The following is a 54,612-nucleotide window of genomic DNA, read 5'->3' as shown; positions in this document are numbered from 1 at the left end:
CGGCGCCGTGCTGCCCGCCGCAATGCAGCCCGCCGCCGCGCAGGCCGCGCCGGCCGAGCCGGTCGCGCAGGCCCAGACCGTCACCCTCCGGTACGGCCCCTACACCATTCCCAAAGCGGCGAACGGCGAGCACGGCGAACTGCCGAACCAGATCGCCGTGGACGTGGCGAAGCCGTGCGAGAGCTGCTTCGTCACGGGGTTCAAGCCGAATCTCGTCTACGCCGACGGAAGCAACGCCAACATCAACACCGGGCCGATGCTGCACCACGCGGTCATCTTCAATTCGGCGGCGTGGGACACCGTCTGCGGCGGGTCGCGGCGCGTCCTCGCGTCCGGCAACGAGCGTATGGAGAGCGTCTTCCCCGCCGGCTACGGGTTCCGGATGGCCCCGCTCGACCGCTGGACGCTCCTCGCCGACCTGATGAACCACGCGCACGAGGAGAAGACCGTCTACGTCCAGTTCACCTTCACCTACCAGCCGGTGCTCGGTTCGCACATCAGGCCGGTGATCCCGCTGTGGCTGGACGCGGGCGGCTGCCTCGACTCCACCTGGGACGTCCCGGCCGGGCAGCAGAGCGAGAAGTCCAGGACGTGGCGCTCCACCGTGTCGGGGGACCTCGTGCACATCCGCGGGCACCTGCACCACGGCGGCGTCGCCGTGCAGACCGAGGACGTCACGACCGGGCGCCTGTTCTGCCGCAGCGAGGCGGAGGAGGGCGGCACGCCGGAGTTCATCGACCACCACGGCATGACCGAGGTGTCGAACATGCCGTCCTGCAGCGGCTCCCCCATCGGCCGGATCAACTTCGGCGACACCCTGAAGATCACCGCGTCCTACAAGGCGTCCGACGAGGGCTTCTCGGACGTCATGGGGATCATGCACGGCTGGGTGACCGAAGGATGATCCCCGTGGACCGACTGGCCGAACCGGTGCTCGCGCTGTTCCGCGCCGTCGTGGGCCTGCTGTTCCTGTGCCACGGCGCGGCGTCGCTGTTCGGGGTGCTCGGCGGCAACCGGGGCAGCGGCCACGCCGTCGAGTTCGCCGCCTGGCCGGGCTGGTGGGCCGCGCTCATCCAGCTCGTCTGCGGCGCGCTGGTGCTGGCCGGGCTGCTCACCCGGCCCGCGGCCGTCCTCGCGTCCGGTTCGATGGCGTACGCGTACTTCACCGTCCACCAGCCGCACGCGCTGCTGCCGCTGCGCAACGGCGGCGAGAGCGCGGCGATGTTCTGCTGGGCGTTCCTGCTGATCGCGGTGCTCGGGCCGGGCGCCTGGGCGCTGGACGCGGTGCTGGCGAACCGCCGCCGCGAACCGGCGGCGGTCCCGTCCCGCTCCTGACCCCGCGCGGGAAAGGGGGCCCGGCGCGAGCCGGGCCCCCTTCACGTCAGCCCGAGACCAGGGTCCGGGCGACCGCGGCGGGGACCTCCGCGTAGGAGGCGAACCGCATGGTGAACACGCCGCGGCCCGACGTCATGCCGCGCAGATCCCCGACGTAGCCGAACATCTCCGACAGCGGGACGAGGGCCTGCACGATCCGGGCGCCGGCGCGCTCCCCCGTCCCCTCGATCCGGCCGCGGCGGGCGTTGAGGTCGCCGATCACCGCGCCCAGGTGCTCCTCGGGGAAGGTGACCTCCACGGTCATCACCGGTTCGAGCAGCACCGGGGACGCGCGCCGGACCGCCTCCCCGAACGCCAGCGAACCGGCGATCTTGAAGGCGAGCTCGGACGAGTCGACGGGATGGTAGTCGCCGTCCAGCAGCGTGACCCGCACGCCCGTCAGCTCGTACCCGGCGAGGACGCCGGAGCTCATCGCCTCCTGGCAGCCCGCGTCCACCGACGGGATGAACTCCTTCGGGATCCGCCCGCCGGTGACCCGGTTGACGAACTCGTACCCGTCCTCGATGGGCTCGACGGAGATCTGCACCTTCGCGTACTGGCCCTTGCCTCCCGTCTGCTTGCGGTGGGTGAGGTCGACCCGCTCCACCGCCGTGCGGATCGTCTCGCGGTAGGCCACGCGCGGCCTGCCGACGCCCGCCTCGACGTGGAACTCCTCCTTCATGCGGTCGATGAGGATCTCCAGGTGGAGCTCGCCCATGCCGCCGATCACGGTCTGCCCCTCCTCCTCGTGGACCTGGAACGACGGGTCCTCCTCCGAGAGCCGCTGGATGGCGGCGCTCAGCTTCTCCCGGTCGGCCTTGGACCGCGGCTCGATCGCGACCTCGATGACCGGGGCCGGGAAGTCCATGGACTCCAGGACCACCGGGCGCGCGTCGTCGCAGAGAGTCTCGCCGGTGGTGGTGTGCTTCAGCCCCATCACCGCGACGATGTCGCCCGCGCCCGCCGACGCGATCTCCTCGCGCCTGTCGGCGTGCATGCGGTAGATCTTGCCGATGCGCTCCTTGCGCTCCTTCACGCTGTTGAGCACGCTCGCGCCCGCCACCAGCCGTCCGGTGTAGATCCGGACGAAGGTGAGCCGGCCCAGATGCCGCGCACTCATGATCTTGAACGCGAGCGCGGAGAGCGGGGTCTCCGCCAGCGCGTCCCCGATCTCCGGCGGCGCGACGTCGAGCGGCGACGGCAGGTACCGCACCACCGCGTCCAGGAGGGGCTCGACGCCCTTGTTCCGGAACGCGCTGCCGCACAGCACCGGGGTGGCCGCGGAGGTGACCGTGAGACGGCGGATCGCCGCGTGCAGCTGCTCCGGCGAAGGCTCCGTCCCGCCCACGTACAGCTCCATGACCTCCTCGTCGCGCTCGGCGACCGTCTCGACGAGCCTGCCGCGCCATCGCCGGACTTCCTCGGCCATGCCGGACGGGACGTCCACGACGGCGTGCCGGCCCTCCGGCCAGACGTGCGCCCGCCCGGAGACGAGGTCGACGATGCCCGCGAACCCGGCCTCGGCGCCGATCGGCAGCTGGACGACCAGCGGGACTGCGCCGAGCCGCTCACGGATCATGTCCACGCAGCGCGCGAAGTCGGCGCCGGCGCGGTCGAGCTTGTTGACGAAGCAGATGCGCGGCACGCCGTAGCGGTCGGCCTGGCGCCACACCGTCTCCGACTGGGGCTCGACGCCCGCGACGCCGTCGAACACTGCCACGGCGCCGTCGAGCACGCGCAGGCACCGTTCGACCTCGATCGTGAAGTCGACGTGGCCCGGCGTGTCGATCAGGTTGATCGTGTGCTCGGCGCCGGCGGCGCCCGAGGCGTCCTCGACGGTCCAGCGGCAGGTCGTCGCCGCGGACGTGATGGTGATGCCCCGGTCGCGCTCCTGTTTGGTGAAGTCCAGCGCGGTGTTGCCGTCGTGCACCTCGCCGATCCGGTGCGACACACCGGTGTAGAAGAGGATCCGCTCGGCGGTCGTCGTCTTGCCGGCGTCGATGTGCGCCATGATCCCGATGTTGCGGACCTTGGTGAGAGCAAGGGCTGTGATTGTCATCGGGAATCCTCCTGTCCTCTCTGATGACGACCGCCGCCGGACAAGATCGTGCCGCGCGGCCTGCCGACCGTAACCGCCGCGGGAGCGCGGGCGCGAAGGGTTTTCCGGCCGGAGGGGCGCGCGGCCGCCACGGCACTCACGGACAATCCGGGATTGTCGCCAATTTCCGCGCCAACTAGGGTGGCGGCTTACGGGACCCGCTCGGCTCCCGGACGCGGAGGTGGGCGCATGACGGTGATCGCCGTGCTCGGGCTCGGTGAGGCGGGCGGCGCGATCGCGCGCGACCTCGTGGCGGCGGGGGCGGTGGTGCGCGGCTACGACCCGGCCGTCCCGGCGTCCGGCGGGGTCGTCCAGGCCGGGAGCGAGGCCGACGCCGCCGCCGGGGCCGGCCTCGTGCTGAGCGTCAACAGCGCGCACGACGCGGTCCCGGCGCTCAAGGCGGGGATCGGCGCCGCGCGCGACGCCGTGTGGGCCGACCTGAACACCGGGTCGCCCGGCCTGAAGCGGGAGCTGGACGCGCTCGCGCGGCGCGGCGGCGTCCGGTTCGCCGACGTGGCGATCATGGCGCCGGTGCCGGGCCGCGGGCTGCGCACGCCGATGCTGGCCTGCGCGGAGGGCGCCGGGGACGTGGCCGCCGTCCTCACCCCGCTCGGCGCCGGAATCGAGGTGATGGACGCGGAGGCTGGCGCGGCGGCCGGGCGCAAGCTGCTGCGCAGCGTGTTCTTCAAGGGGCTGGCCGGGTCGGTGGTGGAGGCGCTGGAGGCCGCGCGGGCGGCGGGCTGCGAGGACTGGCTGCGCGCGAACATCGTCGCGGAGCTGGCGGCGGCTGGCGAGGGCACCGTGGACCGGCTCGTCTCCGGGACGTACCGGCACGCCGCCCGCCGCGCCGCCGAGATGGACGCCGCCGCGGCCATGCTGGACGAGCTGGACGTCCCGCCGGCGATGGCCGCCGCGAGCCGCGACCTGCTCCGCCGCCTGTCCGGGTGACCGGCGCGTGCGGGTCCGCCGCGTCGCCGGGAGGGCGCGGGCGCCGAGGCCCCAGGGGCGCCGGTTGCTAGGGGCGGCGGGCGCGGAGGTCGTCGAGCAGCAGGCGGCTGAGCCGCAGCAGCTCCTTCTGCGGGTCCCAGAGGCCGGGGGCGTCGGTCCGCGAGCCGAGGTAGGGCCGCTCCAGCTCGCGCAGCTTGTCGTCGGCCTCCGCGAGCACCGCCTCGTCCGGCATCTCGGGGAGCTCCCAGACGAGGTCGCCGAGCGTGCGGAGCGCCTCCGCGTACAGGCGCCGGAACTTCGAGCCGGGGACCAGCTCGTCGTCGGCGTCCCCCAGCTGGCGCAGCGTCGCGGCGATCGACCGGGTGTAGGCGGTCGCGTGGTCGAGCGTCGTCATCAGCTGCGGCGCCGCCCACTGCCCGGGGACGTCGCGCCAGCGCACCCGGTAGCCGAGCAGCTTCGCGCGCGGGTTGGCGCGCAGGCTCGCCGCGCCCTGGTCCACCGCGTACCGCGCCTGCTCCTGCACGTTCGCCAGCCGCGACTCGCGCTCCTCCCACAGCGAGCGCCACTCGGCGGGCTCGACGACCTCCTCGGCGAGGGTCCCGAGGGCGTCCGCGAGGGCCTCCCGCAGCTCGCGGACGGCGTACTCGCCGCGGCGCAGGTACAGCGGCGGGAAGACCACCGCGTTCATGCCGAGGCCCACCACGAGCCCGGTCGCCACGTCGGCGAGGCGCGGCAGCGTGTAGGAGACGACCTCGTGCCCGCCCAGGAGCAGCACGAACAGCGCCGTGAACGGGACCTGCGACGACTGCGCGCCGAGCCGCCGCCATCCCGACGCCATCATGGCGAGGACGAGGACGAGGGCGATGCCCGCGATGTTCGGCCCGACGAGCAGCCCGACGGGGATCGCGAGCGCCGCGCCGATCACGAACCCGCCCCCGTACGCCAGGCTCTCCCGCACGGACCGCACGACCGTCGGGTACACCCCGAGCAGCGCGGCCAGGGGCGCGAAGTACGGTTGCGACTGGCCGATCCCGTACTTCGCGATGACCCAGGCGACGACCGCCGCGAGGACGGCCTTGAGGGTCAGCTTCGCCCGCTCGCTCCAGTACCGGCGCCCCGCGAAGGGCATCAGATGCCCTCGAATCCCTCCAAATCGCACCAAGTCGCGGTTCCCGCCATCCGCACGTCGAATCACGGCCGAAGCGGAAGGCACGGCGGGCGCGCCGCCGGCCCCCGGCCGTCCCGGTGAGCGAGACGACAGGGGGGTGATGTGTGACACAAGACTGGATTGCGGGAAAATGCGGTCCGAACGGACGGAGGGAGCCACGTGGCGGGCAGGCGCGCGACACCGACCGGCAGGTACGGCGGCCGGACGGCGGCCGAGCGGCGCGCGGAGCGGCGCCGCCGGTTCCTCGACGCGGGGCTGGAGATGTTCGGCCGCGGCCCCGGCTACCGCGGCACCACGGTGGCGGCGCTCAGCGAGGCGGCCGGGCTGTCCACCCGCCAGTTCTACGAGGAGTTCAGCACGCTGGAGGACCTCCTCGCCGAACTGCACCTGGAGGTCAACGACGCGGCCGAGCGGGAGGTGGTCGCCGCGCTGCCGTCCGTGGAGGGGCTCCGGCTCGCCGAGCGCACGGCCCACCTGTTCCGCGCCTACGCCGCCGCCATCACCGGCGACCGGGCCCGCATCCGGATCGCGTTCGTGGAGATCATCGGGGTCAGCCCCCGGATGGACCGCCAGCGGCTGACCCGCCGCGCCCGCTGGGTCGACTTCATCTGCGCCGAGGCGGCCGCCGCGGCCGAGCGCGGCGAGATCGCCGACCGGGACTACCGGATCGCCGCGACCGCCTTCATCGGCAGCATCAACGGCCTCCTGCACGACTGGAGCGCCGGCTGGGTCGACGCCACCCTCGACGAGGTCATCGACGAACTCGTCCTGATGCTTCTGGGCCGCCTCCACTCCGGCGAAGCCCTGCCCGCGCCAGACTCCCCCGGTCCCGAGCCTCTCGGCCGCTGACCGCGCCCCGGTGTCAGGGGCCGGCGGCCGTCAGGGGCGCAGGCGTTCGAACTGGAAGTCCACCGTGGGCGCGAAGAGGGCGACGCAGGCGCCGGTCGGGTCGCTGAGGATGGCGAAGCGGCCGACCTTGATGTCGGTCGGCGGGATGTGGACGCGGGCGCCCAGTCCGGCGGCCCTGGCCGCGGACGCGTCGCAGTCGGAGACGCAGAAGTACGGGATCCAGCGCGCGGGGCGGTCGGACGGCCACTGCTCGTCGATCGAGACCATGCCCGCCACCGCCGACTCCCCGACCTTCCACTGCGTGTAAGGGGAGTCGTAGTAGTCGCGCTCGACGGCCCTCCAGCCGAAGACCTCCCCGTAGAAGCGCTGGGCGCCCTCGGGGTCGTGGCAGGCCAGTTCCATCCAGCACATCGCGGACGGCTCGTCCAGGACCCCCGCGCCCTTGAGGTGGTGGGGCGTCCACAGGGCGAAGTCGGCGCCCTCGGGGTCGGAGCACACGGCCATCCGCCCGAGATCGGCGACCTGGGTGGGCTCCACCACCTCCAGGCCCCCCGCGTCGCGCACGGCGGCGACGGTGGCCTCGATGTCGTCGCTGCGGAAGTAGCACGTCCACGATCCGCGCTCGGACTCGTCCAGGAGCGTCTGCATACCGGCGGTCTCGGGGCCCTGCACGTCGCCCAGTGTGAAGATCTCGTAGTCGCCGATGTCGGTGGTCAGCGTGTAGGAGTACCAGCCGAACAGCCCCCGGTAGAACCGCCTGGACACCTCCGGGTTCGGGCTCGCGAGCTCGGCCCACGACGGGGAGCCGGGGGCGATCCCGTTCGTCTCGGGCATCAGATCACCTCAGCATCGCCTGACCCGTGCGGCTCGCTGCGCGAGCCGGCCACCGGGGTGAGGACGGCCAGGCGCGCCCCGCACGGGTCGGTCATGACGGCGAAGCGCCCGGGCTTGATGTCGATCGGCGGCACGTGGACGACCGCCCCCAGCTCGGCCGCCCGCGCGGCGGTGGCGTCGCAGTCGGAGACCCAGAAGTAGGGGATCCAGTGGGGGTCGAAGTCGGCCGGCCACCACTCCTCCAGCGGCACCATGCCCGCCACGGACCAGTCGCCGACCTTCCAGTTGGTGTACTCGGGCGCGTAGTAGGAGCGGTCGACGGCCTTCCAGTCGAAGACCTCCCCGTAGAAGCGGCGGGCGCCCTCGATGTCGCGGCTCGCCAGCTCCGTCCAGCACATCGCGGACGGCTCGTCCCTGACGCCCGCGCCCTCGAAGTCGTACGGGGCCCAGAGGGCGAAGTCGGCGCCCTCGGGGTCGGCGCAGTGGGCCATCCGCCCGAGGTTGGCCATGTCGGTGGGCTCGCTCAGCTCGTGCCCGCCCATGGCGCGCACGGTCTCGAGGGTGGCCTGGATGTCGTCGGTCCGGAAGTAGCACGTCCACTCCGGGGCCATCGTGTCGTCCGCGAGCTGGTGCATCCCGGCGACCTCCGGACCCTGGACGTCGCCGAGGGTGAAGACGTGGTAGTCGGCGAGGGAACCGGTCAGCGTGTAGAGGTACCAGCCGAACAGCTCGCAGTAGAACCGCCGGGACGCGCCGACGTCCGGGGTGGCCAGCTCGGCCCAGGTGGGGAATCCGGGGGCGTATGCGGTCACCTCAGGCATAGCAATCCCTTCGAAGCACGCATGCCCCCACGCTAGGGACGGATGGGCAACCCCCAGGGACAAAAAGGTTCAAGTAACCACAATGTTCGCGAATCGCCCAGCGCTCGGCACGGCTTCAGATGCTCTCGACGGTCTGGAGCAGTCCCCAGACGAAGTGCGCCACGTAGGCGGTGCCGTCCGGACCCGCGATGGTCGCGTGCCAGCGGCTCGGGACCTCGCCGTCCTGGTGCGCGACCGCGCCGAAGCGCTCGTCCACGTCCCCGACGACGCAGGACCAGGGGACGAGGTCGTCGAGGGTCTCCAGCGGCGGGACGGGGACGCCGTCGTCCCGGACGAGCCACTCCTGCATGACGGTGCCGTCCGGGCCCATCATGATCTCGAAGCGGAGGCCGGGCCACAGGGCGAGCGGCGGCCACCACGCCACCTCGCAGGCGACGTCGCCGATCGGGCGCTCCTCGACGGCGGCGGGCGGGCCGAGGACGGCCTCGTAGCGGCGGCGGCCGCGCGGGAACGTCCGGGACCGCAGGATCCGCTGCCATCTGGCGTTGACTTCGCGCATCTCGGTGCGGGACGCGCCGAGCGAGCGCATCGCGTCCTCGACCAGGCCCGGCTGGTAGTCGGCCATCCGGCGCAGCAGGACGAGCTGGAACTCCCGCCGGGCGAACCCCTTCACGGCGCGGCTCCCCGGACCGCCGGGCAGGCGGTCAGGACTTGCGGGCGCCGATGGACTTGGCGATGGTCGGCCAGCTGCGCGCCAGCTCGATGCGCCAGTACTTCCAGTTGTGCATGCCGGGCCCGTACAGGTGGGAGGTGACCGGCACGCCCGCCTTCTGCGCGGCGGCGACGAAGTTGTCGTTCATCGTGCCGGCGAGCTGCTCGCCGATCCGCCCCGCGTCGTGGGGCGGCGTGTCGGGGTTGTCGTAGGGGCCGGGCTGCCCGTTGCCGGACGAGACGTAGACGCCGATGCCCTTCAGCTTGGACACCATGACGGTCGCGTCGTGCGCCCGCCAGTTCGCCCGCGCGGTGATCGGGTCGCCCCAGATGGCGGTGCCCGCGTCGCGGTTCATGGACGTCAGGATGACCGGCATGCCGGGCGCGGTGATGTTGAGGGCGCCGCTGTAGGAGGCGGCGTACTTGAACATGCGGTGCCGCTCGGCGTAGGTGATGGCGCCCTGCCCGCCGGACGACAGGCCGATCGCGGCGCGCATCGACCCGGCGTGGAAGTTGCGCTCCATCAGCGGGATGACCTCGCCGATGTGGAACGTCTCCCACTCGGGGATGCCGCCCTTCCCGCCGTTGTACCAGTTGGTGTAGGACCCGTTCCAGCCGCCCTCGGGCATCACGACCATCGCGTCGTACGGACCGATGATCTGCTCGATGTTGGAGTCCTTGGTCCAGGACGTGTAGTTGTTGTTGCCGCCGTGGTAGGCGTACACGACCGGCCACGTCTTGGTGGCGCCGGCCTTCCAGCCCTTCGGGACCATGACGCGGGTCTTCACCTCGGCGCCCAGCGCCGGGGAGGCGATCGAGACGTCGAAGATCCGCGAGTTGATCTTCGTCACGCCCGTGATGGCGGCCCCGTCGGGCGCCTTGGCGTACTTGCCCGACGTGGCACCGGACGGCATCTGCGGCTTCTTGCCGTGGTTGCCGCTGTTGCTGTCGGGGTCGTTGGGGCTCGGCGACGTCCCGCCGGTACCGAACGGGTTGCGGTTCAGCGGGAAGCTCGGCAGCTTCGACGTGCCCGGCGACTTCTTCGGGGACGCGCTCGTCGTCCCGTCGGTGACCGCGGGCTGCGTCGGGGGGCCGAACGAGGGGATCGGCTTGGAGTTCCCGCTGGCCTCCGACCTGCTCTTCGGAACCCCCACGCCGGCCTGCGCGAGGCCGACCATGACGGTGGGCAGCAGTACGGCCGCCGCCGCGGTGCCCGCGATGGCGATCTTCCTGTCGGTACGCTTCTTCATGACTCCCCAGCCGCTCGGGCCACGCCCGGCCCGACGCTCCGCTCGCCCGACGAAACTACTGTCCCCGCCGTCACAGCCGCAAGTATTGGCAGCGAATGCAATAAAGGCGAGATGATCCGTGACGCTGCGCTACGAACCCCGCCCGACTTCCCAGGCCAGATGGCCTGAGCGCGCCGTAACTCGAAGCCCGGAACCCGGTACGGATCGACCTCCACGCGACTCCACGTGATGTGCGTCTCCTCGCAGAGGATATTTCGCGTCCGGTACACCTTGCGGTGCAGTTCCGAAAAATGGACGCGCAGCGCCGGGCCGGACGGCACCCGAGCGGAGGCTCAGCGGCCGGCTATCTCCAGGAGTCTCTGCCGGAGGACGTGGCCATCGGTGGCCCGGATGAACAGGTCGTCGCCCCTCACCGCCATCCAGATGGGCCGCTCCGGGTCGGCGACGATGCCGAACGCAGGGAACTCGCGTCTCAGCGCGGCGAGGTAGGCGGCCGTCTCGTTCCGCCGGGCCCGGTCCTCGGCGCGCCTCATCCCGGGGCTCCCAGGTAGCCCTTGATGAACACCAGGGCGTCGGTGATGCGCTCGCACTCGGCGATGGGCTGCCGCCAGGACGTGAAGTACCAGTAGCGGTCCTCGTCCTCGCCGCGCGTCCGGCAGGTGATCGTGTCGCCGGACGCTCCCCTGGCTCCGCAGCCGCCTCGCCCGGTGGACGTCATGTTGCGGACGACCAGACCTCCGGCCACGTGGTGGACCGTGAACCCGTGCGCCCTGAGATGCATCCCCAGGACTTGCAGACGCACGTACGACTCGACGGCCGGTGACTCGTGCTCTGGAGCGTTCACGGTTGCCCCCGCAGCAACTCCGCGAGCGCGATTCGCTCCAATAGGCGCGTCTGGGCGTCGCAGAGCAACCACAGTTCGCCCTCGTCCCGCGCTTGGACCTCCCCTATGCATCCGTTCAGGAGCTGGTAGGGGGTCAGCTTGGCGTGCCGCCGCGCGACCAGCCCGTCCCGCGAGAATTCGGGACACCAATCAGACATTAAGGGTATTAACCCAGCCGCAAAGCCATTCGATTCCGACGACCTGGACATCTCGAAACCTCCCCGCCCGTTTTCGCGTCGAAAACACTTGCGACCAGACTCACAGGGCAGGTAAAAGTGCGGTAGTGACCCCGCAGCACCCCCGCTCAACTCCAACTGAGATCAACTCAACCCCACCCCCCGATTAACCCCCCGGAGGCTTCTCATGAGCGACAATCGCGCCCGCATCTTCTTCGGCACCGAACTCCGTCGACTGCGTGAGAAAGCTGGGCTGACGGGCAAGCAACTGGCTGACGCACTTGGTTGCACCCCGCAGTGGATCAGCACCATGGAGAGCGGGCGCAAGATCTCAGAGCAGAGCGCTCACGACCTCGACACCTACTTCGAGACGGACGGCCACTTCCATCGTCTATCGACGCTCATCAACGACGTCGAACTCCAGACCTCTCTCCCTCCAGGATTTCCCGAGTACGCCGAACGAGAGAAGAAAGCGTCCTCCATCCGCATATTCTCGGCCCTCCTCGTGAACGGACTCTTCCAGAACGAGGAATACGCTCGTGCTGTCCTGGGAGCTGATAGAGCCATGGGCACGGAGGAACTGGTAGAGCAACGTCTCGCGCGACAAGCCGTGCTCCTGCGAGAGCCTCCCCCCTTTGCATGCTTCACCCTGGATGAGACTGTGCTGTATCGCATGGTCGGAGGACGGGAGGTAATGAGAGGGCAACTCAAGTTTCTTCTCGAACTTGAGGAGCACCCAAACATCAGACTCAATGTCGTCCCACAGAACGTCGGCTACCACGCTGGCCTGGGCGGAAGCTTCACAATCCTCGGCATCGATGGCACCGACCTTGCATATTCGGAATCAGCCGGAGTCGGCACACTCATCGAACAGCCCGACAAAGTTGCGGGATTCGCTCTACGCTGGGAGATGCTCCGAAGCAACGCGCTCCCCCTCAAGGAGTCGCAAGCCGTGATCCGAACCGCGTTGGAGAGCCTATGAACAACCGGCAGAACGTCCAATGGCGCAAGGGCAGCCGTAGCGCTCACGAGGGCGGTGAGTGCGTCGAGGTGGCGAGCCTCTGGCGTAAGAGCAGCCACAGCGACCATCAAGGCGGTGACTGCGTTGAGGTGGCGGACCTGTCGCCTGTGGTCGGGGTGCGGGACTCCAAGGATCCTGAGGGGCCGAAGTTGACGTTCAGCGTCGCCGCCTGGGCCGCGTTCACCCGGTCCGTCAAGGGCAGCAAGCACGACCTGGCCTGACGACCCCGCCTCGCCACGAGCCCTCGGTTCCGACCGTGCCGGGGGCTCGTTCGTCTGTCGGCATGCACGGCGGGGCGTCGAGGTTCGGATCGTTGGCGCGTTCGTCCGCTTGTGGTCACGTCGCGACGGGCGGTTACCGGTCGCCGTGCCTGCCAACTGGGGCATTGGCATGTGGGCGGGGGGTCATGCCGTTGGTGACAGGGGGCGGCGGGGGAAGTTCCGAAACGGTCGGGATCGGCACGGAACCGATCAGTCGCCACGTGCATCACAAAAGCCGAGAAAGGCGCGACGGCACCGGCAGCCCCTTGCCGGGCGCGGTGTCTCGCGCGCTCCCCCCATTTCGAGGCATGGAGGATTTACATGCGGCGTGTCGCAACCGTGACCGTCCTCTCCGGCGCCCTGGCCGCCGGGTTCCTGGCCGTCGGCCCGGCCGCGCAGGCGCAGACCAAGCCGTCCGACAAGCTGGGCAAGGAGGTGACCACGACCAGCCAGGGCGCGCTGTCCAAGAAGGACCTCATCGCCGAGGCCCGGGCCGCGGGCAAGCCGATGACCGCCAAGGAGACCGCCTCCATCCAGGCGGCCCAGCGCTGCGGGTACTACCAGCGCACCCGCGGCCGGAAGGCGTCCAACGGCCGCTGGATCATCGCGGTGACCAACCGGCTCACCTGGTGCTGGGACGGCCGCCACGTCAACTCCTACCGGGCCAACTTCAAGGCCTACACCTACAACAAGACCAAGTGGAGGTGGCGCGGCTGGGTCCGGGCGAAGGCCACCCACGCCGGCAACTGGAGTTACGCGACGTCCTACGCCCAGGGCGCGTTCTACTACACGGGCAACGGCAAGACCTACAAGCCGTACGTCAACATCCGCGGCTACTACAACGGCCGCTACCGCTGGCAGGCCGGCGGCTGAGCCGACCACACCGCAGCATCGCCCCACTAGGGGCGCATGAAGCCTTCGGCGGCCGGGGTGAGCGCACCCCGGCCGCCGGAGGCCTTTTTTCTGTCAGCGGTCCAGGTGGTGGGTGTAGAGGGCGCCGGCTTGGAAGCGGGTGCGGGCGCCGAGGCGGTCGCAGAGGTCGCGGACGCGGCGCTGGACGGTGCGGGTGCTGATGGAGAGGCGGCGGGCGATGGCCTCGTCGGTGAGGCCCGCGGCGAGGAGGGCGAGGACGGCGTCGTCCGGGGCGTCCGCGCCGGGGAGCGGGAGGGCGGAGCGCCACAGGGCCTCGAAGAGGGAGACCAGGGCGTCCAGCAGGGCGGACGGGTGGACGATCAGGGAGCTGTCGACCGAGCTGGCGTGCTCGGAGGTGAGCGGGAGCATGGCGGTGCGGCGGTCGGCCACGGCGAGCTTGATGGGGACGGCGCCGAGGCGGGCCTGCTCGCCGGACGCGACGGCGCGGCGGACGTAGTCCAGGGCGTGGGGCTCGTCGAGGGCCTCGGGCCCGTAGATTCCGCGCACCGTGATGCCGCGGCGCATGGTGCGCTCCTGCTCGTCGCTCGAGACGGCGGCGTCGGTCGCGAACGGCGGCTGGACGAGGACGAGCAGCTCGTCGCGGGCGCCGTTCAGGAGTTGCAGGTAGCGGCGGGCCACGGCGGTCCGGCCGCTGACGACCTCGACGAGCTCCTCCGGGTGCGGGGCGGCCTCGGCCAGGAGGGGGCCGATGGCGGCGCGGCTGCGGGCGATCTCCTCCTGGCGGCTGGCGACGAGGGCCTCGACCGCGACATGGGGCGGGGTGGCGAGGAGGCGGAGCGGGCGCCCGGCCAGGCGGGTGACGAGCCCGAGGTCCTCAAGCCGCGGCAGGAGGCGGCGCAGGGCCGCGACGGACGCGCCGTGGCGCGCCGCGAGGTCGGCGAGGGTCGACGGGCCCTCCCGCAGCAGGGCCCGGTACGCCGCCTCCTCGGCGGCGCTCACCCCGAGTCCCTCCAGGAGTGGCAAATCGGACACGTCCTAAACCTACGGGTTCCTGGCCCGTTTGACGGGTTCCCGCCATGACGGAAGCCGCCAGCGCCTGCACTGGATCGTTCCAGGCGGCCGACCTCACAATCAAGATCCAATTCTTGGGAGGGATGGCCATGTGGTTGAGGACCGCGGCGGCCCTGGGCCTCGGCGCGCTGGTGTTCGCGACGCCCGCGGCGGCGGACTCCGGACCCGCGTCCGCGTTGCGGGCGGAGGCCGGAGCATTCGACGTCACGCTGCCCACCGGTGACACGGTGCACGTAGCGGGGGGCGGCACGACCGTGACGCCCGCGCCGGGACGCGCCCCGGCGTTCTCCGTCCGGCACAGCGGAGGCGATCTGTACGTCGTCCCGGACGACCGGCTCGGCGACGACCCGGAGCGGTACAACGTGACGGCGCTGCACGAGCGGCGGCCCGCCGCGCCGAAGCCGAGGGCGAAGGCGTCCGGCGATCTGGTGACCGTCCGGGTGAAGAGCATCGCGCGGGACGGGCGGCCCGGTCCCGGGACGGTCGGCTTCCTGAACGTGAAGGACGGCTCGCTCGGCAACGCGCACCGTCCGCTGCCCGGAGACCCGGAGGCGCCCTGCACCGACGAGCGCTGGAACGACTCGAACTGCATCCGGCTGGCGCCGGGCACCTACTCAGTCCTGGGCGTCGTGAAGACGATGCCGTCGTGGGCGCCGAGCACCGACGCCGGCAAGCCGCTCAACTACAGCCTCGTCGGCTACCCGGAGATCGAGATCACCGGGGACACCGAGATCGTCCTGGACGCGCGCAAGGCGCGGGAGGTGACGGTCCGCACGCCCGAGCACGCCACCGCGCCCGGCCCGGGGGCGGTGAGCCACCTGATGTGGACGCGCGGCACCGCGAACGGGCCGGCCGTGGACGAGGGCGTCTACCTGGGCGACGGCTCGATGCTGGAGGAGCGGGTGTTCCTCCAGCCGACCGAGCGGGTCCGCACCGGGACGTTCGAGGCCTACACGCGGTGGCGGCTGGAGGCGCCCGCGATCACGATGCGGGCGGGGAGCCGGGTGCTGCATCCCCAGTACTATCCGGCGGCCTACTTCAGCGACACCTCCGACCAGTTCCCGCGGCTCGACGGCAGCGCCCGCATGCCCGTCGGGGACGGGGACAGGCCCGGCGCCGACCTGCGCGGCCGGCTCGCCCTCGTCCAGCGCAGGGACGGCGTGCCCGTCGCCGAGCAGGTCGAAAGGGCCGCAAAGGCGGGGGCACGGATGGTCGCCGTCTACAACGACGCGCCCGGTGTGAACGACGACCCGGGCGACTACGGGAGGCTGCTGAGGGTTCCGACCGTCCGCCTGTCCCATGAGGAGGGACGGGCCCTCCTGCGGGAGCGGGCGATGGTCGCGGCCAAGGGCATCGCGGACAGCCCCTATCAGTACGACCTGGTCTTCCCGGAGAAGGGGCGAATCTCCAGGAACCTGGACTACGTCGCGCGCACGAGTGAGCTGGCGCGGATCGACAGCGCCTACCACGGCGGCGGCGCCATGACGGCCGCGCGCTACAGCAAGCGCCCGTGGGAGGACTTCGCCCTCGCCTACGCCTACCCGGTGACCGGTACTCCGCGAACGCGCGTGGAGTACGTCTCAGCCGATCCGGATACGCGATGGTCCGCAATGGCCATCACTCCGGAGCAGCCTTACAACAACGCCTTCCCCGGCCCGGAGACACCGCACGTCGTGCTCAGTGAGACGAAATGGTCCTCGTACAGGGCGGGACAGCGTGAAGCGCACAGCTGGAACAAGGGTCCGCTCACCGGCGGCATCAGCGCGCAGTCGCCGATCGTCCGCGCCGGAGACCTGATCCGGCTCCGCGTCGGCCTGGCGGACGCGGCGCGGAATTTCGCCGACGTCTACTCCAGTTCCTTCCCGAACGGCTTCACCACCGATTTCCGCGTCTACCGGGACGGCGACCTGATCGCGCAGACCGCCCACAAGGCGAACGGGACCCTGGCGACGACCCCGGAGGACGCCGAATACCGGGTCGAATTCGACTTCGCCAACGGCGCCCCTTGGGCCCGGTCGTCCACGCGGGCCAGGACGTCCTGGACGTTCCGTTCCGCGCGAACGGCCGACCTCACCGTCCTTCCGCTGCTCCAGGTGGGTTACGACGCGGCGCTCGACACGCGGAACAGGACCCGCTCCAGGACGCTGAGGCTGACGGTCGCGCACCAGGACGGCTCGGCCGCCCCGCTGCGCCGCCTGTCCCTCCAGACGTCGTTCGACGACGGCGCCACGTGGACGGACGTTCCGCTGCGCGACGGCGTCGCCGGCCTCCACGGGACGGGGATGGTGTCCCTGCGGGTCAAGGCCGAGGACGGCCGGGGCAACACGATCACGCAGGAGACGATCCGCGCCTACGAGCTGCACTGACGGGCGGTACGACCCAGCGCCGTGACCCCGGCGGGAGGGCCGGGGTCACGGTGCGGGGGGCGGGTTCAGTTGACGTCAGGACCGGGGCCCGCCCCACCGGGTCACGGCTGGGTGTAGTCGTACTTGGCGGTGACGGTGGCCGACGACGGGCAGAAGAGGCCGCTCGTCCGGTTGACGGTCTGGTTCGTGAAGCTGACGGTGAGCGGGAAGTTCGTGCCCGTGTAGGTACCGGTCAGGTTCCCGCCGTAGGTGCAGCCGACCGCGCTCATCGAGAAGCCGTTGATCTTGGCGACGCCGCCGCTGAAGCTGCCGCTCCAGGGCAGGGCCCCGGGGGTGACGGTGACACCGCAGCCGCCGGCGCTGGCGGAGGTGTAGGACGCGGTGGTGCCGTCCGCGGCGACGCTGCCCTTCAGCGTCGAGCTGGTGCAGGTGGCCGAGACTCCCGCGTTGATCGTCATGGTGCCGTTGAGGTTGGCGGTGAACGTCCCGGGCGTCACGGCCAGGGCGGGGGCGGCCGTCAGGCCGAGGGCGAGGGTGGCCGCGGCTGCGGCGGAGGCGACCGCGGCGGTCTTCGTGGTGCGAGACAAGGGGGGGTCCTCATTTCGAACGGTGGGCGTCGCGCCTGCACCCGAAGGGTGGGGTGGGAGGTCCGCTGAGCCGTGCGCGGCTCCGCCCATGGCCGGTGGGGGAAGCCGCCGCGAATCAGGGACCGGGCCGGGGAACCGCCGCGTCACCCTCGACACGGGTTCCGACCGGAGTAGAACGCGTTCTAACAGAGAACATAGACAAGGGTCGTTGAGTGGTCAACACCCCGAACGACACTCTCTCCTTATCTGAAGATTACCCTGTTCATAAAATGGTGTTTCGCATGTCCGTAAGTCCGTATCCATGCAGGATGCAGACATATTGGCCAGCGACTTCCCTCGCCCCCCACCGCCACCCCCACTTCCTTCCGCGGGGGACGGCGAGAGGAGCGGCAAAGTCAGCGAGAACTGGTTACAGAGCGCAGTGCGGCACCGAGTGTACGAGGGAAATTCGGGACGGATGTGAAATTTCACATTCGTTCTGATCGTCATTGAAAACCCGGTCGCGCGTCGCCGCCCCGGCAGCTCTGATCTGGAGTTTCGCGCCGGATTCCGGACGCCGGGAACGGTCGGCTGGTCTCCCGGCCGGCCGTTGTCAGGCGTGCGCTCCCGGTCCATTGTGGCGGGACCCCCAGCGTCCGTGAGCGTACGCGGGAGACCCTCGCGGCGCGGCGAGCGGGCGCGCAGAGCCGAACGGCAGGTACCCCGTCATGAGAAGACCCCGCCGACTCCGTTCCCTGCTCACCGCTCCGTCGGTGCTCGCCCTGGCCCTGGCCGGGCTCGCGGCGCCCGCCGCCGCGTCCCCGCCGGGCGCCGAGACCGCCGGGCAGTACGTCGTCACCGGTCCGCGGACCGTCCAGCAGCGCAGCCAGGTCGCCCGGACCGGGGCGGCGATCAACGACGTCAAGGCCGGCGCCGTGGAGGTCAGCGCCATCCCATCAGAGGTCAGGGCGATCCGGCGGCTCGGCTTCGCCGTGAAGCCGGCTCCCGCGCAGACCGCGAACCCGAGCGCGGCGCCGAGCACGGCGGCGACCTCGTACCACACGTTCGCCGAGATGCGGCAGGAGGTCGACTCCGTCGTCGCCGCCCACCCGCAGATCGCCCGCCAGTTCGTCGCCGGCAGGTCCTACCAGGGCCGCGACATCGTCGGCGTGAAGATCAGCGACAACGTGGCGACCGACGAGAACGAGCCCGAGGTGCTGATCATCGCCAACATCCACGCCCGCGAGCGCCTCACCGCCGAGCAGGCGCTCGACTACATCGGGCAGCTCACCACCGGCTACGGGTCCAACAGCCGGATCACGAACCTGGTGAACACGCGCGAGATCTACGTCATGCCCATGGTCAACCCGGACGGCCAGGTCTACGACATGACCAGCGACACCCAGCCGGGGCGGATGTGGCGCAAGAACCGCCAGCCCAACCCGACGTCCACGGGCACGGACCTGAACCGCAACTTCGCCTACAAGTGGGGCTGCTGCGGCGGGTCGTCCGGCAACGGAGGCAGCGAGACCTACCGGGGCACCGGTGCGGAGTCGGCCCCCGAGACGAAGGTCATCGCCGACTTCGTGCGGAGCCGGGTCGTGGGCGGCAAGCAGCAGATCGGGATGTTCCTGGACGTCCACTCGGAAGCGGAACTCGTGCTGTGGCCGTTCGGGTACACCTACAGCAACACCGTCCCCGGGGCGATGTCCGCCGACGAGGAGGCCGCCCACCGCACCATCGGGCGGGAACTGGCCTCGACGAACGGCTTCACCCCCGAGCAGTCGAGTGACCTCTACATCACCGACGGCACGACGGACGACTGGACCTGGGGCAACCAGCGCATCTTCTCGTTCACGTTCGAACTGGGTGGTGGAAGCTTCTACCCGGCGCCGTCCGCCATCGCCGGCGAAGTCCAGCGCAGCCGCGAGGCGCTGCTGCGGCTGACCGACTACGCGGACTGCCCGTACCGGGCGATCGGCAAGCAGGGCCAGTACTGCGCCTCGTGACAGCCGCGCCGGTCCGGTGCGGCCCGCAACGGACCGGGCCGGCGCGTCAGCCGAACCGTTCGCGGAGGGCCGGCAGGAGGTCTGCCTCCGCCCAGGTCCGGAAGTCCTTCTGGTGCTCGGGCCCGGACTGGCAGAACGCGATGTGGGTGAAGCCCGCGTCCGCCCACTGCTGGACGGCCTCCACGTAGTCGTCGACGTCGTCCCCGCAGGGGACGGACTCGACCACGTCCTCCGGGCGGACGGTCTTCGTCGCGGCCTCGAAGTTCACCGGGCCCGGCAGCTCCGCCATCACCTTCCACCCCGGCGCGGAGAACTTCCACGTCCGGTAGGCGCGCTCCTTGCACTCCTCGTAGTCCTGCCCGAAGGCCACCGGGATCTGCCCGTAGACGGGCTTGCCCGCGCCGCCCTCGTTGTGGAAGAACTCGACGACCTCCGGGACGGGCTGGTCGGAGATGAGCAGGTCCGCGTGCTCGGCGGCGAGCCGGCCCGCGCGCCGCCCGAAGGCCGCCATGCCGATCCGGACGGGCTCGTCGGGCAGGTCGTAGAGCTTCGCGGAGTCGACGCTGAAGTGCCGGCCCCGGTAGTTGACGTAGTCGCCGCTGAACAGCGCCCGGATGATCTCGACGGCCTCGGCGAACATCTCGTGCCGCACGTCCACCGACGGCCAGCCGCGCCCGACGACGTGCTCGTTGAGGTTCTCCCCGGCACCGAGGCCGAGCGAGAACCGGCCGTCCGACAGGACGCCCATCGTGGCGGCCTTCTGCGCCACCACGGCCGGGTGGTAGCGCATGATCGGGCAGGTCACGAACGTCATCAGCGGGATGCGGTCGGTGGCCTGGGCCAGCGCGCCGAGCACCGACCAGGCGTAGGCGGAGTGGCCCTGGCTCTCCAGCCACGGGAAGTAGTGGTCGGAGATGACCGAGTAGCCGAAGCCCGCCTCCTCGGCCTCCACGAGGTCGGTGACGAGCTGCTTGGCCGGTGTCTGCTCGCAGAGCAGCGTGTATCCGAATTCCATGTCACTTCCCCAACAGGTCCATGAGGTCGTCGGCGTGTTCCTCTTCCTCGCCGAGGATGTCCTCCATCAGCCTCCGGGTGGTCACGTCGCCGTCGCCGAGCCAGCGGATGATCTCCTGGTAGGACTCGATGACGATCCGCTCGGCGACGAGGTTCTCCTTGAGCATGCTCTTCAGGTCGTTCTCGTCGAACGTCTCGTAGGTGGTGTGGGAGCGCTCGGCAAGGGTCCTGGGGTCGAAGTCCGGCTGACCGCCGAGCTGGCTGATGCGCTCCGCGGCGCGCATGGCGTGCTCGCGCTCCTCGTCGGCGTGCTCGCTGAACTCCGCCGACACCTGCGCCCGGTCGATCCCCGTCGCGCTGATCGCGTGCTGCGCGTAGCGCATCCAGCAGACGATCTCGGTGGCGAGCACGTCGTTGAGGACGCCGATCACCTCCCCGGCGCTGCGGCCGTACCCCTCGGTCACCGGACCGTCGGCCATCTTGGCGCGGGCGCGTTCGCGGATCGCCGCGACGTCGATGCTGAAACTGCTCTCGGCCATGTACCCCTCCCGATCAGCGCGGACCTGGGCTCCCCTACCCAGCAGGCGCCGCTCATGCCTGCGACACGCACGGCTCCCCGCTGACCGGCGTGCACGTTGGACACTTAACGTCACCGGTGATACACGTAGAGCTACATCGCTCCGATCCGGAGCGGGGGGAAGAGACATCCGGTCTCCACCTTGAGATCCGGGCGCAACAAGGAGAAAGAACCACATGAAGTCCTTCAGCTACAGCGACCTCGACAAGCTCACCGGCGAGGTCCTGCCGGAGCGCGCCGTGCTGTCCACCCTTCTCGCCGGCGGCGGCAACAGCAACGGCAACGAGAACGCCAACTTCAACCTCGGCGGCGGCCACGACGGCACCACGGCCATCAGCCCGCTGTGCCAGAGCACCGCGAGCACCCACGAGGGCCTGGCGGGCCTGCTCGGCGCCAACACCCAGTCGACCTTCACCTGCGCCGGCGCCGCCGTGGTCTCGGGCCACTGAGCCGAGCGAACGTGAACGCGGGCCACGCCCGCACGAGAAGGGCCGGCGGACACCGCCGGCCCTTCTCCTTTTTCAAAATTGCGGTGAAAGCCGCGACAAAGGATGGAGGCGAGCCCTCCACCGTCCATCTCAAGCCACTCGACCTCTCCGCTATGACCCGACGAATCCACTGGTCAGCACACATTTGAACACACATTGTCACGTGTGCTATACGTAGAGTTACCTCACTCCGACCGGAGTTGAGGAAGGGACATCCGGTATCCACCTTGAGATCCGGGCGCAACAAGGAGAAAGAACCAGATGAAGTCCTTCAGCTACAGCGACCTCGACAAGCTCACCGGCGAGGTCCTGCCGGAGCGCGCCGTGCTGTCCACCCTGCTCGCGGGCGGCGGCCACGGCCACGGCCACGGCAACATGAACGAGAACGGCAATTTCAACTTCAACGGCGGCCACGGCGGCGGCCACGGCGGCACCGCCATCGTCCCGCTGTGCCAGAGCACCGCGAGCACCCACGAGGGCCTTCTGGGGCTGCTGGGCGCCAACACCCAGTCGACCTTCACCTGCGCCGGCGCCGCCGTGGTCTCGGGCCACTGAGCCGAGCGAGCATGAACGCGGGCCACGCCCGCACAGGAAGGGCCGGCGGACACCGCCGGCCCTTCCTCCCTTCCGAACCCGGCCCAGGACATTTCCGGCCCGCACGCCCCCGCGACACAAAGAATCCGCCGGTCAGCACCTGTTTGGAGACTCAAAGTCACGTGTGCTATACGTAGAGTCACCTCACTTCGATCGGGAGTGCGGAAGGGACATCCGGTCTCCACCTGAGAGATCCGGGCGCAACAGGGAGAAAGAACCAGATGAAGTCCTTCAGCTACAGCGACCTCGACAAGCTCACCGGCGAGGTCCTGCCGGAGCGCGCCGTGCTGTCCACCCTGCTCGCCGGTGGCCACGGCAACGGCAACGAGAACGGCAACCTCAACGTCAACCACGGCGGCGGCCACGACGGCACCACCGCCATCAGCCCGCTGTGCCAGAGCACCGCGAGCACCCACGAGGGCCTGGCGGGCCTGCTGGGCGCCAACACCCAGTCGACCTTCACCTGCGCCGGCGCCGCCGTGGTCTCGGGCCACTGAGCCGAGCGAACGTGAACGCGGGCCACGCCCGCACGGAAGGGCTGGCGTGCACCACGCCAGCCCTTCCTCCCTTCCAGAACCGACGCGAAAGCCACACCAATGCCTCAGACGAACCCGCCCACCGTCCGCTACGCCGACCTCGACCGGTTGTCGGGCGAACTCCTTCCGGGACGGATCCTGCTGTCGACCGTCGGCGGCCGATCCGGCACCAAGACCGCGGAGGCCTGCCGTCACGAGCACTACCTCGGAACGGCCGGCCTTCTCGGCACCGGCCTGCTCGCCGAGCCCGAGCACACGGCGAAGACCTGTGTGCCCATCCAGTTCACTGACGGCAAATGAGCGGCCCGGCGACAACGGACGGTGACGCGGCGGGCGGTGGGGCGACAGGCGGTAGCGCGACGGGCTCGACGGGGACCCTCGTCCTGCCCGCGCTCGCGGACGGCGCCGAGCTCATCGGCGAGTTCAAGAACTCCGGCTACCGCGACACGCCCCAGCTCGTCCGGTTGCCGAACGGGCAGCTCGTTCGGCTGCCGCCGCTGCTGTACCTGGTCGCCGAGGCGCTGCACCGGCACCGCGACCTCGCCGGCGGCAGCGACGTCGAGACGGCGCTCGGCCGGGTCGCCGAGACGGTCTCCGAGGCGGCCGGCGCGCGGCTCACCGGCGAGCAGGTCGTCTACCTCACCGACCACAAGCTCGCGCCGCTCGGCGTCACCACCTACAGCGACGGCACCGCGCCGCCGGTCGTCCGGGCCGACCCGTTCCTGGCGCTCCGCTTCAAGATCGCGGTGTTCCCCGAGTCGGTCACCTGGTTCGTCGGCGGGCTGTTCGCCTGGCTCTTCCGCCCCGTGGTCATGGCGCTCGTGGTCTGCGCGTTCGTGGCCGGCGAGGTCTGGGTGCTGACGTCCCGGTCGATCGCCGACGCCCTGTCGTTCGCGATCCTCAACCCGGTGAGCATCCTGCTGGTGATGGTGCTCGGGATCGCCTCATGCGCGTTCCACGAGGTCGGGCACGCCTCGGCGTGCCGGTACGGCGGCGTCCGCCCCGGCGCGATGGGCTGCGGCATCTACCTGGTGTGGCCCGCGTTCTACACCGACATCACCGAGTCGTACAGGCTCGGCCGGGCAGGACGGCTCCGCGCCGACCTCGCCGGCGTCTACTTCAACGGCATCTTCGTCGTCGGGTTGACGCTGGTCTACCTGCAGACGGGGTTCGCGCCGCTGCTCGTCGCCATCGTGTACGTCAACCTGGAGATGGTGCAGCAGCTGCTGCCGACGCTGCGGTTCGACGGGTACTACATCATGTCGGACCTCATCGGCATCCCCGACCTGTTCCGCTACATCGGGCCGATCCTGCGCCGGACGCTGCTGCGGCGCCCCGCCGATTCCCGGCTCAACGACCTCAAGCGCTGGCCCCAGGTCTTCGTCACGGTCTGGGTGCTGACGGTGATCCCCATGCTGGCGGTCCAGATCGGCCTGATCCTCACCCAGGTGCCGAACCTGGTGGCCAAGGACTGGGGGATGATGCGCAGGCTCGCGTCCTCCGCCGCGGGCGGGGCTGACCCGTTCACGCTGGTCACGTCGGGGTTTCAGATCATCCTGCTGGTCCTGCCGCTGATCGGTCTGGCGTTCATCCTGTACGGCTTCGCCCGCGGGCTGGTGCGGTGGCTCGTCCGGTACGTGAACGCGCCGGTCGCCAAGACCGTGTCCGGGACCTGAGAGGCCCGGCCGCGAACGCGCCGGGCGCCGCCAGAGTGGCGCCCGGCGCGTTCCGCGTTTCCAGGTGAATGCATTTTATAAGCTTTTCCCATTGCGCTTCGTCAGGCCGGGGCAAGGGAATCCTCGAGACCCGGGAGAGAAAAGCTCCACGCAAAAGATCTCTCCTTTTGCAAAGGCCGGCACAACCCGCGGCCGGCGTTTCCGGAAGGCCCCGCGTTGCTCCGTCGCCCCGCCCCCGCCGCATGGCTGGGGGCCCTCGCCCTCCTCCTGCCCCTGGTGTTCGTGGATCGGTCCATCGCGGCCGCGCCGGAACGCGCCGAGGTCGTCGCCGAGACGGCCGTCGCCCCCCGCACCCTTGACCTGACCATTGCCTCCCCCGCGATGGACGGCCGCCAGAAGGCGCGGCTGCTGCTGCCGCCCGGCTGGTCGCGGCACGCGGAGCGCACCTGGCCCGTGCTGTGGCTGCTGCACGGCGGCGTCGACGACTACACCGCCTGGACGCGCGACACCGACGTCGCGGAACTCACCGCCCGGACCGGGGTCATCGTCGTGATGCCGAACGGCGGCCGCTGCGGCAATTACTCCGACTGGTGGAACTACGGGAAGGGCGGCCCGCCGCGCTGGGAGACGTTCCACATGACCGAACTCCGGGGGATTCTCGAACGGGACTACCGCGCCGGCCCCCTTCGCGTGATCGCCGGCAATTCCATGGGCGGCCTCGGCGCCATGCTGTACGCGGCCCGGTTCCCCGGCGTGTTCGAGGCCGCGGCGGCGTTCAGCGGCTACCTGGACACCCTGTACGGCCACCGGCCCGGGGACGACACGACCGGCTGGGGACCGGCCCTGGCCTGCCCCGGAACCGACTGGCGGCGGGTGTGGGGCGATCCCGACGACCAGGCCGCGATCTGGCACGCCCACAACCCGACCGACCTCGCGGGGCGGCTGCGCGGCGTCCGGCTCTGGGTGGCGAGCGGCAACGGCAAGGCCGGCTCCCTCGGCGGGCTGCCGTTCACCGATCCGGTGGAGGCGGCCGCGAACGACCACGCGCACTCGTTCGTGGACCGGCTGCACGGCCTCGGCATCCCGGTCACCGCCCGCTTCTTCGACGGGCAGCACGACTGGCCGTACTGGCAGCGCGACCTGCACGAGGCGTACCCGATGCTCATGGACGCCCTGGGGCTCGCCCCCTGCTCCGGGCTCAGCCGTTCTTGAGCCGCTCCGGGGCGTCCTCCACGCCGAGCGGCCCGTGCCATTCGAGGAGCAGGACGGTGGCGTCGTCGTCCAGGCGCCCCGCGTGGTGCTCCAGGATGTTGTGGACGAGGCGCCGCAGCGTCTCGGGGACCGACAGCCCGTCGGCCTCGCGGCGGATGATGAAGTCGACGAACCGGTCGAGCCCGAACTCCTGCTTCTCCGGGTCGCGGGCCTCCACGATCCCGTCGCTGTAGAACAGGATCCGGTCACCCGGTTCCAGCTGCTCGGTGCACACCTCCGGGCGCACGCCGAGGCCGGTGCCGAGCGGGGCGCCGGGCGGGCACTCCAGCGTGGTGACCCACCGCGATCCGCGGATGACGACGGGAGGAGGGTGCCCGTACGAGACCCACGACAGCACGCCCGACGGCAGGTCGAGCTCGGCGAGCACGCCCGTGACGAAGCGCCCGCTCGGGTCCTGCTCGTGCAGCACCGCCTCGATCGCCTCGCCCGCCTCGACGAGCCCGGCCCCCTGCATGCGGCTGTTGCGGCAGGCCGCGACGGCGAGGTTGGAGGTCAGCCCGGCCGCGGTGTCGTGGCCCATGGCGTCGAAGATCAGGATATGGACGGTGTCGCCCGCGAGCGCGTAGTCGAAGGTGTCGCCGCCCAGCATGTAGGCCGGCTCCAGCGCGGCGCCGATGACGACCTGGTCGTTGGCGAAGGTCATCGGGGGCAGCAGCCGCCACTGCATCTCCGCCGACACCGTCATGTCCCTGGTCCGCACCAGCCGGGAGTAGGAGTCGCTGTACGGCCCCTTGCTGACGATGATCAGCGCGACCAGGCCGGCCAGGGACTCGGCCTCCTCGTGGGCCCGGGCGTCGTCGCGGCGGACGGTCACGCGCAGCACGCCGAGCCGCTCGGCCCCGTCCAGGATCGGCACCCAGTACTGGCAGCGGCCGTCGTCGAGGCCCTGCCCGGCCGCCGGCTCCATCGTCTGGAAGGCCCGGCCCGCGACCGTGCCGTCGACCCTCAGCTCCGAGGCCTCGGACCCGGGATCCTGCCCGGCGTCCGGGCCCTTGCCGGTGAGCAGGCGCAGCACCGTCTGCTGGAGGTCCACGACGTAGATGCGCGCGTCGTGGAGGCCGTGGTCGGCGGCGTGCCGGGCCACCGCGCCCGGCAGCTGCTCCATCGACATCAGATGGCTGGCCGCCAGCAGCTCTGTCAGCATCGGTTCGCCGCCCTGCGTCTCGGATGTTCGGAACGGTGAATTCCGCCGCCCCGCGGGCGGACCACCGTTCTCCGGGACCGCGTCGCCCCTTTACCAGACCCTACCCTCCCGTTCTCCTCCCGAGTGTCGCCAGGTGGCGCCCGGTCCGGCTCAGGACTTCGACGGGGAGGGGCCCCCGGGCAGCAGCGCGGCGATCCCGGGCTTCAGCAGGCCGCGGACGCTGGCATAGGGAGCGGCGAAGTTGAGGTTGCCGCAGCCGTCGCTGCCGCCGTGGAGGTAGGAGAGCTCGAACCCGGCGGGGGTGAAGAACGCGCTCAGGGCTGGCGGGTCGGGCTCGCCGCTGGTCGAGCCCGGAAGCGTCTGCGGCGAGAAGTCGGCGAGCTTGAACGCGCCGTCCGCGGTGCTGCAGTCCTCCCATCGGCGCTCCGTGGAGCCCGGCTTCTGCCGGACGAGCCCCTGGAGCCGCCGAACCCCGTCCGCGGTGAGCGTCGAGGGCTGGAAGACGTCGGCGGCGGTGAGCCGGCGGCCGGTGCGCAGGTCGACGGTGACGACCTCGCCGCCCGGGGAGCCGTCCGCCTGCTGGCAGTTGTCCGACAGCATGAAGTAGCGGACGGAGACCAGGCGGGGACCTCGCATCCCGAGCCTCGTCTCGGTGCCCAGCTTCACGGGCTTGCCCTTGCAGTCGATCGAGGCGGCCTGCTTCTTCGACGCCGCGATGAGCCGGTCCAGCGGCCCGCGGAGCTCGGCGTTGACCCGGTGTTCGAGCGCGGGGTCCTTCAGGCCGGTGACCTTCGGATACTGCGCGTTCTGGACCACGATCGCCGGGTTCGCGAGCCGCTGGTTGTCGGCGACCAGCGCCACCACGGCGGCGGGCGCGGGCCGCGGCGGGGGCTTCTCGTCCCGCACCGCGTAGACGACGCCGCCCGCCGTCGCGGCGACCACGGCGGCGCCGGCGGCGGCCAGCGCGCCCTTGCCGGCGGCGGTGGCGAGGAAGCCCTTGCTCACGGCCGCGCCCGCGGTCCCGGCGCCGCCCGCGCCGCCGCCCGCGCCGGCCGTGCCCGCGGTGCCCGCCGCTCCCGCGGCGGACGCTCCGGCCGCGGCTGACGCCCCGGGCGCGACGGCGAGGGCGCCGAGCGGGAACAGCGCGGCCAGGGCGACCGCGGCGGCGGCCAGGGCCCGGACGCCCCGCTGCTCCCAGTCGCCCCCGTAGGCGGCGACGGCGACGCTCTCCAGCCACGTCACGAACTCCGCCGCGCCCGGCGGCCGCTCCCCCGGGTTCTTCGCCATCCCGTGCAGGACGAGCGGGCGCAGCGGCTCTGGCACGTCCCGCACGTCGACCTGCTCGGTGAGGTGCTTGTTCATCAGGGCCGCGCGCTCGGCCGCCGTGAAGGGGCGCCGCCCGGTGACGCACTCCACGAACACGCACGTCGCGGAGTACACGTCGGTGGCCGGGGTGGCGGGATCGCCGCGCCACTGCTCGGGCGCCATGTACACCGGCGTCCCCGCGAGCGACCCGCCGCCGGACAGGACGGCGATGCCGAAGTCCACCAGCTTGCTCAGGCCGTCGGGCCGCACCACGACGTTCGCCGGCTTGTAGTCGCGGTGCACGACCCCGACGGCGTGCGCCGCCGCGAGCCCGAGCAGCGAGCCCTTCAGCACGAGCAGCGCCGCCTCCGGGGCCAGCGCCCCGTGCTCGCGCAGCACCTCCTTCAGGGACGCGCCGTTCACCGCCTCCATCACGATCGCCGCGCCGTGCTCGCCCTCCACGAACTGGTAGAGGCGCGCGACGTACGGGCTCGTCAGGCGGCCGAGCATCTGCGCCTCGGCCCGGAGCCCGGCGACCGCGGCGGCGTCCCCGCCGACCAGGTACTTGATCGCCACCGGGGTGCCGGACTCGGCGTGGCGGGCGAGGACGACCCGCCCCTGCGCCCCGCGCCCGAGTTCACGTTCCTCGGTGAACCCCGTCAGCCGCCAGTCCATTCGCCGCTCCCGCCGCTCTTTCGATCATGTCTCCCATGACGGTGACGCCACCGCGTGAGGAAAGGTTCGCGGAAAGTCCGCACGGGCGCCACGGCCGGCGCCGGGCCGCGCCGGGACCCCGGTGAGATGGGACACACCGCCCGCGCAGCGGCCCCGCGCCCGGGAACGGTCCAAGGCACAGGTCACGGGCCGGGCTTGTCATTCGGTGACAAAGTGCGAGAAAAATGCGCGGCCATGAATTCGCGGAAGGAGTGTGCTAGAACCCGTTGGTGTTCGCCGACCGCGAAAGGATCTACATGGGCGCAGCGGAGGCACTCGCAGAGGTCGTCGACACGGAGCGCTATCCGCTGGCCGCACCGGGCGGCGCCGGATGGGACGCCCTCGTCTCCCGCACCAGGGACGAGCTGGCGAAAACGGGCTGCTGCGTGCTGCCCGACTTCATCCGCCCCGCATTGCGGGACGCGCTGCGCGCGGAATGCGCGGCGATCGCCCCGCACGCGCATTACGACGTCGAAACGGTGAACGCCTACAACATCGACGTGAGCACGCCATTGCCGGATGACCATCCGGGGCGCATCACCGTCGAGCGGGGCAACGCGTTCGTCGCCCGCGACCGCATCCCCGCCGGCTCCGTCGTCCACCGGCTCTACGCGAGCGGCCTCTTCCAGCGGTTCGTCGCGGGCTGCTTCGGGCTGCCGCGGGTGCACGAACTGGCCGACCCGCTGTCGGGGCTGGTCCTCAACGTCGTCAACCCGGGGATGGAGCACCCCTGGCACTTCGACACCAACGAGTTCACGGTCAGCATGCTTACGCAGGAGCCCGAGGACGGGGGCGCCTTCGAGTACTGCCCCAACATCAGGTCTGCGGCGGCGGAGAACTTCGGGGACGTGCGCCGCGTGCTGACCGGGCACGGCGGCGACCTCGTCCGCCGCCTCACGCTCCGCCCCGGCGACCTGCAGCTGTTCAAGGGACGGTACTCGCTGCACCGGGTCGCCGAGGTCCGGGGGGACACGGCGCGGCACACGGCGATCTTCGCCTACAGCGAGCGCCCGGGGGTCATCGGCAGCGTCGCGCGCACGAGGCAGCTCTTCGGCCGCGTCCTGCCCGAGCACCGGGCGGCGGAGGGGCGCGCCGTCCGGGTCGACCGGCTGCTGGACTAGGAGGCACCCGCCCGTGCGCACGGACACCACAGGGAAGATCTCGCTCGACCACATCTACACCAGCCCCGATCCCCGCGCCTACTTCGGCACCCTGCGCGGGCTCGACTACGCCATCCCCGACCTGGCCGAACCGCACTTCCAGCGGCTCATCGCCGAGTACCGGGAGGCGCGCGGCGTCCCGGTCCCCACCGTCCTCGACATCGGCTGCTCCTACGGCATCAACGCGGCCCTGCTGAAGTACGGCGTCACGATGGGCGAGCTGTACGAGCGCTACGGCGGCTCCGACGCCGCCGGGCTCACCCGCGCCGCGCTGCTGGCCCGGGACCGGGAGCTGGTCCGCTCCCGCGAGACGCCGGACCGGCCGCGCTTCCTCGGGCTGGACGCCTCCGAGAACGCCCTCTCCTACGCCCTCGAAGCCGGGTTCCTCGACGGCGCCGTCCACGCGGACCTGGAGAGCGGCGACCCGACCGCCGAGCAGCGCGCCCAGCTCGCCGGGACGGACCTGGTCATCTCGACGGGCTGCCTCGGCTACGTCACCGAGCGCACCGTCTCCCGCGTCGTCGAGGCGCACGAGGGGCGCAAGCCGTGGATGGCGCACTTCATCCTGCGGATGTTCCCGTTCGACCCGATCGCCGAGGCCCTCTCCGCCGCCGGGTACACGACCGTCCGCCACGACGGCCTGTTCCGCCAGCGGCGGTTCGCGACGCCGCAGGAGCAGGCGCTCGTCCTGGACCGCCTCGCCCGGGCCGGGGTCGACCCGGGCGGCCTGGAGGCCGACGGCTGGTTCTACGCGCAGCTCTACGTCTCCCGCCCACGCGACTGACCGCACCGCCCGACTGACCGCACCACATGACCGACCCCGTGCAGTGACCACCCCGGGCACTGACCGACCATGGAACAAGAGGACCGATGAACGCCGGCGAAGAACTCTCGTCCCGCACCTTCGGCAATGAGGAGCGCCTGCCGCGGGTGCCGCTGCCCGCGCTCGACGCGACGTGCGAGCGGTTCCTGGAGTGGTGCGGGCCGCTGCTGACCGCGGACGAGCTGGCCCGGACGGAGTCGGCGCTGGCCTCCTTCGCCCGCCCGGACGGCCCGGGCCGCGCGCTGCACGCGGCGCTGGAGCGCTACGACGCGCAGGAGGGCGTGCACAGCTGGCTGGACACGTTCTGGCCCTACCGCTACCTCGGCCGCCGCGACCGGATCGCGCTGAACGCCAACTTCTTCTTCCTGTTCAAGGAGTCGCCGGAGGGGCAGGCCGAGCGCGCGGCCGGGCTGATCGCCGGGGCGCTGGACTACAAGCTGCGGCTCGACCGCGAGGAGATCCCGCCGGTCGTGCAGCGCGGCCGGCCGCTGTCGATGGCGCAGAACCGGTTCCTGTTCTCCACGACGCGCATCCCGGGCGCCGAGCAGGACACCGTCCGCGCGCCGTACACCGACGCGTGGCCCGGCCCGTCCGACGCCCGCCACATCGTGGTGTTCTTCCGCGGGAACATCGTCCGGATGGACGTCCTGGGGCCGGACGGCTCCCCCCACACGCTGGACGAGCTGCGGGCGGGCCTCGCCGCCGTCATGAAGGCGGAGGCGGCGCCGGAGCCGTCCGCCGGGCACCTCACCACCAAGGCCCGCGCCGAGTGGGCGGCGAGCCGCGAGGCGCTGCTCGCCCTCGGCAACGCCCAGGCGCTCGACGACATCGAGACGGCCCTGTTCTGCGTGTGCTTGGAGGATTTCACCCCCGAGGACGACCTCGACGCCTGCGACCACCTGCTCCACGGCGACAGCGCGAACCGCTGGTTCGACAAGGCCGTCTCCTTCGTCGTGTTCGGTGACGGCACGGCGGGCATCAACGTCGAGCACTGCGGCCTGGACGGCACCACGATCCTCAGCTTCGTCGACGCGGTTCTGGGCGAGGCCCCCGAGAAGCTGTCGCAGCGGTCGGGCGCGCGGGCGCAGGGGCTGCCGGTCACGGAGACGATCGAGTTCACCCTGGACGACGCCCTGCGGGCCGACATCCGCGACGCCGCGGCGGCGTTCGCCGACTACGGGGCCGCGACGGCCACGACGGCCGTCTCGTTCGAGGACTTCGGCGCCGACGACGTCAAGAAGCTGAAGATGTCCCCGGACGCCTTCGTCCAGATGGCCTACCAGCTCGCCCACAAGCGCGCGAAGGGCCGCGTCGGCGCCACCTACGAGTCGATCGCCACCCGCCAGTACCGGCACGGCCGCACCGAGGCGATGCGCGTCGTCACCCCCGAGGCGGTCCGCTTCGTCGAGGTCATGGACGACCCGTCGGCCACGTCCGCGCTCCGCCTGGAGGCGTTCCGCGCCGCCGCCGACGCTCACGTCCGCCGGGCGAAGGAGTGCCAGTCGGGGCAGGCGCCCGAGCAGCACCTCTGGGAGCTCCAGCTCATCCAGAAGCGGCGCGGCGCCGAGCTCGGCGTCACCGAGCCGCTCCCGCTGTTCGACTCCCCCGGCTGGCTCGTGATGCGGGACGACTACCTGAGCACCAGCTCCGCGCCCTCGGTCAACATCCGGTACTTCGGGTTCGGCTCGACCAGCGAGCAGTGCATCGGCGTCGCCTACGTCCTGCTCCCGGACCGCTTCAACCTCTACCTGAGCACCCCGCGGCAGGTCGCGGACGCGATGCGGGAGTTCGCCGACCGGCTCCGCGAGGCCGTCCGGGAGCTGCGGGACCTGCTCGCCTGATCACCGGCCGGGCTTGGCCGGCCGGTGGCTCCGCCCGACCGGGTAGAGCCAGCGCCGGAACGCCCGGCTGAGCGCGGGCATGACGAACAGGGTGAGCACCGGGATCACCAGGACCGGGAACGTCAGCGCCCGCACCGGCAGCGGCCAGGCCTCCGTCAGCGGCGTGACGAAGGCCTGGAGCAGCAGCGCGATCGGGTACACCGCGCAGAACGTCACCACGATCATCTTGAGCTTGGAGGGCGGCGGGACGGACTCGCCGGGCAGGCTGAACCAGGTCTCCATCCCGGTGGTGTCCTGGCGGTGCTCCTCGGCGATCCCGCGGACCCGCCCGATCCAGTCCGCGCGCTCCTCCGAGGCCAGCCAGCGGTCGAGCCGCTCCTGGTCGGCGAAGTTCACCACGGTGTAGTACCGGTGCCGCGACCCCTCCGCGCGCAGCCAGGTCGCGCCCCGGTGCCCGGGGAACCGGGTCGCGACCTCGTGGAGCCCCTCCGCCCACTCCTCGAAGTCGCGCTCCCGGCCGGGCTTGACGTCCCAGGTGAACACGCTCGTGACGGGCTCGGTGTCGGTTGCGGCCATGTCCCCTGTCTCACCCGTCCTGTCCGTTCCATTCGCCTATGTACGGATCAGGCATGTACGGATCAGGTGGTGGCGAGGGCTTCGGTGGGGCTGAGGCGGGACGCCCTGATCGCCGGGTACAGGCCGGCGACCGCGCCGATGAGCAGGGTCGCGGCGACGCCGCCCAGCACCGCCCACGCGGGAATGACGACCGGCCACCCCTGGTACACGGCGTAGACGGCGGTGACGGACGCCCCGACGACCGCGCCGCCGAGGCCGCCGAGCGCCGACAGCAGCAGCGACTCGGCGAGGAACTGCGTGCGGATCTGGCCCCGGGTCGCGCCGAGGGACCGGCGCAGCCCGATCTCCGACCGCCGCTCCAGCACCGAGATGACCATGGTGTTGGCCACCCCCACCCCGCCGACGAGCAGCGCGACCGCGCCGAGGCCGAGCAGCAGCCCGGTGAACGCCTCGCCCGCCGCCTTCTTGGCCGCCAGCGCGTCCGACGGCCGCGACACCTCCACCTCGTTCGGCGCCTCGGGGTTCGCGGTCGCGCCGAGGACGTCCCGGACGTCCTCGACGCTCGCCTCCGCCGACCGGGTGTAGATGGTCGTCGGGTGCCCGTCGAAGCCGAGCCGGGCCTGCGCCGCGTCCCAGCCGACCAGCGCGGCGCTGTCCAGCTCGGGGGCCAGCGCCGCCGGCTCCAGGATGCCGATCACGGTGAACCAGCGGCCGCCGATGAGCACCTGGACGTCCGGGGCCGCGTGCCCGATCCCGAGGCGCCGCGCGGCGGTCGACCCGAGGACGGTCGCGGGGAAGCGGCCGGTCGCGGCGTTCAGCCAGACGCCGCTGCGCAGCCTCGCCCCCGTCGCGGCGCGCAGGTCGGTGCGGGCCGCGTAGGCCGCGATCCCGCCCGTCTCGGTCTCGGGGATCTTGCCCGTCCGGTAGACCTTCGCGCCGTCCACCAGGCCGGTCGCCGACACCTCCCGGACGGGGGCGATCCGGGCCACCATGGCCTCCGACTCCAGGGGCAGCTCGGCCTTGTCGCCGGTCAGGGTGCTGCCGGGCGAGACGGTCAGCAGGTTGGTGCCGAGCGCGGCGAGGGCGCGGTCGAGGTCGGCGCGCGAGGAGGAGGACACCCCGACGACCGCGACCATCGCCGCGATCCCGATCGCGATGCCGAGCGCGGACAGGAACGCCCGCAGCGGCCGGGTCCGCAGGCCGACCGCGCCGACCCTGAGCACGTCGCCCGGCCACATCCGGGCCGGCTGGAGCGTCCCGGCCGTCATCGCTCCGCCCCCGAGAGACGCGCGGCCTCGGGGACCGGCCCGTCCGCCGCCGAGTCCTCCACCACGAGGCCGTCGCGCATCCGGACGCGGCGGGGCAGGCCCGCCGCGATCTCCCGGTCGTGCGTGATGATCACGACGGTGGTGCCGGCGGCGTGCAGCTCGCGCAGCAGCGCCATCACGCCCTCGCCGGACGCCGAGTCGAGCGCGCCGGTCGGCTCGTCGGCGAGCAGCAGCGCGGGCTCCCCGGCGACCGCCCGAGCGATCGCGACGCGCTGCCGCTCGCCGCCGGACAGCTCGTGCGGCTCGTGCTCCAGCCGGTGGCCGAGCCCGACCCGCTCCAGCGCCGCCGCCGCCCGCCGCCGCCGCGCCGCCGGGCGCAGCCCGGAGTACAGCAGGCCGTCCGCGACGTTGTCGATCGCCCGGGTCCCGGCCGCCAGGTGGAAGTGCTGGAAGACGAACCCGATGCGGCTCGCGCGCAGCGCCGACAGCTTCGCGTCCGGGAGCCGCCCCACGTCGTGGCCGTCGATGCGGATCTCGCCGGAGGTGGGGCGGTCCAGGGTGCCGAGCATGTTCAGCATGGTCGTCTTCCCCGAGCCGGAGGGGCCGACGATCGCGACCAGCTCGCCCGCGCCGACGTGCAGCGACACCCCGGCGAGGGCGTGCACGCCGCCCGGGTACGACTTCACCACGTCCCGCAGCCTGATCATTTCGGCACCCCCACCAGCGTGCCCTCGGTGATCCCCTGCCCGGAGACCTCGACCTTCCCGTCGGCGAACATGCCGGTCTCCACCGGGACGTACGACGACGCGGAGCCCTTGACGACCTCCACGCCGAAGCCGCCCTCCCGCAGCGCGACCAGCGCGGACACCGGCACCGTCAGGACGTTCTCGCGCTGCCCGGCGGTGAACTCGACGTCGGCCGAGGCGAGCGCGAAGCGGGCCGCGGCCTTCTTCGCCTTGGCGGAGGAGAGCCAGATCGTGACCTCCACCTTCGTCGTCGGGTCCTCCCCCTGCTCGCCCGGCTCGATCACCGTGGTGACCTCGTCGATCTTCGCCGCGACCGGCGGGCCCTCCGGCAGCGTCACCTCGACGCGGGCGCCCTTCTTCGCGAGCCGCTGGTCGGCGGTGTCCAGCTCGACCGTGACGGCCTGGGTGGTCCCGGTGTAGTCGAGGACCTTCTTGCCGGGGGCGGCGGGCTCGCCCGGATGCGCCGCGACGGCCTCGACGCGGACCGGCCCGTCCGCGAACGCGACCCGTCCGACGTCGACGATCCCGGTCTCCGCCACGCCGATGTCGTCCTGCCACTCCCGGACGGCCTCGGCGGTGTCGGAGGTGTACTCGTCGTCCACGGTGAAGCCGTCGTAGCCGAGCGCGCTGAGGTTCTTCTCGAACCGCTCCACGTCGGAGCCCTCGGTCCCGATCCGCAGCGGCCGGTAGGACGGCTTGGACCCGTACATCAGCACGACCGGGTCGCCGTCGACCTCGTACAGCCGGTGCCCCCGGGTGACCTGGTCGCCGCTTTCGGGCAGCCAGGTGATCGTGCCCCTGGCCTGGCTCGTCGCGGTCATGGTCGGGCCGTAGCCGAGCTGCCCGTCCTCGGTCTGGGTGTCGCTCAGCGTCTGCCTGGCCACCTTCGCCGTGCCGGGCGGGAGGTCCGCGGCCCGCTCGGCGCCCCCGTCCCCGCCGGCGCGCAGCACCGCCACGGCGGCGACGCCGCCCGCCGCGACCACGGCGGCGACGGCGAGGGCGATCCTCCAGCGCGTCCGCCGCCGGCGGCGGACGCGGCGCTCCTCCTGCTCCGCCGGCGCGCGTTCCGCGGTGGTCTCCCCCATCACTTCCTGCCGCCCTGCAGGACCTTCTCGCACGCCTGCTGCGCGGTCTCCAGGTCCGGGTCGTCGCCGACCGTCTTCTTGTCGATCCGGATGCCGGGCTGGTTCGGGTCGGGGTCCGGGAAGTTCTCCACGCCGTTCTTGCGCATGCACGCGGCGAACTCGCGGGCCGCCTCCTGCATCTTCGGGTCGGGCGCGCCGGTGCGGTTCTCCATGGGGCTGTACTGCCGGCACGCCTCCATGGCCTTGTCCACGACGGCCCTGTCGCCCTTGGCCTTGATCTTGACACCCCCGCCGGGCTTCGGGTCCTCCATGTCGACGCCGTGCTCGCGCATGCACTGGGCGAACTTGACGCCGCGCTCCTCCGGGCTGAGCTGCTCGCCGCCGCCCTGCTTCGCGCCGCCCTGGCTCGCGCCGCCGTTGGCCGAGGCCACGGTGCCGCCCTTGTCGTCCGAGCCGCACCCGGTCAGCGCCAGCGCCAGCGCGAGCGGCAGCGCGGCCAGAATCCGCAGTCCCATGTCTCCTCCTCCGCGGCCGGAGCGGTTCCGGCCGACGAGGAGCGATGCAACCCGGCGGCGCGTTTCTCCCGCGTTTCCGCGCCGGAAAAGCGATCACTAACGGAAACGAAACACGGCCTCCGGCACCATCGGCTCCGGAGGAGGCCTCATGAGAGTGCTGGTGGCAGAGGACGAGCGGCTCCTGGCCGACGCGATCGCCGAATGGCTGCGGGACGACGCGCACGCCGTCGACCTCGCCTACGACGGCGCGGCGGCCCTGGAGCGCGTCACCGTCAACGACTACGACGTGGTCGTCCTGGACCGCGACCTGCCCCTCGTCCACGGCGACGAGGTGTGCAGCGAGATCGTCCGGGGCGAGACCGCGGCGCGGGTGCTGATGCTCACCGCCGCCGCGGAGATCACCGACCGCGTCGACGGGCTCGGCCTCGGCGCCGACGACTACCTGACCAAGCCGTTCGCGTTCCCCGAGCTCGCCGCCCGCGTCCACGCGCTCGGCCGCCGCTGCCGCCCGGCCGCGCCGCCGCGGCTGCACCGCGCGGGCATCACGCTCGACCCGGCGCGCCGCGAGGTGTTCCGGGACGGGCGCTACGTCCCCCTCGCGCGCAAGGAGTTCGCGGTCCTGGCCGAGCTGCTGCGCGCCGAGGGAGCCGTCGTGTCCGCCGAGCAGCTCCTGGAGAAGGCGTGGGACGAGCACGCCGACCCGTTCACCGGTGCCGTCCGCCTGACCGTCCTCAAGCTGCGCCGCAAGCTCGCCGACCCGCCCGTCGTCGAGACCGTCAAGGGAGCGGGGTACCGGATCCCATGAGGCTGTCGCTGCGCGCCCGGCTCACCATCACCTACGGCGGGCTGTTCCTGGTCGCCGGCGTGGTGCTGCTCGGCGCGACCTACGCCCTGTTCGACCAGCAGCTCTCGCGGTCCGGCACGAAGGTGCTCGCGACACGGCTGAACCCCGGCCCCGGCGGCGTGCCCCCGTCGCAGACCTCGCAGCAGGCCACGGAGGTCCGAGCGCAGACCGAGGCCCGCATGATGGCCGACGCCGACGACTGGATGCGCAAGCAGCGCGACGAGCTGCACGACGCCGCCGTCACCTCGCTGGTCACCCAGGGGTCGATCGCGCTGCTCGTCGTCGGCGGCGCCGCGGCGGGCTTCGGCTGGCTCATCGCGGGCCAGGTCCTGTCCCCGCTGCACCGCGTCACCGAGACCGCCCGCCGCATCGCCGGCTCCCCCGCCGCCGACCGCGGCCTGCACGAGCGCATCGACCTGCGGGGCCCCCGCGACGAGGTGAAGGAGCTCGCCGACACCTTCGACACGATGGTCGAGCGCCTCGACCGGTCCTTCGACGGACAGCGCCGCTTCGTCGCCAACGCCTCCCACGAGCTGCGCACGCCGCTCACCCTCGGCCGCGCGCTGGTCGAGGTGGCGATGCACCGCGAGTCGGCGTCCCCGGACGTCCGGCAGCTCGGCGAGACCCTCCTGCAGATCAACTCGCGGCACGAGCGCCTCATCACCGGCCTGCTGCTGCTCGCCCGCTCGGAGAACGAGATCACCAGCCGGGCGCCGGTCGACCTGGCCGACGTCGTCGCCCACGTCGGCGCCCAGACGGCCCTCGAAGCGGACGGCGCCGGCATCACCGTCGAGACCGAGACCTCCGAGGCCATGACGGCGGGCGACGCGCTCCTGCTCGAACGCGTCGTGCAGAACCTGCTGGAGAACGGACTGCGCCACAACACCGAGGCGGGCTGGGTCTCCGTGTCCTGCCGGACGGAGGACGGCCGCGCCGTCCTGGAGGTCGCCAACTCCGGCCCGGCCGTCCCGCGGTACGAGATCCCAGCCCTCTTCGAGCCCTTCCGCCGCCTCGACAACGACCGCATCGTCACCGCCAAGGGGGCGGGGCTCGGGCTGTCGATCGTCCAGTCCATCGTGCGGGCCCACAACGGAACCGTGACCGCCGCGCCCCGGCCGGGCGGCGGCCTCACCGTCACCGTCGCCCTGCCGGCCGCGGACCCGGAGGACGGCGACGTCCTGCCGGGCGCGCCCGCCCAAGCGCCGCGCGACCTCCCGGCCGGGCGCGGCGGCCGCGGCGGCCGCGCGAGATCCGCCGTGCGCTCCTAGCCGCTCGCCCCCGTCACCGGGGCGCGCCGTTGCCGGACATCCCGCGGGCGCCGAGGCGGCGCAGCTCGCGCGGGCTGACGCCGAAGCGCTGCCGGAACGCGTGGCTGAGCGCGCTGGCCGAGGAGAACCCCGTGGCGTGCGCGAGGTCGGTGATGGTGACGTGCCGGTCGTGAGGGTTGCGCAGCCGGTCGCGAACCAGCCGGAGCCGCTCCTCGCGGATCAGCTCGCGGGGCGTGGTCCCGGCGCGCTGCAGCGCGAGCTGCACCTGCCGCAGCGACCAGCCGAGGTCCTGCGCCATCGCGGCGCCGGTGAGCCCGGGATCGGTGGCGTGCTCGCGGACGTAGCGGCGCACCACCGCCTCCACCTCGGCGAGGTGGCCGGGCGCGGGCGGGCGCTCCTCGCCCGCGAGCATGAGGCACAGCAGCTCGGTGATCCGCTCGCACGCGGCGTCGAACTGCCGCACGGTGAGGGTGCGGCGCTCCTCGCCGACCGCCCGCACCATGTCGGCGACGACGCGGCCGAGCCCGGCGGACAGGTCCAAGCCGGTCACCGGGCGGGGCGGGGCGCTCACCCGGCCGTCCATCTCGCGGGCCGGGATCGTCATGACCAGCGCGCGGGCCGGCCGCGGCTGGACGACCCGGAACGGCGCCGCGGGCGCGATGAGGCCGCCGGTGCCGGGGCGCAGGCGCGCCTCGCGGCCGTCCTGCACCATGAGCATCTCGCCGTGCAGCGGGAGCAGGAACCGGTAGCCGCGGTCGCGGCGCGCCTGCCCCGGGGTGCGGACGTAGTCGGAGCGGTCCGAAAGGTACAGGACGAGCCGGAACCCGGCGCCGTTCTGCCTGACCGGCCCGCCGAGCACGTCGTCCACCGCAGGCCCCTCCACCCCCGCCGCCGTAGATCGTTCGCGGGCGAGCGTAGTACGACCGCCGCCAATGAATCAGGCGAATCCATCGGAAAGTAACGTGATTCAGACTGTGGGTGATCTTGCGATGCGCCCGGCGGCAAGTTCTCTGCGCGCGAGCACAAGCGCATCCCGGCGCACCCGTCCTACGGTGCCGAAACCGCGGCGTATCCGCGCCGTCCCCCACCAGCCATGAGGCGGTCCGCCGTGGACGCGGCCGGACCCGCCTCGCCGAAAACCCCTGCACCGAGGATCTGATGGAGCAATTCCTCTTGGCGGCGGCGCTCGTCGTCGTGGCGGGCGCCGGCATCGCGGCCGCCGTCCTGCTGGTACGCCAGCGGCAGGAGACGGCCGGCCTCCGCGCGCAGAACGCCGTCCTGGCCCGCGGCCTCGACCTGCGCGAGAAGGAGCTGCGGCACCTCGCGGACGTCCGGCTGCCGGAGCTCATGGAGTCCCTGCACAACCCCGGCGTGCGCGTCACCGGCCCGCTGCACGACCTCGACCGCGAGGCGCCCGCGTTCGGGCAGGCGCTGCGGACCGTCACCGAGCTGTTCGCCGGGTCCGCCGCGCGCGTCCGGGAGCGGGCCGACCTGTCGGCGAAGTCGACGCTGCGGGCGATGATGCGCGCGGTGCAGAGCCTCGCCAACGAGCAGCAGCTCGCCATCTCCGACATGCAGGAGCGCCACGACGACCCCGACGTGCTGGAGGGCCTGCTCCGCATCGACCACATGAACGCCCAGCTCGGGCGGCGCGCCCAGGCCACCGCGGTGCTGTGCGGGTCGTGGCCGGGGCAGCAGCGCTCGGCGTCGTCGATGAGCGACGTGGTGCGCGGCGCGACCTCCCGCATCCGCGACTACCTGCGCGTCAACATCCAGGAGCCGGTGAACACCGCGGTGACCAGCCGGGCCGTGGAGCCCATCGTGCTGACCCTCGCCGAGCTGCTCGACAACGCGGCGCGGCACTCGCGCCCCGACACCACCGTCGAGGTCAACTTCCAGTCCACGCACAACGGCGTCGCCATCATGATCGACGACGCGGGGGTCGCGATGGACGCCGAGGAGCTCCAGCGCGCCGCCGACCTGCTGTCCGGCGACGCGTCGGTCGACATCCACCGGCTCGGCGACCCGCCCCGCGTCGGGTTCGCGGTGGCGGGCGTCCTCGCCGCCCGGTACGGGTTCCGGGTGTCGGTCGACACGCGCTCCCCCTACGGCGGCGTGCGGGCCGTCGTGTTCGTGCCGAGCGCGCTGCTCACCGACGTCCCAGGCGAGCGGGCGCCCGAACGGTCCGCCGCGTCCCGTCCGGCCGGCGAGGGCCCCGCGCCCGCCGCCGCGGCCGGCGTCCCCGCCACCCCGGGCGGGCTGCCCAAGCGCACCCGCGTCGCGGTCGCCGAGCGGCCCGCCGGGGACGCCGGGGACGAGGAACCGCCCGCCGCGCCGGACGCGGGGGCGCAGCCGCCGGCCAGGCCGGCCCGGGAGACCGCCGCGGGCCTCGGCGCCTGGCAGCGCGGCACGCGGTCCGGCCGCGCCGCGTCGCCGGCCGACGCGGACGGCCCCGGCATCGAGAGCAAGGACCTGCGGCCATGAACGAGGGGTGGAACGGCGCGATGGACGACGGTACGAACCGGCTCGGCTGGATGCTGGACGACGCGCTGCGGATGCCGGAGACCCGCTACGCGATCCTGCTGTCGGCCGACGGGCTGCTCATGGCGCACTCCGCGCGGATCAGCAGGGACGAGGCGGAGCGGCAGGCCGCCGGCATGGCGGGCCTGCAGTCGCTCGCCCGCAGCACCGCCGAGTTCTGCGGGGACGCGGGCACGACCTGGCGGCAGACGGTCAACGAGTTCGACGACGGGTACGTCTTCCTCGTGGCCGCCGGCCCCGGCGCGTACCTGGCGGTGTCGGCGACGCAGCACGTGGACATGGAGACCGTGTCGTTCCGGCTCCAGGAACTCGTCCAGCGGCTGGGCAAGGAGATGACCACCCCGCCGCGGCCGGGCGCGGGCCGTCCCGCATGACCCCGCGCCGCAGCAGGCGGGCCCTGGTCCGCCCGCACGTCGTCACCGGCGGGCGGGCGCACCCCACCCGCAACGTGTTCGACCTCGTCACCCTCGTGACCGCGGTCGGCGACCCGCCGCGCACCGGCCTGTCCCCGGAGAAGGCCCGCATCGTCGAGCTGTGCCGCGGCGGCGCGCTGTCGGTCGTGGAGATCTCCGGCCATCTGAGCCTGCCCGTCGGGCTCACCAAGGTCCTGCTGTCCGACCTCGTCGACAGCGGGCACCTCACCACCCGGGCCGCCGCGCCCGCCGCCCAGCAGTCCAAGGCCCGGCTCCTTCAGGAGGTGCTCGATGGACTCCGCGCTCGCCTCTGACACCCCCTATCTGCGCGAGAGCGTCCGGACCGCCGTGAAGATCCTCGTCGTGGGGCACTTCGCCGTCGGCAAGACCACCTACGTCGGGACGCTGTCGGAGATCCGCCCGCTGCGCACCGAGGAGCGGATGACGCAGGCCGGAGCGGCGGTGGACGACCTCGCCGGCATCCGCGACAAGACGACCACGACCGTCGCGATGGACTTCGGGCGCCTCACCCTCAGCGACGACCTCGTCCTGTACCTGTTCGGGGCGCCGGGGCAGCAGCGGTTCACCCGGCTGTGGGACGACCTCGCCCGCGGCGCCCTCGGCGCGCTGATCCTGGTCGACACCGCCCGCCTCCAGGAGTCCTTCGCCGTCATGGACATCGTGGAGAAGCAGGGCCTCCCGTACGCGGTCGCCGTCAACCACTTCGAGGGCGCGCCGCGCTTCCCCGACGCCGAGGTGCGCGAGGCCCTCGACCTCGCGCCGGCGACCCCGCTCGTCAGCTGCGACGCCCGCGACCGCACCTCGTCCACCGAGGCGCTCATCTCGCTCGTCGACCACCTCCTCACCCTGGACGGGGAGAAGCCATGACCACCGACCAGTCGTACCCGGGCGGGCCGTACGCCGAGCCCGAGCGCGTCGCGCTGTACGGCCCGGAGTTCGCCAAGGACCCGCAGAGCGCCTACGCCCGGATGCGCGCGTACGGCGACTTCGCGCCCGTCGAGCTGTCGCCGGGCGTGCCGGCGACGCTCGTCCTCGGCTACGACGCCGCGCTGGAGATCCTGCGCGACCCCGCCACGTTCCCGCGCTGCAGCGAGGTGTGGGAGGAGGAGGTCGGGCCCGAGTGCCCGGTGCTGCCGATGATGATGTCGCGGCCCAACGCGCTGTTCACCAACGGAAGCGTGCACGCCCGGCTGCGCTCGGTGATCGTCGAAAGCCTGGACCGGGTCGACCCGGTGTCGCTGCGCGAGAGCACCGCGCGCAGCGCCGACAGCCTCATCGACCGGTTCACCGGCGACGGCAAGGCCGACCTCATCGGCCAGTACGCCCGCACGCTGCCGCTGCTGGTGTTCAACGCGATGTTCGGCTGCCCCCGCGACATCGGCGACAAGCTCGTGCGCGGCATGAGCGCCATCTTCGACACCGTCTCCGCCGAGGAGGGCAACGCGCTGCTCGTGGAGGCGACCGGCGAGCTGGTGGCGCACAAGCGCGCGCATCCGGGCGCGGACGTGACGTCCTGGATGATGAGCCACCCCGCCGGGCTCGACGACCTGGAGATGGCCCACCAGCTCATCCTGCTGGTCGGGGCCGGCACCGAGCCGGAGCAGAACCTCATCGCCAACGGCATCCTGCTGCTGCTCTCCGACGACCGGTTCGGCGGCGACCTGTCCGGCGGCTCCCTGCCCGTCGAGGACGCGCTCGACGAGATCCTCTGGACCGACCCGCCGATGGCCAACTACGGGACCACCTTCCCCCGCCAGGACATCGACTTCCACGGCTACCGGCTGCCCGCCCACCAGCCCGTCCTGGTCAGCTACGCCGCCGCGAACACCGATCCGTCCCGGGCGTCCGCCGACCGCAAGGGCAACCGCGCCCACCTGTCCTACGCGGGAGGCCCGCACACCTGCCCGGCGAAGAGCCACTCCCGGCTGATCGCGTCCGTCGCGATCGAGACGCTCCTCGACCGGCTCCCCGACGTGGAGCTGGCGGTCCCCGCGGAGCACCTGGAATGGCGGCCGGGCCCGTTCCACCGGGCCCTCACCGCCCTCCCGGTCACCTTCCCGCCGGACCAGGCCCTTCCGTAGCGGAGCGCAGCGCGCCGACGACCGCGGCGAGCTGCGTGATCAGGCCGGTGACACTGGTCTGGTCGGCGCCGTTCACGGTGACGGTGCGCAGCTCGTCCGGCTTGGGCAGCTTGGCCATGATCTCGGGCAGGGACGCGATGAGCCGCGCCTGGACGGCCGCGGGGGTCCGCTCGTTCTCCAGCGCGGCGCGCGCGGCGTCGCGCTCCAGATCGAGCAGCGACTGCTCGTGCCGCGACCTGGCGCGCATGTCGGCGAGGGCCAGCTCGCCCTCGGTGCGCAGCCGGGCCAGCTCGTGGTCGCGCTCGATGCGCAGCCGCCCCGTCTCGGCCTCCTCCTCGTGCCGCTCGCGCTCCATCCGCAGCGCGTGCCGCGTGGTCTCGGTCTGGAGCTCGGCGACCTCGCGGGAGTCGTCGTGCTCGCGCCGGGTGCGGCGCAGCTTCTCGGCCGCCTCGGTGTCGAACAGCTGCGACTCGTTGCGGGCGCGCAGCTCGGCGAGCTCGCGCTCGTGCTCCAGCCGCTGCGTCTCCTTGATCCGCGCGGCGGCCATCTCCCGCTGCGCGACGGCCTCCTCGGCCTCCAGTTCGGCCAGCCGCGCGATCTGCGCCTGCTCGGCCCGGTAGGGCTTCTGCAGGTTCTCCCAGAGCCGGGACGAGCTGACCACGGCCTCCTTGATCTGCACCGTGACGATCCGCAGGCCGAGCCCCTGGTCGCTGTTGTCCTCGCCCTCGGCGACCGCGCGCAGCCGGGCCGTCAGCTCCTCGATGATCGGCTGCTTGTCGCTGAGGACGTCGCGCACCCCCATCGTGGCGACCTTGTCCTTGATCGCCGCCTCGGCCTGCTCGCGGAGCTGGAGGTTCACCAGCCGCATCGGGTCGTCGCCGCCGAAGTCGAGCTTGCGGTAGGCGGTGGCGAAGTCCTGGACGATCCACTGCACGTAGCCCTGGACGAGCACGCCCTGCAGCTCCCGGCAGATGCAGTAGGCGTTGATCAGGATCGTCTGCGTCGCGCCCGGCACCACGAGGAAGGAGTCGGTGGCCGGGTTGAACCGGAACGACACCCCGAGGCCGATGTGCAGCGGCTCGGCGCGCCCGCGCCGGGTGTGCACGACGAACGCGTTCGGCGGGACGAGCACGTTCTTCCACCGCCAGAACCCGCTGATCCGCACGTCCACGGGCCCCGCGGCGGGGCGGTCGGCGGGCCCCGCGGCACCGAGGGCGCGGTCGCGCTTGGCCAGCGGTCCCGGCGCCGGGGCGGCGCCGACCGCGCCGGGAGGCGGCGGCGGGGAGCGCCTCGCCTTCAGGTCGTCCTCCAGCACCGCCTGCTCGGCGACGACCTTGTCCAGATAGCTGTTGCCCTGGCCTGAAGCGCTCATCTCGCTCCCCCGGAATTCGGTGTGGCCGCCACATTAATGAACCTTTTGTTTGGATGCGTGCGTATTTGCGAGCGTGGCGACACACGAGGCGACGGCGACGCGCAAAAGGGAGCCGAGACACGAGGAGACTCAGGCGGCGGGGACCGATGCTCCGATGCTCGCGATCGGGGCCGGAGCGATCGCGCTGGTCGTCCTCGCGCTCGTGGTGCGGCTCGGCGGCGCGTTCAGCGAGACCGCGGCGCCGGGGCTCTCCCAGGCGGGGGCGCTGACGAAGACCGGCCTGGTGACGGCGCGGCTGGGCGGCAACGCCGCCGCCGTCCTCACGGTCGGATGGCTGCTGGTCGCGGCCGTTTTCGTGCCCGGCACGCCCGCCGCGCGCCGGTGCCTGCGCGCGGCGTCGCTCGCCGCGACGGCCTGGGCCGCGTGCACGCTCGCGCTGATCGTGTTCACCGTCCTCGACCTGTTCGGGGTGGGCGTCACCAAGGTCACCGGCGACATGATGCGGACGTTCCTCGTCGAACTGCCGCAGGGACGGGCGCTGCTCCTCGTCCTCGCCGCCGCGGCCGCCGTGTCGGTCGCGGCGGGCCTCCCCGGAGGCGAACACCGCGCCGGGAACGGGGCCGGGTACCCGCTGGCCGCGGCGCTCGCCGGGATGCTGCCGCCGCTGTTCACCGGGCACGCCGCGAGCGGCGCGAACCACACCCTCGCCGTCTACAGCCTCGTCGCCCACATCCTGGGCGTCGCGCTGTGGATCGGCGGGCTGGTCGCCCTGGTCACCGTCGCCCCGGCCGTCGGCGACCGGCTCCCCCGCGTCGCCCACCGGTACAGCGGGCTGGCGCTCGTGTCGTTCGCCGTCGTCGGCGCCAGCGGCGCGGTGAACGCGTGGGTGCGGCTCGGCGGCGTCCACCTCGGCTCGCGGTACGGAGCGCTGGTCGTCGCGAAGGCCGCCGCGCTCGCCGTCCTCGGCGCGATCGGCTGGTGGCACCGCCGCGCCACCCTCCCCGCCCTGCGCGACGGGCGGGGCGCGCGGCCCTTCCTGCGGCTCGGCGCCGTCGAGGTCCTCGTGATGGCGGCGACGATGGCGCTCGCCACCGGGCTCTCGCGCACGCCGCCGCCGGAGGTCGCGCCCGGCACGCTGGACGTCGTCGCGCTGCGGCTCGGGTTCCCGCTGCCCGGCCCCGCCGGAGCCGGGCCCCTCCTGCTCGACTGGTGGATCGACCCGCTGTTCCTCGTGCTCGTCGCCTGCGGCGCCGTCCTGTACGGGACGGGTGTCGCGCGGGTGCGCGACTGGCCGTGGCGGCGGACCCTGGCCTGGGCCGCCGGGCTGCTCGTGGTGCTGCTGGCCACCTGCAGCGGAATCTCCCGGTACAGCATGGTCCTGTTCAGCGTCCATGCCGTCCAGCACGTCCTCGTCGGCCTGGTCGCGCCGGTACTGCTGCTGTACGGGGCGCCGCTGCGGCTGGCGCTGAAGGCGATGCGCGGCGAGGGCGGCCCGCTGCTCGCCGCCGCCGCCGCGAGCCGGGGCGTCCGGGTGCTCGCGGACCCGCTCGTCGCGTCCGCGCTGCTCCTGCTCAGCCTCTACGTGTTCTACCTGTCGCCGCTGTTCGGGGCGTCCCTCGCCAACCACGCCCTGCACTCGCTGGCGCTGGCCGTCTTCCTGGCCGTCGGCCTGGCGTACTTCCACGGGACGGCCGGGACGCTGATGCCGTTCGCCGTCCTGCCGCTCCACGTGATCGCCGGGATCGCCCTGATGCGGAACGGGACCGTCCTCGGCGGCTGGTACGAGCACCTCGGCCGCCGCTGGGGCGCGTCACCACTGGAGAACCAGCACCTCGGCGCGCTGCTCCTCTGGACGGGGGCCGCCGCCGTCACGCTCGCCGTCGCGGCGGCGCATGGACTTCACCGGCACGGACTTCAGGGGCGGGGGACACGGTCCACGACGCGGCTGAGCGCCTCGACCACCGTCGGGTCGTACTCGGAGGCGGAGTCGAGCCGCAGCCGCTCCAGCACGGCGGCGCCCCGGTCGCGGTCGCCGGAGTCGCCGACCAGGTCGTCGTAGGCGTTGGCCACCTTGATGATGCGGCCGGCGAGCGGCGGCGGGAGCGGCCGCTCCCCGCCGTCGCCGGACGGCTCGCGCCCCGTCCGGTAGGGGTGCGACGACAACTGGACGATGAGCGCGACCCGGTCCAGCACCCCGGTCTGCTTGATCACTTCGGCGCCGAGCTCGGCGATGCGGCGCTGCTCGGCCGGGGACGCCAGCACCGTCGCGCCGCCCGGGATCGGGTCGCCGAGCGACAGCTGCCCGATGTCGTGCATGAGGGCGGCGTACTCCAGTTCGAGGAGCTCGGCCTCGGACATCCCCAGCTCGCGCCCCATCGCCACCGCGAGCTTGGACACCCGACGCGAGTGACCCGCCTCCACGTAGCCGCCGACCTCGGTGACGCGCGACAGCGCCCGGACGGTCTGCAGGTAGGTGGCGCGGATCCCGGCGTAGCGGCGGAACGCGAACTGCGTCACCAGGATCGGCACCGTGAAGATCAGCAGCGCGGCCTCGCCCATCGCGGTCGTCGCGACCGCGATCAGCATGGCGGTCGCGCTGGTCGCGGCGCACAGCGCCATCTTCGCCTCGAACTCGTCGCGCAGCGCGATGCCGAACCGCGCCCGCACGGCCTCCGCGCGGATCATCGCGGCGATCAGCATGTCGGTGAAGCAGGCCAGCACCACGACGAAGCACATGACGGCCAGCAGCAGCTGCCAGGGCAGGTCGAGGGGCATCAGCGGCCGGAAGCACAGCGCGACGACCGCGACGGTGAACAGCCGCCGCGCCATCGCGTCGGGCCGCGCCGACCGGCCGACCGCGATGTGCGGCAGCGAGCCGACCAGCATCCCCGCCGCGGTGACGGCGACGACCTGCAGCGCGGAGTGCTCGGCGGCCACGATGCCGAGCCGCGCGCCCGGCGGGGCGCCCTCCGGGCCGACGCCGACCAGCATCGCGTAGCCCATCGCGCCCGCGCTGGCGATCGGCGCGACCTCCCGGTTGCCCGGCATCACCATGCGGAACAGCTCGCCCAGCGCGATCAGCACGCCGAAGATGATCGCGATGTCGGGCTGGCGGAGGCCGACCGCCGCGACCTCGGTGACCGCGACGATGACGAACAGCCCGGCGGTGGCGATCAGCAGGAGCTGGCCGGAGTCGATGGTCTGCCACGCGGCGCGGTCGCGGGCGCGCGTGCCGCCGCTCATGGACGTCCCGTCACTGGCGCACCCCGTCGCCGCCGGCGACGCGCAGCGGCGCGCTCGGGTCGTCGTGGTCCTGCTGGGTGGTCTCGACGACGTCGTCGTCCGGCAGCACGACCGGCCGCGGCGGCTCCCAGCCCTCCCGCTCCAGCGCCCGCAGGAACGCCTCCACCATCGCGGGGTCGAAGTGGTCGCCCATCCCGCGGCGCAGCTCCTCGACGGCCTCCTCCTTGGTGCGGGCGGCCCGGTAGGAGCGGGTCGAGGTCATCGAGTCGAACGCGTCCGCGACGGAGATGACCCGGGCGAACTCGGGGATCTCGTCGCCCGCGAGGCCCATCGGGTAGCCGCGGCCGTTCATCTTCTCGTGGTGGTGCATGATGCCGGCGAGCGCCTCGTCCAGGAAGCCGATCTCCCGGACGATCTCCAGCCCGCGCATCGGGTGCAGCTGGATCGCGGCGAACTCCTCCTCGGTGAGCGAGCCGGACTTCTGCAGCACCTTGGTCGGGACGCCGAGCTTGCCGACGTCGTGCAGCATCCCCGCGTACCGGATCGCCTCGACCCGGTCCGCGCGCATCCCGATCTCCTGGGCGATCATCACCGAGCCGCGGGAGACGCGCTCGGAGTGGCCGCGGGTGTAGAAGTCCTTGGTCTCGACCGCCTGGCACAGCGCGGCGAGCGTCGCGGCGTGCGCCTGCTGCTGCGCGTACGCCTGGTCCATGGCCCAGCGGGCGATGAACAGCGGGAGCAGGACGAGGACGGCGGCGAGCGGCCCGACCCGCGGCCACAGCCCGGCGATCAGCAGGCCGACCATGCCGTAGCCGAGGCAGCCGACGGCGACCTGGCCGAGCTCGCGCAGCAGCTCGCGCGGCGAGGCCTGCCGGCTGAGGAGCAGCACCCCGGCCATCAGCATGAGGTTGACCAGGACGAAGGCGACCAGCGCGCCGAGGAAGGGCCCGATGACGTTCTCCACCCAGCGGGCCTGCTCCGGATGGAAGCGGTCACCGTCGAGGAAGTCGAAGACCGTGCCCGCGATGTACCCGCTGAGCGCGAACTGCGCGCCGTTGAAGAGGCGCTTCTCCGGGGCGAAGAACCGCTGCCCGGTGACCAGCGCGCTGAGCCCGAGCAGCGCGGCGCCGACCGGGCCGAGCAGCACCACCGACGCCAGGCTCGCGGCGAAGCTCAGCGAGACCCTGGCCCGCCTGATGTTCAGCCGCGCGGGCGCCGAGTCGCAGACCAGGAACAGCAGCGCCAGCACGGCCAGTTTCGACCAGTCGAGGTCCGCGAAGGACGACGTCGCGATGAGGCCCGCCGCGAGGGCGACCACACCGCATACGTACGCCCAGGCAGCGAGAGGTAGTCCACGCATTGCCGCCCCTCGGGGAGTGACGAGATGGCGGGCCGCCACCGGGCTCACACGTGCCGGCCGGCACCTAGACCCAGGACACGCCCTTGGTCAGCATCAGCGACCACGGCGGCGGGACGCTCGGGCCCCGCCCGTCTCCGTGCGGTGTCACGCGCTTGAGCATGGCTCCTTGCCTCCCCCCAGCCGAACCGGGCCGCCGGCCTCGCGGCCGGCCGCCGGGACCGGACCGGTCCAGGCCTCCCGGGTGAGCGCGTACCCCGAATTCCTCGGACTGCACGCGCTCCGTCGCTGATTTCGGGCTAAGCCTAACGCGGACCGCCCAGGTCACACAGGCGTGCAGGAAAACGTGAGCAAAGCGTGAACCAATCGTCACCTTAGGTGATCAATTCTCCTGGTTGAATTTGCAATCATCACTGCACAACGCCGGGTGCACAATCTGAATGCACGTGCATCGGCAAATGCACCCCATAAATCGGCGAAGTCAACAAACCAATCCCGGGGAGATTATGCGGCCGGGCCGATCAGGGGCGCACAGGGTTACGGTCCCGCGCCCAGGCGACCGTCTCCGCGAGCCCTTCGCGCAGCTCCGTCCTCGGCTCCCAGCCGAGCGCCTCCCGCGTCGGCCGCGGGTCGACCGCCATGGCGGGCAGGTCGCCCAGCCGGGGCGGCGCGAACTCCGGCTCGTCGGGCGCGCCCGCCGCCGCGGCGACGAGCGAGTGCAGGTCCCGGTCGGTCGTCTGCACGCCGGTGCCCACGTTGAGGCGCAGCCCGCCGCCCGCCTCCCCGCCGGCGCGGGCGAACGCGTCCACCACGTCCCCCACGTAGACGTAGTCGCGGGTCTGGGCGCCGTCCCCGAAGACCTTGGTCGGGCGGCCGGCCAGCAGCGCGTCCGTGAAGATCGAGACGACTCCCGCCTCGCCCTCCGGGGTCTGCCGGGGGCCGTAGACGTTCGCCAGCGTCAGCGTGGTGAAGTCGATCCCGTGCAGCCGCCGGTACATCCCGGCGTACACCTCGCCCGCGACCTTCGAGGCCGCGTACGGGGACGCGGGCCGCAGCTCGGCGTCCGGCGGGACGGGCAGCGCGTCCGGCACCCCGTAGACGGCGCAGCTGGAGGTGAACACGACCTTGCGCGCGCCCGCGGCCCGGGCGGCCTCCAGCACGTTGGCCGTCCCGACCACGTTGGTGCGGGCGTCGCCCAGCGGGTCGGCCACGCTGAGCCGGACGCTGACCTGCGCGGCGAGGTGGAAGACCACCTCGGGGCGGCGGACCGCCGCCCGCTCGGCGAGCGCCGGGTCGCTGACGTCCATCTCCCACAGCTCGACGCCCGGCCGGACGTTCGCTCCCGAGGACATGTCGTCCACGCCGACGACCTCGTGGCCGTCCGCGAGGAGCCTGTCGACGAGATGGGATCCGATGAATCCGGCCGCGCCGGTGACGAGTGTCAGCACACCGGCAAGATACCGGTGCTCAGGCGCTCTCCGGCTTGCCGGCGCCCCCGGTCGCCTGGATCTCGCCGCAGATCTCCTCGATGCGGCCGAGCACCTTGGCGCGCAGGTCGGTGGGCGCCTGCTCGCACCCGCACGACTTGTTCACGAGCTTCTTGACGGCCTCTTCGAGGCCGTACTCGCGCAGGCACGGCCCGCACTCGTCGAGGTGCTGGCGCACCTCGCCGCAGCCGCCCTGGTCGAGCTCGCCGTCGAGGTAGGTGTAGACGCGGGCGAGCACCTCGTCGCAGGGCGTCTCGTGGTGGTTGCCGCAGCTCATGTCGACCCCCTGCTCGCGCGGGTGAGCCCGCGCTCGTCGGCGTAGTCCTCAAGCATGCCGCGCAACTGGCGCCGGCCGCGGTGCAACCGGGACATCACCGTGCCGATGGGCGTGCCCATGATCTCGGCGATCTCCTTGTAGGCGAAGCCTTCGACGTCGGCGAGGTAGACGGCGATGCGGAACTCCTCCGGAAGCTCCTGCAGCGCCCGCTTGACGTCGGAGTCGGGGAGGTGCTCCAGCGCCTCGGCCTCGGCCGACTTCAGCCCGCTCGACGTGTGGGACTCGGCACGGGCGATCTGCCAGTCCTCGATGTCGTCGGTGGCGGCCTGCTGCGGCTGGCGCTGGCGCTTGCGGTAGGAGTTGATGAACGTGTTGGTCAGGATCCGGTAGAGCCAGGCCTTGAGGTTCGTCCCCTCCTTGAACTGGTGGAAGGACGCGAACGCCTTGGCGAACGTCTCCTGGACGAGGTCCTCGGCGTCGGCCGGGTTGCGCGTCATGCGCAGCGCGGCCGAATACATCTGGTCCAAGAACGGGAGCACGTCGCGCTGGAAGCGCTCCTGGCGCTGCTCCACGGTCTCCGCGGTGCCCGGTACCTGACCCACCCCCTCGGCTCTGGCGCCCGTGGCCTTGACCGGCCGGGCGGCGCCGTACCCCTCAGACGATATCGACCCTCCAGACGATATCGGTCCGCGAGGCCTGCCGACGCGGGCGGGGGCCCGCGCGTCGCCGCGGGGCCCGGTCGTTCCGGCCCTCCGCTGCTGATCGGCGACGGCTGTGGTCATCCGGCTCGCACCTCCGATTTCCAGGGCTCTGTGAGAGGGTGCAACACCGGAACGCCCCCGCCGATTCCCGGCCGGGGGCGGCGCGCCGGAACCGGGTCGCCGGACCCCGTCCCTCACTCAGGGTGATGACCGGCCCCGGACGGGGAAAGATGTGACATACACGGCTAGAACAGGAGCAATTGGTGCACTCGGTGCCTTCGGCGCGACCTTCCGAGCCCACCATCGCCAGCCTGCGGGACACCTCCGGTGACGGGTCAGGGGACTCCCTTGCGCGGTACTGGACGTTCTACGGTGCGGTGGCGGACGCCCAGCTCACCCGGTGGCTGCCGCGCAGGCCGTCCCGCGTGCTGGACATCTCGGGAGGACACGGACACAGCGCGGCCCAGGCGGCCGCAGCCGGCCACACGGTGCTGGAGGTGCGCGACCCCGAACGCTTCGGCCGGCCGGCGCCCGGCCGCCCGGCGCCGGCGCGGTCCGCCGCCGGGCACCCCGTCGCGGGCACGGTCCCGCTGATCGCGGACTCGGGCACGCTGTCCTACCTCGCCGACGCCTGCGTGGACGCCGTGATCGCCGAGAACCGCGTGCTGTCCCGGCACCTCGCCACCGAGGCCACGATCGCCGAGATCGCCCGGGTGCTGCGCCCCGGCGGCCGCGTCCTGCTGTGCGTCGACTCCCTCACCCTCGGCATGGCGCTGCTGGCCGAGCGCAACTACTGGGCGCACCTGTCGGACGTCCCGAGCGCCGAGGTCGTCCTCGTGCCCTGGCCGGACGGGACGATCACCCGCTCGTTCTCCTCGCACCAGCTCCGCGAGCTGCTCGCCGACGCGGGCCTGGAGGTCGAGTGGATCAGGCCCCGGACGGTGCTGTCGCCCTCCACGGTCGAGCACGTCCTCGGCGAGTCCCCGCGCGCGCTGGAACGCCTCGTCCGAACCGAGCTCAACGCGCGCCAGACCGACGAATCGCTCGGCATCCACCTGCTGGCCAGCGCCCGGCGGCGGTAACGCGGCGGGCGACACGGCAACGCGTCAGAACAGGCCCCCGGAATGGCCGCCGGAACCATCCTCGGAGTTCGCCGGCTCTATGAGTTCCGGGCCGTTGTTCCGCACGCTGTTGACGGCCTTTGACACCGGGTAGGCGTCCATTGTCCCGGCCATGGCGGGCACCAGGAGGCCGCGCACCTGCTCGGTGTCGGTGAGCGCGGGGTCGAGCCAGGCGTCCCACCGGTCCGGCTCGACGATCATCGGCATCCGGTCGTGGATCCGGCCGAGGTCGTCCGGCGCGTTCGTGGTGATGACGGTGCAGGTCCACACCCACTCGTCCTCGGGCGACTTCCACAGCTCGTACAGGCCGGCCATCGCCATGACGGCGCCGTCCTTGGGGCGGATGAAGTACGGCTGCTTCTGCGGCTTCTTCTTGGCCTTCTTCTCGCCTTCGGCCGGATCGGCCGCGCCGCCCTGGTCCTGGATCGTGTACCACTCGAAGTAGCCGTCGGCGGGGAGCAGGCAGCGGCGCCTGGCGAACGCCCGGCGGTAGGACGGCTTCTCGTGCACCGTCTCGACCCGCGCGTTGATCATGCGGGACCCGATGGACAGGTCCTTCGCCCAGGACGGCACGAGGCCCCACCGCACGGTCCGCAGCTGGCGCACCGCCGGCGCCTCGTCGGGCTCGTCCTTCGGCCTCCTGTCGAGTACGACAGGGACCTGTTTCGTGGGGGCGACGTTGTAGTCGGGCTGGATGTCCCCGTCGACCGCGTCGAGCTGCACCTGGAACTCGTCCAGCAGCTCCTGCCGCGCGCGGGTGGTGGCGTAGCGTCCGCACATGGGTCCCATCCTGCCGCGCTTGAGGCGCGGCGCGCTGGGCATGTAGCGGGGCATGCGACCCTTCACGACCATGGCCCGCCCGTTCGTGGCGGCGCCGTACATCATGACCGGCATGGAGGCCCTCCGTGATCCGCGCGAACGCGCCGAGCGGGTGGGCCCGGCCGTCAAGCCGGTCGCCGACCGGATCGACTGGCTGCCCAAGGACCCCGAGACCCTCGTCCGCATGCAGGGCGCGCTCAGCGTCGGCACCGGCGCGCTGCTGCTGACCGGGAGGTTCCGGCGGCTCACGACGCTGCTGCTCGCGGCGCAGCTGATCCCCGCGCTGGCGACCGAGCACCGCTTCTGGACCGAGGACGACCCCGAGCGCCGCGCCGACGAACGCTCCCACCTGCTGAAGAACGCCGGCCTGTTCGGCGCGCTTCTCATGGTGGCGACCGAGCCGCGCCGCGCGCCCCGCACGGCCGAGCTGCGCCGCATCGCCCGCGAGACGCAGA

General features: G+C 72.3%; 55 protein-coding genes and 1 pseudogene (2 of these 56 running past the window's edge). 28 read left to right on the top strand and 28 right to left on the bottom strand.

All coding sequences use genetic code 11. The features are described 5' to 3' along the window. Together AB0C21_RS24800 and AB0C21_RS24795 are read left to right on the top strand one after the other, a co-directional pair. A protein-coding gene (locus AB0C21_RS24800) for a hypothetical protein (RefSeq protein ID WP_500207274.1) crosses the window boundary here: on the top strand, positions 1-904 show its 3' portion. 50 nt of this gene lie to the left of the window's left edge; the window shows 904 of its 954 coding nt (coding positions 51-954); its start codon lies beyond the left edge, outside the window; it ends in the stop codon at positions 902-904. Then, positions 901-1,335, top strand: coding sequence for a DoxX family protein (locus AB0C21_RS24795; protein ID WP_500207272.1), 435 nt, complete (start codon positions 901-903; stop codon positions 1,333-1,335). The genes AB0C21_RS24800 and AB0C21_RS24795 overlap by 4 nt, the downstream gene beginning before the upstream one ends. A 46-nt stretch (positions 1,336-1,381) precedes the next feature. Here the strand turns inward: AB0C21_RS24795 and fusA are convergent, their stop codons facing one another. Further along, positions 1,382-3,433, bottom strand: a complete 2,052-nt coding sequence (gene fusA / locus AB0C21_RS24790; protein ID WP_500207270.1) for an elongation factor G — start codon at positions 3,431-3,433, stop codon at positions 1,382-1,384. A 228-nt stretch (positions 3,434-3,661) separates the two neighbouring features. Between fusA and AB0C21_RS24785 the strand changes: the two genes are divergently transcribed. After that, positions 3,662-4,420 (top strand): DUF1932 domain-containing protein, encoded by a 759-nt coding sequence (locus AB0C21_RS24785; protein ID WP_500207268.1) that lies wholly within the window; start codon positions 3,662-3,664, stop codon positions 4,418-4,420. Between the two features lie 67 nt (positions 4,421-4,487). Here AB0C21_RS24785 and AB0C21_RS24780 read toward each other — a convergent pair whose 3' ends face one another. After that, on the bottom strand, positions 4,488-5,549 hold the full coding sequence (locus tag AB0C21_RS24780; protein ID WP_500207266.1) for an FUSC family protein: 1,062 nt from the start codon (positions 5,547-5,549) through the stop codon (positions 4,488-4,490). A 198-nt stretch (positions 5,550-5,747) separates the two neighbouring features. Here AB0C21_RS24780 and AB0C21_RS24775 point away from each other — a divergent pair, with 198 nt between their 5' ends. Beyond that, positions 5,748-6,437 (top strand): TetR/AcrR family transcriptional regulator, encoded by a 690-nt coding sequence (locus tag AB0C21_RS24775; RefSeq protein WP_500207265.1) that lies wholly within the window; start codon positions 5,748-5,750, stop codon positions 6,435-6,437. A 30-nt stretch (positions 6,438-6,467) separates the two neighbouring features. Here the strand turns inward: AB0C21_RS24775 and AB0C21_RS24770 are convergent, their stop codons facing one another. The 7 genes from AB0C21_RS24770 to AB0C21_RS24740 form a co-directional block, all read right to left on the bottom strand. After that, positions 6,468-7,271 (bottom strand): VOC family protein, encoded by an 804-nt coding sequence (locus tag AB0C21_RS24770; RefSeq protein WP_500207263.1) that lies wholly within the window; start codon positions 7,269-7,271, stop codon positions 6,468-6,470. After that, complete coding sequence (locus AB0C21_RS24765; protein ID WP_500207262.1) at positions 7,271-8,083, bottom strand: VOC family protein; 813 nt, start codon at positions 8,081-8,083, stop codon at positions 7,271-7,273. Before AB0C21_RS24765 ends, AB0C21_RS24770 begins: the two co-directional genes overlap by 1 nt. A gap of 124 nt (positions 8,084-8,207) precedes the next feature. Next, positions 8,208-8,765, bottom strand: a complete 558-nt coding sequence (locus tag AB0C21_RS24760; RefSeq protein WP_500207260.1) for a hypothetical protein — start codon at positions 8,763-8,765, stop codon at positions 8,208-8,210. A 31-nt stretch (positions 8,766-8,796) separates the two neighbouring features. Beyond that, positions 8,797-10,053, bottom strand: coding sequence for an alpha/beta hydrolase (locus AB0C21_RS24755; protein WP_500207258.1), 1,257 nt, complete (start codon positions 10,051-10,053; stop codon positions 8,797-8,799). Positions 10,054-10,385: 332 nt separating this feature from the next. Then, positions 10,386-10,586: a hypothetical protein gene (locus AB0C21_RS24750; RefSeq protein WP_500207256.1), complete on the bottom strand. Its 201-nt coding sequence runs from the start codon at positions 10,584-10,586 to the stop codon at positions 10,386-10,388. Then, positions 10,583-10,798 (bottom strand): hypothetical protein, encoded by a 216-nt coding sequence (locus tag AB0C21_RS24745; RefSeq protein ID WP_500207254.1) that lies wholly within the window; start codon positions 10,796-10,798, stop codon positions 10,583-10,585. The genes AB0C21_RS24750 and AB0C21_RS24745 overlap by 4 nt, the downstream gene beginning before the upstream one ends. 95 nt (positions 10,799-10,893) lie before the next feature. Beyond that, entirely contained in the window at positions 10,894-11,094 is a 201-nt protein-coding gene (locus AB0C21_RS24740) for a hypothetical protein (protein WP_500207252.1), read from the bottom strand. 205 nt (positions 11,095-11,299) lie between these two features. On the opposite strand from AB0C21_RS24740, the gene AB0C21_RS24735 reads away from it, so the two are divergent. The 3 genes from AB0C21_RS24735 (at position 11,300) to AB0C21_RS24725 (ending at position 13,266) form a co-directional block, all read left to right on the top strand. Then, a complete protein-coding gene (locus AB0C21_RS24735; protein ID WP_500207251.1) occupies positions 11,300-12,094 on the top strand; it encodes a helix-turn-helix domain-containing protein in 795 nt (264 codons plus the stop codon). Continuing rightward, positions 12,091-12,354, top strand: a complete 264-nt coding sequence (locus AB0C21_RS24730; RefSeq protein WP_500207250.1) for a DUF397 domain-containing protein — start codon at positions 12,091-12,093, stop codon at positions 12,352-12,354. Before AB0C21_RS24735 ends, AB0C21_RS24730 begins: the two co-directional genes overlap by 4 nt. A gap of 360 nt (positions 12,355-12,714) precedes the next feature. Beyond that, positions 12,715-13,266: a hypothetical protein gene (locus tag AB0C21_RS24725; RefSeq protein WP_149264917.1), complete on the top strand. Its 552-nt coding sequence runs from the start codon at positions 12,715-12,717 to the stop codon at positions 13,264-13,266. 93 nt (positions 13,267-13,359) lie between these two features. Here AB0C21_RS24725 and AB0C21_RS24720 read toward each other — a convergent pair whose 3' ends face one another. Beyond that, the gene (locus AB0C21_RS24720; RefSeq protein ID WP_500207248.1) at positions 13,360-14,298 is read right to left on the bottom strand and encodes a helix-turn-helix domain-containing protein; all 939 of its coding nucleotides are present in this window, start codon (positions 14,296-14,298) and stop codon (positions 13,360-13,362) included. Positions 14,299-14,426: 128 nt separating this feature from the next. Between AB0C21_RS24720 and AB0C21_RS24715 the strand changes: the two genes are divergently transcribed. Then, a complete protein-coding gene (locus AB0C21_RS24715) occupies positions 14,427-16,703 on the top strand; it encodes a PA domain-containing protein (protein WP_500207246.1) in 2,277 nt (758 codons plus the stop codon). A gap of 101 nt (positions 16,704-16,804) precedes the next feature. Here AB0C21_RS24715 and AB0C21_RS24710 read toward each other — a convergent pair whose 3' ends face one another. Next, complete coding sequence (locus AB0C21_RS24710; protein ID WP_500207244.1) at positions 16,805-17,290, bottom strand: PraA/PraB family alkane oxidation protein activator; 486 nt, start codon at positions 17,288-17,290, stop codon at positions 16,805-16,807. Between the two features lie 707 nt (positions 17,291-17,997). Between AB0C21_RS24710 and AB0C21_RS24705 the strand changes: the two genes are divergently transcribed. Next, the gene (locus AB0C21_RS24705; protein WP_500207242.1) at positions 17,998-19,278 is read left to right on the top strand and encodes a M14 family metallopeptidase; all 1,281 of its coding nucleotides are present in this window, start codon (positions 17,998-18,000) and stop codon (positions 19,276-19,278) included. Between the two features lie 46 nt (positions 19,279-19,324). Here AB0C21_RS24705 and AB0C21_RS24700 read toward each other — a convergent pair whose 3' ends face one another. Continuing rightward, positions 19,325-20,293 (bottom strand): TIGR03557 family F420-dependent LLM class oxidoreductase, encoded by a 969-nt coding sequence (locus AB0C21_RS24700; RefSeq protein ID WP_500207241.1) that lies wholly within the window; start codon positions 20,291-20,293, stop codon positions 19,325-19,327. A 1-nt stretch (position 20,294) separates the two neighbouring features. After that, on the bottom strand, positions 20,295-20,831 hold the full coding sequence (locus AB0C21_RS24695) for a ferritin-like domain-containing protein (protein ID WP_500207240.1): 537 nt from the start codon (positions 20,829-20,831) through the stop codon (positions 20,295-20,297). 214 nt (positions 20,832-21,045) lie between these two features. Between AB0C21_RS24695 and AB0C21_RS24690 the strand changes: the two genes are divergently transcribed. The 6 genes from AB0C21_RS24690 to AB0C21_RS24665 all read left to right on the top strand — a co-directional run bounded on the left by AB0C21_RS24690 (position 21,046) and on the right by AB0C21_RS24665 (position 25,375). Then, complete coding sequence (locus AB0C21_RS24690; protein ID WP_500207239.1) at positions 21,046-21,318, top strand: hypothetical protein; 273 nt, start codon at positions 21,046-21,048, stop codon at positions 21,316-21,318. A gap of 300 nt (positions 21,319-21,618) precedes the next feature. After that, the gene (locus AB0C21_RS24685) at positions 21,619-21,912 is read left to right on the top strand and encodes a hypothetical protein (protein WP_500207237.1); all 294 of its coding nucleotides are present in this window, start codon (positions 21,619-21,621) and stop codon (positions 21,910-21,912) included. Between the two features lie 260 nt (positions 21,913-22,172). Next, the gene (locus tag AB0C21_RS24680; protein ID WP_500207236.1) at positions 22,173-22,448 is read left to right on the top strand and encodes a hypothetical protein; all 276 of its coding nucleotides are present in this window, start codon (positions 22,173-22,175) and stop codon (positions 22,446-22,448) included. A gap of 99 nt (positions 22,449-22,547) precedes the next feature. Next, a complete protein-coding gene (locus AB0C21_RS24675; protein WP_500207235.1) occupies positions 22,548-22,787 on the top strand; it encodes a hypothetical protein in 240 nt (79 codons plus the stop codon). After that, the gene (locus AB0C21_RS24670) at positions 22,784-24,163 is read left to right on the top strand and encodes a hypothetical protein (RefSeq protein ID WP_500207233.1); all 1,380 of its coding nucleotides are present in this window, start codon (positions 22,784-22,786) and stop codon (positions 24,161-24,163) included. Before AB0C21_RS24675 ends, AB0C21_RS24670 begins: the two co-directional genes overlap by 4 nt. A 216-nt stretch (positions 24,164-24,379) precedes the next feature. Then, entirely contained in the window at positions 24,380-25,375 is a 996-nt protein-coding gene (locus AB0C21_RS24665) for an alpha/beta hydrolase (RefSeq protein WP_500207231.1), read from the top strand. Here AB0C21_RS24665 and AB0C21_RS24660 read toward each other — a convergent pair. After that, positions 25,362-26,579 (bottom strand): PP2C family protein-serine/threonine phosphatase, encoded by a 1,218-nt coding sequence (locus tag AB0C21_RS24660; protein WP_500207229.1) that lies wholly within the window; start codon positions 26,577-26,579, stop codon positions 25,362-25,364. The two genes, AB0C21_RS24665 and AB0C21_RS24660, sit on opposite strands and share 14 nt — an antisense overlap. Before the next feature lie 150 nt (positions 26,580-26,729). Next, on the bottom strand, positions 26,730-28,559 hold the full coding sequence (locus AB0C21_RS24655) for a serine/threonine-protein kinase (protein WP_500207227.1): 1,830 nt from the start codon (positions 28,557-28,559) through the stop codon (positions 26,730-26,732). Positions 28,560-28,855: 296 nt separating this feature from the next. Between AB0C21_RS24655 and AB0C21_RS24650 the strand changes: the two genes are divergently transcribed. The 3 genes from AB0C21_RS24650 (at position 28,856) to AB0C21_RS24640 (ending at position 32,422) form a co-directional block, all read left to right on the top strand. Continuing rightward, positions 28,856-29,719 carry a HalD/BesD family halogenase gene (locus AB0C21_RS24650; RefSeq protein WP_500207225.1) on the top strand — a complete coding sequence of 288 codons (864 nt, stop codon included), beginning with the start codon at positions 28,856-28,858 and terminating at the stop codon, positions 29,717-29,719. Positions 29,720-29,732: 13 nt separating this feature from the next. Then, positions 29,733-30,542 (top strand): class I SAM-dependent methyltransferase, encoded by an 810-nt coding sequence (locus tag AB0C21_RS24645; protein WP_500207223.1) that lies wholly within the window; start codon positions 29,733-29,735, stop codon positions 30,540-30,542. Between the two features lie 86 nt (positions 30,543-30,628). Continuing rightward, entirely contained in the window at positions 30,629-32,422 is a 1,794-nt protein-coding gene (locus AB0C21_RS24640) for a choline/carnitine O-acyltransferase (protein WP_500207221.1), read from the top strand. Here the strand turns inward: AB0C21_RS24640 and AB0C21_RS24635 are convergent, their stop codons facing one another. The 5 genes from AB0C21_RS24635 to AB0C21_RS24615 form a co-directional block, all read right to left on the bottom strand. Then, a complete protein-coding gene (locus tag AB0C21_RS24635) occupies positions 32,423-32,998 on the bottom strand; it encodes an antibiotic biosynthesis monooxygenase (protein WP_500207219.1) in 576 nt (191 codons plus the stop codon). It abuts the gene before it with no gap. A gap of 62 nt (positions 32,999-33,060) precedes the next feature. Beyond that, the gene (locus AB0C21_RS24630) at positions 33,061-34,266 is read right to left on the bottom strand and encodes an ABC transporter permease (protein WP_500207218.1); all 1,206 of its coding nucleotides are present in this window, start codon (positions 34,264-34,266) and stop codon (positions 33,061-33,063) included. After that, positions 34,263-34,973, bottom strand: a complete 711-nt coding sequence (locus AB0C21_RS24625) for an ABC transporter ATP-binding protein (protein ID WP_500207217.1) — start codon at positions 34,971-34,973, stop codon at positions 34,263-34,265. Before AB0C21_RS24625 ends, AB0C21_RS24630 begins: the two co-directional genes overlap by 4 nt. Next, entirely contained in the window at positions 34,970-36,097 is a 1,128-nt protein-coding gene (locus AB0C21_RS24620; protein ID WP_500207215.1) for a peptidoglycan-binding protein, read from the bottom strand. Before AB0C21_RS24620 ends, AB0C21_RS24625 begins: the two co-directional genes overlap by 4 nt. Then, the gene (locus AB0C21_RS24615) at positions 36,097-36,612 is read right to left on the bottom strand and encodes a hypothetical protein (protein WP_500207214.1); all 516 of its coding nucleotides are present in this window, start codon (positions 36,610-36,612) and stop codon (positions 36,097-36,099) included. Before AB0C21_RS24615 ends, AB0C21_RS24620 begins: the two co-directional genes overlap by 1 nt. A 148-nt stretch (positions 36,613-36,760) precedes the next feature. Between AB0C21_RS24615 and AB0C21_RS24610 the strand changes: the two genes are divergently transcribed. Then, a complete protein-coding gene (locus AB0C21_RS24610) occupies positions 36,761-37,417 on the top strand; it encodes a response regulator transcription factor (RefSeq protein ID WP_500207212.1) in 657 nt (218 codons plus the stop codon). Then, entirely contained in the window at positions 37,414-38,724 is a 1,311-nt protein-coding gene (locus AB0C21_RS24605) for a sensor histidine kinase (RefSeq protein ID WP_500207210.1), read from the top strand. The genes AB0C21_RS24610 and AB0C21_RS24605 overlap by 4 nt, the downstream gene beginning before the upstream one ends. 13 nt (positions 38,725-38,737) lie before the next feature. Here the strand turns inward: AB0C21_RS24605 and AB0C21_RS24600 are convergent, their stop codons facing one another. Continuing rightward, the gene (locus AB0C21_RS24600) at positions 38,738-39,592 is read right to left on the bottom strand and encodes a helix-turn-helix domain-containing protein (protein WP_500207208.1); all 855 of its coding nucleotides are present in this window, start codon (positions 39,590-39,592) and stop codon (positions 38,738-38,740) included. A 290-nt stretch (positions 39,593-39,882) separates the two neighbouring features. Here AB0C21_RS24600 and AB0C21_RS24595 point away from each other — a divergent pair, with 290 nt between their 5' ends. The 5 genes from AB0C21_RS24595 to AB0C21_RS24575 are packed head-to-tail and all read left to right on the top strand — an operon-like array spanning position 39,883 to position 43,780. Next, on the top strand, positions 39,883-41,208 hold the full coding sequence (locus AB0C21_RS24595) for an ATP-binding protein (RefSeq protein WP_500207206.1): 1,326 nt from the start codon (positions 39,883-39,885) through the stop codon (positions 41,206-41,208). Next, a complete protein-coding gene (locus AB0C21_RS24590) occupies positions 41,205-41,639 on the top strand; it encodes a roadblock/LC7 domain-containing protein (protein ID WP_235037444.1) in 435 nt (144 codons plus the stop codon). Before AB0C21_RS24595 ends, AB0C21_RS24590 begins: the two co-directional genes overlap by 4 nt. Continuing rightward, complete coding sequence (locus tag AB0C21_RS24585) at positions 41,636-41,992, top strand: DUF742 domain-containing protein (RefSeq protein ID WP_149264946.1); 357 nt, start codon at positions 41,636-41,638, stop codon at positions 41,990-41,992. The genes AB0C21_RS24590 and AB0C21_RS24585 overlap by 4 nt, the downstream gene beginning before the upstream one ends. Beyond that, positions 41,970-42,566, top strand: a complete 597-nt coding sequence (locus AB0C21_RS24580; RefSeq protein WP_149264947.1) for a GTP-binding protein — start codon at positions 41,970-41,972, stop codon at positions 42,564-42,566. Before AB0C21_RS24585 ends, AB0C21_RS24580 begins: the two co-directional genes overlap by 23 nt. Then, positions 42,563-43,780: a cytochrome P450 gene (locus AB0C21_RS24575; RefSeq protein WP_500207204.1), complete on the top strand. Its 1,218-nt coding sequence runs from the start codon at positions 42,563-42,565 to the stop codon at positions 43,778-43,780. Before AB0C21_RS24580 ends, AB0C21_RS24575 begins: the two co-directional genes overlap by 4 nt. Here the strand turns inward: AB0C21_RS24575 and AB0C21_RS24570 are convergent. After that, positions 43,749-45,152, bottom strand: coding sequence for an SPFH domain-containing protein (locus tag AB0C21_RS24570; protein WP_500207203.1), 1,404 nt, complete (start codon positions 45,150-45,152; stop codon positions 43,749-43,751). The genes AB0C21_RS24575 and AB0C21_RS24570 overlap by 32 nt on opposite strands. Before the next feature lie 154 nt (positions 45,153-45,306). Here AB0C21_RS24570 and AB0C21_RS24565 point away from each other — a divergent pair. Further along, a pseudogene (locus AB0C21_RS24565) lies at positions 45,307-47,034 on the top strand (bifunctional copper resistance protein CopD/cytochrome c oxidase assembly protein); the annotation flags it as partial. A 32-nt stretch (positions 47,035-47,066) separates the two neighbouring features. Here the strand turns inward: AB0C21_RS24565 and AB0C21_RS24560 are convergent. From AB0C21_RS24560 to AB0C21_RS24540, 5 genes are all read right to left on the bottom strand, one after another. After that, positions 47,067-48,395: an HD-GYP domain-containing protein gene (locus AB0C21_RS24560; RefSeq protein WP_500207201.1), complete on the bottom strand. Its 1,329-nt coding sequence runs from the start codon at positions 48,393-48,395 to the stop codon at positions 47,067-47,069. Positions 48,396-48,405: 10 nt separating this feature from the next. Then, entirely contained in the window at positions 48,406-49,755 is a 1,350-nt protein-coding gene (locus AB0C21_RS24555; protein WP_500207199.1) for an HD-GYP domain-containing protein, read from the bottom strand. 518 nt (positions 49,756-50,273) lie between these two features. Further along, entirely contained in the window at positions 50,274-51,200 is a 927-nt protein-coding gene (locus AB0C21_RS24550) for an NAD-dependent epimerase/dehydratase family protein (protein WP_500207197.1), read from the bottom strand. Positions 51,201-51,219: 19 nt separating this feature from the next. Next, entirely contained in the window at positions 51,220-51,516 is a 297-nt protein-coding gene (gene rsrA / locus AB0C21_RS24545) for a mycothiol system anti-sigma-R factor (protein ID WP_149264954.1), read from the bottom strand. Further along, on the bottom strand, positions 51,513-52,118 hold the full coding sequence (locus AB0C21_RS24540) for a sigma-70 family RNA polymerase sigma factor (RefSeq protein WP_141577890.1): 606 nt from the start codon (positions 52,116-52,118) through the stop codon (positions 51,513-51,515). The genes rsrA and AB0C21_RS24540 overlap by 4 nt, the downstream gene beginning before the upstream one ends. Before the next feature lie 362 nt (positions 52,119-52,480). Between AB0C21_RS24540 and AB0C21_RS24535 the strand changes: the two genes are divergently transcribed. Beyond that, positions 52,481-53,299: a class I SAM-dependent methyltransferase gene (locus AB0C21_RS24535; protein WP_500207195.1), complete on the top strand. Its 819-nt coding sequence runs from the start codon at positions 52,481-52,483 to the stop codon at positions 53,297-53,299. A 24-nt stretch (positions 53,300-53,323) separates the two neighbouring features. Here AB0C21_RS24535 and AB0C21_RS24530 read toward each other — a convergent pair whose 3' ends face one another. Further along, entirely contained in the window at positions 53,324-54,118 is a 795-nt protein-coding gene (locus AB0C21_RS24530) for an SOS response-associated peptidase (protein WP_500207193.1), read from the bottom strand. Positions 54,119-54,170: 52 nt separating this feature from the next. Here AB0C21_RS24530 and AB0C21_RS24525 point away from each other — a divergent pair, with 52 nt between their 5' ends. Further along, positions 54,171-54,612, top strand: partial view of a DoxX family membrane protein gene (locus tag AB0C21_RS24525; protein ID WP_500207191.1) — the 5' portion only. The gene runs 608 nt beyond the window's last position; the window shows 442 of its 1,050 coding nt (coding positions 1-442); it begins with the start codon at positions 54,171-54,173; its stop codon lies off the right edge, out of view.

Source organism: Spirillospora sp. NPDC049024 (genome assembly GCF_040649235.1).
In the GTDB taxonomy this organism is placed as follows: Bacteria; Actinomycetota; Actinomycetes; order Streptosporangiales; family Streptosporangiaceae; genus Spirillospora.
This window is presented reverse-complemented; position numbering and strand designations above follow the sequence as displayed.

Coding starts and splice junctions, on each gene's coding strand:
- AB0C21_RS24740 (WP_500207252.1), bottom strand. CDS start 11,094: ATGTCTGATTGGTGTCCCGAATTCTCGCGGGACGGGCTGGTCGCGCGG.
- AB0C21_RS24615 (WP_500207214.1), bottom strand. CDS start 36,612: ATGGGACTGCGGATTCTGGCCGCGCTGCCGCTCGCGCTGGCGCTGGCG.
- AB0C21_RS24785 (WP_500207268.1), top strand. CDS start 3,662: ATGACGGTGATCGCCGTGCTCGGGCTCGGTGAGGCGGGCGGCGCGATC.
- AB0C21_RS24705 (WP_500207242.1), top strand. CDS start 17,998: ATGAGAAGACCCCGCCGACTCCGTTCCCTGCTCACCGCTCCGTCGGTG.
- AB0C21_RS24795 (WP_500207272.1), top strand. CDS start 901: ATGATCCCCGTGGACCGACTGGCCGAACCGGTGCTCGCGCTGTTCCGC.
- AB0C21_RS24635 (WP_500207219.1), bottom strand. CDS start 32,998: ATGGCCGCAACCGACACCGAGCCCGTCACGAGCGTGTTCACCTGGGAC.
- AB0C21_RS24675 (WP_500207235.1), top strand. CDS start 22,548: ATGCCTCAGACGAACCCGCCCACCGTCCGCTACGCCGACCTCGACCGG.
- AB0C21_RS24570 (WP_500207203.1), bottom strand. CDS start 45,152: ATGAGCGCTTCAGGCCAGGGCAACAGCTATCTGGACAAGGTCGTCGCC.
- AB0C21_RS24640 (WP_500207221.1), top strand. CDS start 30,629: ATGAACGCCGGCGAAGAACTCTCGTCCCGCACCTTCGGCAATGAGGAG.
- AB0C21_RS24770 (WP_500207263.1), bottom strand. CDS start 7,271: ATGCCCGAGACGAACGGGATCGCCCCCGGCTCCCCGTCGTGGGCCGAG.
- AB0C21_RS24755 (WP_500207258.1), bottom strand. CDS start 10,053: ATGAAGAAGCGTACCGACAGGAAGATCGCCATCGCGGGCACCGCGGCG.
- AB0C21_RS24630 (WP_500207218.1), bottom strand. CDS start 34,266: ATGACGGCCGGGACGCTCCAGCCGGCCCGGATGTGGCCGGGCGACGTG.
- AB0C21_RS24700 (WP_500207241.1), bottom strand. CDS start 20,293: ATGGAATTCGGATACACGCTGCTCTGCGAGCAGACACCGGCCAAGCAG.
- rsrA (WP_149264954.1), bottom strand. CDS start 51,516: ATGAGCTGCGGCAACCACCACGAGACGCCCTGCGACGAGGTGCTCGCC.
- AB0C21_RS24715 (WP_500207246.1), top strand. CDS start 14,427: ATGTGGTTGAGGACCGCGGCGGCCCTGGGCCTCGGCGCGCTGGTGTTC.
- AB0C21_RS24650 (WP_500207225.1), top strand. CDS start 28,856: ATGGGCGCAGCGGAGGCACTCGCAGAGGTCGTCGACACGGAGCGCTAT.
- AB0C21_RS24670 (WP_500207233.1), top strand. CDS start 22,784: ATGAGCGGCCCGGCGACAACGGACGGTGACGCGGCGGGCGGTGGGGCG.
- AB0C21_RS24595 (WP_500207206.1), top strand. CDS start 39,883: ATGGAGCAATTCCTCTTGGCGGCGGCGCTCGTCGTCGTGGCGGGCGCC.
- AB0C21_RS24555 (WP_500207199.1), bottom strand. CDS start 49,755: ATGCGTGGACTACCTCTCGCTGCCTGGGCGTACGTATGCGGTGTGGTC.
- AB0C21_RS24730 (WP_500207250.1), top strand. CDS start 12,091: ATGAACAACCGGCAGAACGTCCAATGGCGCAAGGGCAGCCGTAGCGCT.
- fusA (WP_500207270.1), bottom strand. CDS start 3,433: ATGACAATCACAGCCCTTGCTCTCACCAAGGTCCGCAACATCGGGATC.
- AB0C21_RS24685 (WP_500207237.1), top strand. CDS start 21,619: ATGAAGTCCTTCAGCTACAGCGACCTCGACAAGCTCACCGGCGAGGTC.
- AB0C21_RS24695 (WP_500207240.1), bottom strand. CDS start 20,831: ATGGCCGAGAGCAGTTTCAGCATCGACGTCGCGGCGATCCGCGAACGC.
- AB0C21_RS24560 (WP_500207201.1), bottom strand. CDS start 48,395: ATGAGCGGCGGCACGCGCGCCCGCGACCGCGCCGCGTGGCAGACCATC.
- AB0C21_RS24590 (WP_235037444.1), top strand. CDS start 41,205: ATGAACGAGGGGTGGAACGGCGCGATGGACGACGGTACGAACCGGCTC.
- AB0C21_RS24735 (WP_500207251.1), top strand. CDS start 11,300: ATGAGCGACAATCGCGCCCGCATCTTCTTCGGCACCGAACTCCGTCGA.
- AB0C21_RS24750 (WP_500207256.1), bottom strand. CDS start 10,586: ATGAGGCGCGCCGAGGACCGGGCCCGGCGGAACGAGACGGCCGCCTAC.
- AB0C21_RS24530 (WP_500207193.1), bottom strand. CDS start 54,118: ATGTGCGGACGCTACGCCACCACCCGCGCGCGGCAGGAGCTGCTGGAC.
- AB0C21_RS24680 (WP_500207236.1), top strand. CDS start 22,173: ATGAAGTCCTTCAGCTACAGCGACCTCGACAAGCTCACCGGCGAGGTC.
- AB0C21_RS24585 (WP_149264946.1), top strand. CDS start 41,636: ATGACCCCGCGCCGCAGCAGGCGGGCCCTGGTCCGCCCGCACGTCGTC.
- AB0C21_RS24580 (WP_149264947.1), top strand. CDS start 41,970: ATGGACTCCGCGCTCGCCTCTGACACCCCCTATCTGCGCGAGAGCGTC.
- AB0C21_RS24575 (WP_500207204.1), top strand. CDS start 42,563: ATGACCACCGACCAGTCGTACCCGGGCGGGCCGTACGCCGAGCCCGAG.
- AB0C21_RS24610 (WP_500207212.1), top strand. CDS start 36,761: ATGAGAGTGCTGGTGGCAGAGGACGAGCGGCTCCTGGCCGACGCGATC.
- AB0C21_RS24690 (WP_500207239.1), top strand. CDS start 21,046: ATGAAGTCCTTCAGCTACAGCGACCTCGACAAGCTCACCGGCGAGGTC.
- AB0C21_RS24660 (WP_500207229.1), bottom strand. CDS start 26,579: ATGCTGACAGAGCTGCTGGCGGCCAGCCATCTGATGTCGATGGAGCAG.
- AB0C21_RS24780 (WP_500207266.1), bottom strand. CDS start 5,549: ATGCCCTTCGCGGGGCGCCGGTACTGGAGCGAGCGGGCGAAGCTGACC.
- AB0C21_RS24605 (WP_500207210.1), top strand. CDS start 37,414: ATGAGGCTGTCGCTGCGCGCCCGGCTCACCATCACCTACGGCGGGCTG.
- AB0C21_RS24725 (WP_149264917.1), top strand. CDS start 12,715: ATGCGGCGTGTCGCAACCGTGACCGTCCTCTCCGGCGCCCTGGCCGCC.
- AB0C21_RS24655 (WP_500207227.1), bottom strand. CDS start 28,559: ATGGACTGGCGGCTGACGGGGTTCACCGAGGAACGTGAACTCGGGCGC.
- AB0C21_RS24625 (WP_500207217.1), bottom strand. CDS start 34,973: ATGATCAGGCTGCGGGACGTGGTGAAGTCGTACCCGGGCGGCGTGCAC.
- AB0C21_RS24620 (WP_500207215.1), bottom strand. CDS start 36,097: ATGGGGGAGACCACCGCGGAACGCGCGCCGGCGGAGCAGGAGGAGCGC.